45 protein-coding genes and 2 pseudogenes are annotated in these 55,698 nt (G+C 57.0%); 23 read left to right on the forward strand and 24 right to left on the reverse strand.

The features are described 5' to 3' along the window. The coding region (locus VGC62_RS19435; RefSeq protein WP_331188708.1) for a retention module-containing protein at positions 1–2,887 on the reverse strand (2,887 nt) is incomplete at its 3' end. A gap of 400 nt (positions 2,888–3,287) precedes the next feature. On the opposite strand from VGC62_RS19435, the gene VGC62_RS19440 reads away from it, so the two are divergent. From VGC62_RS19440 to VGC62_RS19465, 7 genes and pseudogenes are all read left to right on the forward strand, one after another. Next, positions 3,288–4,640: a TolC family outer membrane protein gene (locus tag VGC62_RS19440; RefSeq protein WP_331188709.1), complete on the forward strand. Its 1,353-nt coding sequence runs from the start codon at positions 3,288–3,290 to the stop codon at positions 4,638–4,640. A 53-nt stretch (positions 4,641–4,693) separates the two neighbouring features. Continuing rightward, the gene (locus tag VGC62_RS19445; RefSeq protein WP_331188710.1) at positions 4,694–6,847 is read left to right on the forward strand and encodes a type I secretion system permease/ATPase; all 2,154 of its coding nucleotides are present in this window, start codon (positions 4,694–4,696) and stop codon (positions 6,845–6,847) included. Then, a complete protein-coding gene (locus VGC62_RS19450; protein WP_331188711.1) occupies positions 6,837–8,213 on the forward strand; it encodes an HlyD family type I secretion periplasmic adaptor subunit in 1,377 nt (458 codons plus the stop codon). Before VGC62_RS19445 ends, VGC62_RS19450 begins: the two co-directional genes overlap by 11 nt. 382 nt (positions 8,214–8,595) lie before the next feature. Next, positions 8,596–9,351 (forward strand): annotated as a pseudogene (locus VGC62_RS27780) (cache domain-containing protein); the annotation flags it as partial. A 351-nt stretch (positions 9,352–9,702) separates the two neighbouring features. Beyond that, positions 9,703–10,209: pseudogene (locus VGC62_RS27785) on the forward strand (methyl-accepting chemotaxis protein); the annotation flags it as partial. A 723-nt stretch (positions 10,210–10,932) separates the two neighbouring features. Then, on the forward strand, positions 10,933–11,931 hold the full coding sequence (locus VGC62_RS19460) for a response regulator (protein WP_331188713.1): 999 nt from the start codon (positions 10,933–10,935) through the stop codon (positions 11,929–11,931). Between the two features lie 3 nt (positions 11,932–11,934). After that, positions 11,935–12,894: a GGDEF domain-containing protein gene (locus VGC62_RS19465; protein WP_331188714.1), complete on the forward strand. Its 960-nt coding sequence runs from the start codon at positions 11,935–11,937 to the stop codon at positions 12,892–12,894. A 514-nt stretch (positions 12,895–13,408) separates the two neighbouring features. On the opposite strand, the gene VGC62_RS19470 is transcribed toward VGC62_RS19465, so the two are convergent. The 7 genes from VGC62_RS19470 to acs all read right to left on the reverse strand — a co-directional run bounded on the left by VGC62_RS19470 (position 13,409) and on the right by acs (position 22,011). Beyond that, entirely contained in the window at positions 13,409–14,209 is an 801-nt protein-coding gene (locus VGC62_RS19470) for an ABC transporter ATP-binding protein (protein WP_331188715.1), read from the reverse strand. 24 nt (positions 14,210–14,233) lie between these two features. Continuing rightward, a complete protein-coding gene (locus VGC62_RS19475; protein ID WP_331188716.1) occupies positions 14,234–15,022 on the reverse strand; it encodes an ABC transporter permease in 789 nt (262 codons plus the stop codon). After that, on the reverse strand, positions 15,019–15,930 hold the full coding sequence (locus VGC62_RS19480) for an ABC transporter permease (protein ID WP_331188717.1): 912 nt from the start codon (positions 15,928–15,930) through the stop codon (positions 15,019–15,021). Before VGC62_RS19480 ends, VGC62_RS19475 begins: the two co-directional genes overlap by 4 nt. Positions 15,931–15,934: 4 nt before the next feature. Continuing rightward, positions 15,935–17,050, reverse strand: coding sequence for an ABC transporter substrate-binding protein (locus VGC62_RS19485; RefSeq protein WP_331188718.1), 1,116 nt, complete (start codon positions 17,048–17,050; stop codon positions 15,935–15,937). Positions 17,051–17,087: 37 nt separating this feature from the next. Beyond that, the gene (locus VGC62_RS19490; protein ID WP_331188719.1) at positions 17,088–17,999 is read right to left on the reverse strand and encodes a TauD/TfdA family dioxygenase; all 912 of its coding nucleotides are present in this window, start codon (positions 17,997–17,999) and stop codon (positions 17,088–17,090) included. Positions 18,000–18,282: 283 nt separating this feature from the next. Further along, positions 18,283–19,044 (reverse strand): hypothetical protein, encoded by a 762-nt coding sequence (locus VGC62_RS19495; RefSeq protein WP_331188720.1) that lies wholly within the window; start codon positions 19,042–19,044, stop codon positions 18,283–18,285. A gap of 1,029 nt (positions 19,045–20,073) precedes the next feature. Next, complete coding sequence (acs, locus tag VGC62_RS19500) at positions 20,074–22,011, reverse strand: acetate--CoA ligase (protein ID WP_331188721.1); 1,938 nt, start codon at positions 22,009–22,011, stop codon at positions 20,074–20,076. 219 nt (positions 22,012–22,230) lie between these two features. On the opposite strand from acs, the gene VGC62_RS19505 reads away from it, so the two are divergent. After that, positions 22,231–22,797: a hypothetical protein gene (locus VGC62_RS19505; protein WP_331188722.1), complete on the forward strand. Its 567-nt coding sequence runs from the start codon at positions 22,231–22,233 to the stop codon at positions 22,795–22,797. A gap of 186 nt (positions 22,798–22,983) precedes the next feature. Here the strand turns inward: VGC62_RS19505 and pgi are convergent, their stop codons facing one another. The 11 genes from pgi to dksA all read right to left on the reverse strand — a co-directional run bounded on the left by pgi (position 22,984) and on the right by dksA (position 35,974). Then, on the reverse strand, positions 22,984–24,648 hold the full coding sequence (pgi, locus tag VGC62_RS19510; protein ID WP_331188723.1) for a glucose-6-phosphate isomerase: 1,665 nt from the start codon (positions 24,646–24,648) through the stop codon (positions 22,984–22,986). A gap of 162 nt (positions 24,649–24,810) precedes the next feature. Next, positions 24,811–25,191, reverse strand: a complete 381-nt coding sequence (gene panD, locus VGC62_RS19515) for an aspartate 1-decarboxylase (RefSeq protein ID WP_331188724.1) — start codon at positions 25,189–25,191, stop codon at positions 24,811–24,813. A gap of 7 nt (positions 25,192–25,198) precedes the next feature. Then, on the reverse strand, positions 25,199–26,050 hold the full coding sequence (gene panC, locus VGC62_RS19520; protein ID WP_331188725.1) for a pantoate--beta-alanine ligase: 852 nt from the start codon (positions 26,048–26,050) through the stop codon (positions 25,199–25,201). Beyond that, positions 26,047–26,847, reverse strand: a complete 801-nt coding sequence (gene panB, locus VGC62_RS19525; protein ID WP_331188726.1) for a 3-methyl-2-oxobutanoate hydroxymethyltransferase — start codon at positions 26,845–26,847, stop codon at positions 26,047–26,049. The genes panC and panB overlap by 4 nt, the downstream gene beginning before the upstream one ends. 329 nt (positions 26,848–27,176) lie before the next feature. Continuing rightward, entirely contained in the window at positions 27,177–27,656 is a 480-nt protein-coding gene (folK, locus tag VGC62_RS19530) for a 2-amino-4-hydroxy-6-hydroxymethyldihydropteridine diphosphokinase (protein WP_331188727.1), read from the reverse strand. Between the two features lie 17 nt (positions 27,657–27,673). Next, on the reverse strand, positions 27,674–29,080 hold the full coding sequence (locus VGC62_RS19535; protein ID WP_331188728.1) for a polynucleotide adenylyltransferase PcnB: 1,407 nt from the start codon (positions 29,078–29,080) through the stop codon (positions 27,674–27,676). Between the two features lie 735 nt (positions 29,081–29,815). Further along, positions 29,816–31,252: a sigma-54 dependent transcriptional regulator gene (locus VGC62_RS19540; protein ID WP_331188729.1), complete on the reverse strand. Its 1,437-nt coding sequence runs from the start codon at positions 31,250–31,252 to the stop codon at positions 29,816–29,818. Positions 31,253–31,274: 22 nt separating this feature from the next. Then, positions 31,275–34,229: a sensor histidine kinase gene (locus VGC62_RS19545; protein WP_331188730.1), complete on the reverse strand. Its 2,955-nt coding sequence runs from the start codon at positions 34,227–34,229 to the stop codon at positions 31,275–31,277. Next, positions 34,213–34,389 carry a hypothetical protein gene (locus VGC62_RS19550; RefSeq protein ID WP_002552060.1) on the reverse strand — a complete coding sequence of 59 codons (177 nt, stop codon included), beginning with the start codon at positions 34,387–34,389 and terminating at the stop codon, positions 34,213–34,215. Before VGC62_RS19550 ends, VGC62_RS19545 begins: the two co-directional genes overlap by 17 nt. Before the next feature lie 138 nt (positions 34,390–34,527). Beyond that, a complete protein-coding gene (gene gluQRS / locus VGC62_RS19555) occupies positions 34,528–35,415 on the reverse strand; it encodes a tRNA glutamyl-Q(34) synthetase GluQRS (RefSeq protein WP_331188731.1) in 888 nt (295 codons plus the stop codon). Between the two features lie 115 nt (positions 35,416–35,530). After that, a complete protein-coding gene (dksA, locus tag VGC62_RS19560) occupies positions 35,531–35,974 on the reverse strand; it encodes an RNA polymerase-binding protein DksA (protein WP_331188732.1) in 444 nt (147 codons plus the stop codon). Between the two features lie 419 nt (positions 35,975–36,393). On the opposite strand from dksA, the gene VGC62_RS19565 reads away from it, so the two are divergent. Next, on the forward strand, positions 36,394–37,566 hold the full coding sequence (locus VGC62_RS19565) for a pyridoxal phosphate-dependent aminotransferase (RefSeq protein WP_331188733.1): 1,173 nt from the start codon (positions 36,394–36,396) through the stop codon (positions 37,564–37,566). Next, positions 37,566–38,309, forward strand: a complete 744-nt coding sequence (gene sfsA / locus VGC62_RS19570; RefSeq protein ID WP_331188734.1) for a DNA/RNA nuclease SfsA — start codon at positions 37,566–37,568, stop codon at positions 38,307–38,309. Before VGC62_RS19565 ends, sfsA begins: the two co-directional genes overlap by 1 nt. Here sfsA and VGC62_RS19575 read toward each other — a convergent pair. Beyond that, entirely contained in the window at positions 38,287–38,616 is a 330-nt protein-coding gene (locus VGC62_RS19575) for a Rieske (2Fe-2S) protein (protein ID WP_331188752.1), read from the reverse strand. The two genes, sfsA and VGC62_RS19575, sit on opposite strands and share 23 nt — an antisense overlap. A gap of 164 nt (positions 38,617–38,780) precedes the next feature. Between VGC62_RS19575 and VGC62_RS19580 the strand changes: the two genes are divergently transcribed. From VGC62_RS19580 to deoC, 4 genes are all read left to right on the forward strand, one after another. Continuing rightward, the gene (locus tag VGC62_RS19580) at positions 38,781–39,680 is read left to right on the forward strand and encodes a heme/hemin ABC transporter substrate-binding protein (protein WP_331188735.1); all 900 of its coding nucleotides are present in this window, start codon (positions 38,781–38,783) and stop codon (positions 39,678–39,680) included. Then, positions 39,677–40,714, forward strand: coding sequence for a FecCD family ABC transporter permease (locus VGC62_RS19585; protein ID WP_331188736.1), 1,038 nt, complete (start codon positions 39,677–39,679; stop codon positions 40,712–40,714). The genes VGC62_RS19580 and VGC62_RS19585 overlap by 4 nt, the downstream gene beginning before the upstream one ends. Next, on the forward strand, positions 40,714–41,475 hold the full coding sequence (locus tag VGC62_RS19590; RefSeq protein ID WP_331188737.1) for a heme ABC transporter ATP-binding protein: 762 nt from the start codon (positions 40,714–40,716) through the stop codon (positions 41,473–41,475). Before VGC62_RS19585 ends, VGC62_RS19590 begins: the two co-directional genes overlap by 1 nt. A gap of 188 nt (positions 41,476–41,663) precedes the next feature. After that, positions 41,664–42,425: a deoxyribose-phosphate aldolase gene (gene deoC, locus VGC62_RS19595; RefSeq protein WP_331188738.1), complete on the forward strand. Its 762-nt coding sequence runs from the start codon at positions 41,664–41,666 to the stop codon at positions 42,423–42,425. A 237-nt stretch (positions 42,426–42,662) separates the two neighbouring features. Here the strand turns inward: deoC and VGC62_RS19600 are convergent, their stop codons facing one another. The 3 genes from VGC62_RS19600 to VGC62_RS19610 form a co-directional block, all read right to left on the reverse strand. Beyond that, positions 42,663–42,929, reverse strand: coding sequence for a TfoX/Sxy family protein (locus VGC62_RS19600; protein WP_331188739.1), 267 nt, complete (start codon positions 42,927–42,929; stop codon positions 42,663–42,665). Between the two features lie 242 nt (positions 42,930–43,171). Further along, on the reverse strand, positions 43,172–43,516 hold the full coding sequence (locus VGC62_RS19605; RefSeq protein ID WP_331188740.1) for a pentapeptide repeat-containing protein: 345 nt from the start codon (positions 43,514–43,516) through the stop codon (positions 43,172–43,174). Positions 43,517–43,616: 100 nt separating this feature from the next. Continuing rightward, positions 43,617–45,152: a bifunctional aminoglycoside phosphotransferase/ATP-binding protein gene (locus VGC62_RS19610; RefSeq protein ID WP_331188741.1), complete on the reverse strand. Its 1,536-nt coding sequence runs from the start codon at positions 45,150–45,152 to the stop codon at positions 43,617–43,619. Positions 45,153–45,288: 136 nt separating this feature from the next. On the opposite strand from VGC62_RS19610, the gene mrcB reads away from it, so the two are divergent. From mrcB to VGC62_RS19625, 3 genes are read left to right on the forward strand one after another with little or no spacing between them, the layout of a single operon-like run. Beyond that, complete coding sequence (gene mrcB, locus VGC62_RS19615) at positions 45,289–47,607, forward strand: penicillin-binding protein 1B (protein WP_331188742.1); 2,319 nt, start codon at positions 45,289–45,291, stop codon at positions 47,605–47,607. Positions 47,608–47,623: 16 nt separating this feature from the next. Further along, complete coding sequence (locus VGC62_RS19620) at positions 47,624–48,388, forward strand: hypothetical protein (RefSeq protein ID WP_331188743.1); 765 nt, start codon at positions 47,624–47,626, stop codon at positions 48,386–48,388. Next, positions 48,388–48,717, forward strand: a complete 330-nt coding sequence (locus VGC62_RS19625) for a YqcC family protein (RefSeq protein WP_331188744.1) — start codon at positions 48,388–48,390, stop codon at positions 48,715–48,717. Before VGC62_RS19620 ends, VGC62_RS19625 begins: the two co-directional genes overlap by 1 nt. Positions 48,718–48,720: 3 nt before the next feature. Here VGC62_RS19625 and VGC62_RS19630 read toward each other — a convergent pair whose 3' ends face one another. Then, complete coding sequence (locus tag VGC62_RS19630; protein WP_331188745.1) at positions 48,721–49,146, reverse strand: DUF4124 domain-containing protein; 426 nt, start codon at positions 49,144–49,146, stop codon at positions 48,721–48,723. Positions 49,147–49,562: 416 nt separating this feature from the next. Here VGC62_RS19630 and VGC62_RS19635 point away from each other — a divergent pair, with 416 nt between their 5' ends. The 6 genes from VGC62_RS19635 (at position 49,563) to msrQ (ending at position 55,558) form a co-directional block, all read left to right on the forward strand. Then, positions 49,563–51,287, forward strand: a complete 1,725-nt coding sequence (locus VGC62_RS19635; RefSeq protein ID WP_331188746.1) for an acetolactate synthase 3 large subunit — start codon at positions 49,563–49,565, stop codon at positions 51,285–51,287. A gap of 2 nt (positions 51,288–51,289) precedes the next feature. Continuing rightward, positions 51,290–51,781, forward strand: a complete 492-nt coding sequence (gene ilvN, locus VGC62_RS19640) for an acetolactate synthase small subunit (RefSeq protein WP_331188747.1) — start codon at positions 51,290–51,292, stop codon at positions 51,779–51,781. A gap of 48 nt (positions 51,782–51,829) precedes the next feature. Further along, positions 51,830–52,846 carry a ketol-acid reductoisomerase gene (ilvC, locus tag VGC62_RS19645; RefSeq protein ID WP_331188748.1) on the forward strand — a complete coding sequence of 339 codons (1,017 nt, stop codon included), beginning with the start codon at positions 51,830–51,832 and terminating at the stop codon, positions 52,844–52,846. A 157-nt stretch (positions 52,847–53,003) separates the two neighbouring features. Next, entirely contained in the window at positions 53,004–53,852 is an 849-nt protein-coding gene (gene pssA, locus VGC62_RS19650; protein WP_331188749.1) for a CDP-diacylglycerol--serine O-phosphatidyltransferase, read from the forward strand. A 72-nt stretch (positions 53,853–53,924) separates the two neighbouring features. Then, positions 53,925–54,938: a protein-methionine-sulfoxide reductase catalytic subunit MsrP gene (gene msrP / locus VGC62_RS19655; protein ID WP_331188750.1), complete on the forward strand. Its 1,014-nt coding sequence runs from the start codon at positions 53,925–53,927 to the stop codon at positions 54,936–54,938. Then, positions 54,938–55,558, forward strand: a complete 621-nt coding sequence (gene msrQ / locus VGC62_RS19660; protein ID WP_331188751.1) for a protein-methionine-sulfoxide reductase heme-binding subunit MsrQ — start codon at positions 54,938–54,940, stop codon at positions 55,556–55,558. Before msrP ends, msrQ begins: the two co-directional genes overlap by 1 nt. The last annotated feature ends 140 nt before the right edge of the window (positions 55,559–55,698 follow it).

Consider the following 55,698-nt stretch of genomic DNA (forward strand, 5'->3'; position numbering starts at 1 on the left):
GCGGATCGGTCGTTGGGTTTTCACTGCTGTTGGCGTAGGTGATCGAGTTGATCAACGCCTGGTAATCAGCCTTGCTGGCGTCGCCGGTCAGGGTCAATACGATATTGCCGTCGACCACGGAGCTGGTGACGGTGATATTCGGGTTGCTGGTGCCAACCACCAAGGTGTCGCCATCCTGAGTACCGACCAGCGTCACTTTGCCGCTTTGCAGGTTGTCGTTATCGACATCGGCGAGGCTGACTTTGCCGTCCAGCGTTACGCCATCCTGACCTTCGGTGAAGGACACGGTGCCATCTATAGAGGCCGTTGGCGCGTCGTTAACCGGAGTCACAGTGACCGAAGTGCTGGCGAGGTTCGAATCCAGCGCGCCGTCATTGACCGACACGGTGATGCTGCGCGGATCGGTCGTTGGGTTTTCACTGCTGTTGGCGTAGGTGATCGAGTTGATCAAGGCCTGGTAATCAGCCTTGCTGGCATCGCCGGTCAGGGTCAATACGATATTGCCGTCGACCACGGAGCTGGTGACGGTGATGTTGGCGTTCGGGCTGCCGACCACCAAAGTGTCGCCATCTTGAGTACCGACCAGCGTCACTTTGCCGCTTTGCAGGTTGTCGTTATCGACGTCAGCGAGGCTGACTTTGCCGTCCAGCGTTACGCCATCCTGGCCTTCGGTGAAGGACACGGTGCCATCAATACCCGCTGTAGGAGCATCGTTGACAGGAACCACGCTGACAACCGCATTGACTGGAACCGAGTCGTTCTGGCCATCATTGACCGTAATCGTGATATCGCGGTCGATTGCGCTCGGATTTTGGCTGTCGTTTACGAAGGTGATTGATTTAATCACCGCTTCATAGTCGGCAGCGCTCGCCGCGCCGGTCAGGGTGATGACCAGTGCGCCGTTGACCGTGGCGGTGGTGACGCTGATGTTCGGATTGCTGCTGCCCACAACCAGGCTGTCGCCGGTTTGCGGATTGCCCAACGTCACGGTGGCGCCCTGCAATACGGGGCTGTCCACGTCGCTGATGCGCAGGTCGCCAACGATGGCAACACCGCTATTACCTTCGGTAAATGAGGTGGCAAAGTCGGCACCATTGGTGGCGCTGTCCAGATCCACCACAGGCAACGCGTCGTTGTCGACGATTGTGGTTGTCACGCTGCCTTGTGTTTCGCTGACTACGACGTTTTCGAAGTTGCCACCAGTGACCGATTCAATCTTGACGGTGACGTTTTCAACGCCCTCGGGAATGGTGTCGTTCAGGGTGCGGATGTCGAAGGTCACGCTGTTGGCGTTGGCCGGCACTTTGACGCTGACCACTTGGGTGAAGTCGCTGCCATCCACTGCGGTGCCGCTGTAGGTCAGGTTGATCGTGACTTCGGTTTGTGCGGTGTTGCTCAGTGTGATGGTGTAGGTCGCCGTATCGCCTTCGGTCACTGACTCGCTGCCGGTGATGCTGGCAACAGTGGTGTCTGTGGAGTCGGTAATGGTCACGACTGCCGGTGCAGTATTGGGCACCAGGTTTTCGAAGTTGCCGCCCGTTGCGCCAGTGATCGTGGTGCTGATGACAGTGTCGGTGTTGTAGACGTCGTTGGCAGGCGCCGGAACGCTGATGCTGCCGGTCGACTCGCCCGCGCGGATGTTGATCGTCGAACCGTCGGACAGGGTGACGGTCACCGGTGTTTGTGCCGGGTTGGTCAGTGTCGCGGTATAGGTGATCGACGTACCTTCGGTACTGGTAGCGCTGCCTGCGGTCAGAGTGACCGTGGTGGTGTCGACGGAGTCAGTGATGTTCACAACTGCCGGTGCAGTATTGGGCACCAGGTTTTCGAAGTTGCCGCCCGTTGCGCCAGTGATCGTGGTGCTGATGACAGTGTCGGTGTTGTAGACGTCGTTGGCAGGCGCCGGAACGCTGATACTGCCGGTCGACTCGCCCGCGCGGATGTTGATCGTCGAACCGTCGGACAGGGTGACGGTCACTGGCGTTTGTGCCGGGTTGGTCAGTGTCGCGGTATAGGTGATCGACGTACCTTCGGTACTGGTAGCGCTGCCTGCGGTCAGAGTGACCGTGGTGGTGTCAATGGTGTCGGTGATCTGAGTGACCGCAGGTGTAGGGTCAGTCGTCACCACGATGCCCGAACCGCCGGATGTGCCGGTCACGGTGGTGGTGATTTGGCTTGGGTCGATGTATGGCGTGTTGTTGCCTGGCACCTGAACGGAGACGCTGCCTGTGGTCTGGCCGCCAGAGATGACGATGGTCTGGCCGTTTGACAGCGTGATAGTCAGGTCGGTCAGCGGCGCCTGAGTGACGGTCGCGGTGTACACCAGCGTGCCGCCGTTCTCGGTCAAGGTCGGTGTCGCAGTAACGGTCAGGGTCGAAGCCCGCAACGGGGTGTTTTCGTCAGTGGTGCCGGCGTTTTGCAGCACGTTGACTGCGCCGTCATTGTCCAGGCCTGTGGTCGGGAAGCCAATGTTAGGGTCTACCACGCCAGCGGTTTCGCTCAGCAGTACGAAGCTGTGACCACCACCGGCATTGCCGCCTGGGCTTGCAGCAGTCTGGCCGGCAGCAGTGGCTTCGAGGTCTTGCGTCGGGTCGGCGCCCGCAGCGATGGCTTGTTGCAATTGTGCAACCGACGGTGCGGCCTGTGCCGTGGCCTCAGACAGGTTGACGGTTGAGGTTGGGGTTTGCGAACTCCACTGGCTGTCACGGCCCATGTCCAGATGACGACCATCCGGCAGCTCCAGCGTTACCGACCCCGCTGGGCCAGTCAGCACCTGTTCCCCGGCAAGCAGCCGGTCCCCCTCGATCAGTACACGGCGAATCCCTTCCGGGGAGACTGCGACTACTTGGCCAACAATGCTTTTGACGATGGCAACAACACTGCTCATTGGGGACTCTCCGCGTTTACCGTTCAGTGGGTATCCATGATGCCGACCGGCTTTTTTACACGCCGCTTCATACTGGAGTACGTAAGTTTTACACTTTTATTTGGCGCCAAATTATTAACATATTGATTTAGTTAAAATTAAACTTTTGACGTCAATTTAATTACGCTAGATCTTAAGTTTGGCAATTAACTTTTAGCCAAACTATTGACCTATTCCGCGACATCCTAAACAATCGCATCCGTAATGTCACATTGATATTTTATGGAATCGCGTCTTTCTGCTGTGTGATCCCACATCTCATTCAGAACTCTCCGACCACGGTCCCATTCAATAGCCCTATTTATGATGCGGCCGCTTTTGTGCTGCGTTTTGAACAAGAACGTTCTCGGGATCAAACACCATGCGTGCGCATTTTCTTACCGTTATTCCTTTCGCTTTCACCGCCAGTTTCGTTAACGCAGAAACCCTGCCACAGGCTATGCAGAAGGCGATGGACGTACATCCCGAGGTTCAGGCCGGCGTCAACGCACGTATCGCTCAGGACTACGCCGTTCGTGCCGCCAAGGGTGGATACCTGCCGCGCGTAGACCTGACAGCGGGTTACGGTCGCGCCGGTTCCGACACGCCGAGCACCCGTGCAACCACTGGCAACAATGATTGGCAAACATTGAACCGCGGCGAGTCGGCCATCCGTTTACAACAAATGCTTTTTGATGGTTTTCAAACTTCAAATGAAGTAGGGCGTCAACAAGCCACCGCCAATTCTCGGGCGTATTCTTTGCTTAATACATCCGAACGAACGGCGTTAACTGTTGCGCAAGTTTATTTGGACGTATTGACCCAGCGCGAAATGGTCCGCTTGGCTGAAGAAAACTTGAAAAGCCACGAACGCATCTATGACCAGATCAAATTACGCACCAGTCGTGGCGTAGGTCGCATGGCGGATATGGATCAAGCCGACGCACGTCTGGCACAAGCGCAAAATAACTTGTTGACTGAAAAAACCAATCTCTCGGATGCACAAACTAACTATTTGAGCGCAGTGGGGCAGTTGCCCGATCAGTTGGAAGCGCCGCAACCGTTCATTGCCATGATGCCGGCCACGCTGGAAGAGGCGCGTCGACAAATGCTGGAGAACAGTCCAGTGCTGCGCTCGGCTGAGTCCGACATCGCCGCGGCCGAGAAGCAGTACCAATCGGCAAAATCGACCTTCTACCCACGTTTCGACGCAGAACTGGGTCGCAATGCCGATAACAACATCGGCGGCGATGAAGGCCACAACAACGGCTGGGAAGCGATGGTCCGCATGCGCTTCAATCTGTACTCCGGTGGCAGCAACAAGGCTGACCTTGAGTCCAAGTCCTACCAGGCTTCGCAGGCGCTGGACATCCGCAACAACGCTCTGCGCCAACTGAACGAAGAGCTGGGTCTGGCCTGGAACGCATACAACAACGCCACTGCGCAAATCCCGATCGCGCAGCAGTACGTTGATCGCACCACCAGCGTTCGCACCTCGTATCAGCAGCAGTTCGGTCTGGGCGAGCGTACCTTGCTCGACCTTCTCGACAGTGAAAACGAGCTGTTTACGGCTCAGCAGCGTCTGGTGCAACTGCAGAACCTGAAGCAGTACACCCAGTACCGCATCAAGGCTGATATGGGCGTTCTGTTGAAAAGTCAGGGTGTCGTGGCGCCGATGGCATCCGTTGTGCAGAACGATATAAAACCGACAGTTCAACTGCCAGGCATGAACTGATTTTTGACGCAGTCAGCTTCTTAAACAGCTAGCAATATAAAGAGAGTGTCAGCGTGGATTTGCAATCAACTTCGGTTCAGCTCGGCCATGATCTGCGCAGCCAGCACGATGATCCGTTACTGGACGGCTTGCTGACACTCTGTTTTCTGCACCACAAACCTGCCAGTCGGGCGATGCTGACCACCGGTCTGCCATTGCCCGATCAGCGACTGAGCGCCGACTTACTGCCGCGTGCAGCCGCGCGCGCCGGTTTGCAGGGGCGACTGCTGCAACGCAAGCTTGATCAAATCCCCTCTATTGCTTTGCCTGCATTGTTGATGCTCAAAGAAGGCAGATGCGCGGTGTTGTTGAGTTTGGAGGGCGATACTGCGCGCCTGCTGCTGAGCGAAAGCGATGGTGGCGAAGTTGAAGTGACCCGTGAGGTGCTGGCTAAGGATTATGCTGGACGGGTGTTCTTCGCCCAGCCGCAGCATAAATTTGATGTCACCAAAGGCTCGCTCATTCCCCGAGCGAAGTCATGGTTCAAAGACACCCTCAAGCGCTCGCGCTGGCTATATGCCGACGCAATCGCGGCAAGCCTTGTGATCAACCTGATCGCCCTGGCTGCACCTCTATTTGTAATGAACGTTTACGACCGCGTCGTACCGAACCAGGCGACAGCCACCTTATGGGTGCTGGCGGCAGGTATTTGCGGCGCTTATCTGTTCGATTTGTTGCTCAAAGGCCTGCGCAGTTTGTGCCTGGATCTTGCGGGCAAGAAAACCGACCTGATCATTTCCGCGACGCTGTTTGAACGCATCGTCGGCATGGCCATGAAGTTTCGCCCCGCGCGGGTGGGTAGCTTCGCGCAGAACATCCATGAGTTTCAGGGGATGCGCGACTTTCTCACGTCGCTGACCCTGACCAGTCTGATCGACCTGCCGTTCACGTTGATTATTTTGTTGGTGATCGCGCTGCTGGGCGGGCATCTGGTGTGGATTCCGATCGTTGCGTTTCCGCTGGCCTTGGGTATCGGTCATTTTTTGCAAAAACCACTGACCGCCACGCTTGAACGCACCATGGCCCTTGGCGCCGAGCGTCAGTCGAGCTTGATCGAAACCCTCGCGGGCCTGGACGCGGTAAAGGTCAACAACGCCGAAAGCGAGCGCCAGTATCAGTGGGAACAGACCATTGGCACCCTCAGCCGCCTGGAGTTGCGAGTCAAGATTCTGTCCGGTCTGGCGATGAATATCACCTTGCTTATCCAGCAATTGGCTGGCGTGGCAATGATCTGCTTCGGGGTTTACCAAATAATCGACGGTAACTTGAGCATGGGCGGCCTGGTCGCCTGTTACATGCTTAGCGGTCGTGCCTTGGGCCCATTGGCTCAGCTTTCAGGGCTGTTGACGCGTTACCAGCAAGCCAAGGTGACCATGGTTTCGGTGGATCAGATGATGGAGTTGCCGCAAGAACGCAACTTCGACGAGCGCCCGCTCAGTCGTCAGGTCCTACAAGGCGCGATGGAATTTCGCAGCCTGGACTTCACCTATCCCAATCAACAGACCCTGGCGCTCAAGGGCATCAATTTGGTGGTTCGTCCGGGCGAGAAGATCGGCATCATCGGCCGCAGCGGCTCGGGCAAAAGTTCGCTGGCCAAACTGCTGGTCGGCCTTTACCAGCCTGATGCCGGCTCATTGCTGGTTGATGGCGTGGACATTCGCCAAATTGATGTGAGTGAGTTGCGCCACAACATCGGTTACGTCGCTCAGGACATCCAACTGTTGGCCGGCACGTTGCGCGACAACCTGGTGTCCGGCGCGCGCTATGTCGATGACGAAATGGTCCTGCAGGCCGCGGAACTTGCGGGCGTGCATGAATTCGCCCGGCTGCACCCGCAGGGGTACGAGCTGCAAGTGGGTGAGCGCGGTCAAAATCTTTCCGGTGGTCAGCGGCAAAACGTTGCCCTGGCCCGTGCCTTGTTACTCAACCCGCCGATCTTGCTGCTGGACGAACCGACCAGCGCCATGGACAACACCGGTGAAGAGCGTCTCAAGCAACGCCTGCAAGCCGTTATCGAGAGAAAGACCGTCATCCTTGTGACTCACCGAGCATCGCTGCTTAGCCTGGTGGATCGTTTGATCGTGATCGACCGTGGTCAGATTCTCGCCGACGGTCCTAAAGCTGCCGTCATGGAAGCGTTGAAAAAGGGGCAGATCAGTGTTGCTTAAATCAGGTCCAGGACATTCCGGCGGCGGGATCTTTCGCTATTTTCGCGGCACCTCGTCCCTTGAGGGGCAGCCATTGCCAGAGGTCGAGAAGGCGCTGGTGGATGACGCGCCACGCATCGTGCGGCTGACCATTTGGGCGGTGATTCTGTTTTTCACGTTCCTGGTGCTGTGGGCTAACTATGCGGTCATCGACGAGGTGACCAAGGGCGAAGGCAAGGCGATTCCGTCGACCAAGATTCAGAAGATCCAAAACCTTGAGGGCGGCATCGTTGCGCAGATCTACGTTCATGATGGCCAGATCGTCGAAGCGGGTGCGCCACTGATTCGCTTGGACGACACGCGTTTCGCCTCCAATGTCGGTGAAACCGAAGCCGATAGGGTGTCAATGGAGTTGCGCGTCGAGCGCCTGAGTGCCGAGGTGGATAACCGCCCGCTGAATTTCTCCGACGAAGCGCGCAAAAGCGCACCGAGTCAGGCGGGCAACGAAGAGTCGCTTTATCTGAGTCGCCGTCAGCAATTGGCCGATGAGTTGGGTGGTTTACAGCAGCAACTGATCCAGCGTCAGCAGGAGTTACGCGAGTTTGCCTCCAAGCAGGAGCAATATCGCAACAGCCTGAGCCTGTTGCGCCAGGAGATAGGCATGTCCGAGCCGCTGGTCCAGCAGGGCGCGGTCTCACCTGTTGAAGTGCTGCGCTTGAAGCGTTCGGAAGTCGAAACCCGTGGTCAGCTCGATGGCACCACGCTGGCTATTCCACGTGCCCAGGCCGCGATTAACGAAGTACAGCGCAAGATCGATGAAACCCGTGGCAAGTTCCGCAGCGACGCACTGACGCAGCTGAACGAAGCGCGCACGAACCTAAGCAAAGCGCAGTCGACCGCCAAGGGCTTGGAAGATCGGGTCAACCGCACCATGGTCACTTCGCCAGTGCGGGGCATCGTCAAGCAGGTGCTGGTCAACACCGTTGGTGGTGTGATTCAGCCGGGCAGTGACATCGCCGAGATCGTGCCGCTGGACGACACGTTGCTGGTGGAAGCGCGGATTCGTCCACAGGACATCGCGTTCCTGCACCCAGGGCAGGAAGCGATGATCAAGTTCTCGGCTTACGACTACACCATTTATGGTGGGCTCAAGGGCAAGCTTGAGCAGATCGGTGCAGACACCGTTCAGGACGAAGAAAAGAAAAACACCTTCTATGTGATCAAGTTACGCACCGACCGCAGCCACTTGGGCACCGATGAGCATCCGTTGCTGATCATTCCGGGCATGGTTGCCTCGGTGGACATTATCACTGGTAAGAAAAGCGTCCTCAGCTACTTGCTCAAACCGGTGCTCAAGGCTCGTGCCGAAGCCTTGCACGAGCGTTAATCGTGGTGACTCGCTGACGCGCCGTGCGGTCCTCTGCGCGGCAGGTTTCTGCCTGCGGTACCGGTTTTGCACGCGGACAAAGTATCGACCCCATCGGTATTTACTCCCGTTCAAATCACTGATTTCGATCACGCTTATAGATGATGGAGTCGTGGCATATTCAGGTCATGGTTTCTTTCCTCGATGTTCTAAAGAACTGGAGAAAATCAGCGATACGGTTAATTGAGATGTCGTTTGCGCGGCCATTAAATCCGGTGTTAGCGATCCATTCGCTGTCATTAAAATAAGATACGTCCTGTACACAAAGGAAATCGTCGTGACGCTAAATCTACGCAGCAAGGTCATCCTCCTTGCCATTATCCCGAGCCTGGTGTTGGCGGCGGTGATCAGCTGCATTACTTGGTTTGTCCTGCAAAACCTGGCCACTCAGGAAGTCGAACAGACCCGTTCGCTGTTGCTGGAAGAGCGCAAGCTGTCACTCAAGCATTATCAAGAAATTGGCGAAGCGGCGATCAAGCCTATTTACGATGCTTCCGCGCCCGGCGACATGCAAGCACGGGACAGGGCCGTCAGTGTGCTCAGGACCTTGCTTTACGACAAGGCCAATTACTTCTTCGGTTACAGCACGGCCTCGGTGCGCGTGTTCTGGGCGGATAAAGATGTGGATATCGGTAAAAGTTTTGCCGATTCCAAAGATGCCAGTGGTGTTTACGTGATCCGTGGTTTGGTCGATGCGGCTAAATCCGGCACCCACTATTTCCGCTATAACTGGCCGACGCTCGGCAGCGACAAACCGGTTGCCAAGCTCGGTTACACCAGCTACCTGGAGAAGTGGGACCTGGTGTTCGGCACGCAAGTGAACCTTGATGACATCGACGTACAGGTGGCCGCGATTGCCAGTGCTACGCAGAGCCGCATCGGTTCGTCTGCCGCGTTGATCGTTGCGGTGGTGGCGGTGTTGCTGATCGTCGTCGCGTTGATCGGCATCTTCCTGGGTAATGGGTTGGTCAAGCCGGTGCTGGTGATCAAAAAGAATCTGGACGATATTGCCGCAGGCGATGGAGACCTGACGCGCCGTCTGCCGGAAACCAGTACAGACGAACTGGGCGCGCTGGCGAAGTCGTTCAACCAATTCGTCGAGAAGATTCATGCGCTAGTGCGCCAGATTGCCGAGATGACCGGGCAGTTGAATTCGCTGGTGGGCGATATGTCGTCGCAAGCGCAACGCTCGGAACAGGCGATGGGGCGTCAGCGTCAAGAGACCGACCAAGTCGCGACAGCCATTCACGAGATGTCTTCGGCGGCGCATCAAGTGTCCATCAGCGCGCAAGGTGCGTCGCAGGCGGCGCGTAAAACCAGCGATGTGGGCGGGGATGCGAAAAATGTCGTGAACAAAAGCATCGACAGCATTCACACATTGATTGGCGAGATCGGCGAAAGCAGTTCGTCGTTGGATCATCTGCGCAAGGACGTACAGTCGATTGCCAGCGTGGTGGATGTGATTCGCTCGATTGCCGAGCAAACCAACCTGTTGGCGCTAAACGCGGCGATTGAAGCGGCCCGCGCCGGTGAGGCAGGGCGGGGGTTTGCTGTGGTGGCCGATGAAGTGCGGGCGCTGGCCAGCCGTACTCAACAGAGCACCCAGGAAATCCACGAAATGATCAGCTCGTTGCAACGTGGCGCGCAAGATGCCGTGGTGGCCATGGAGCGCTCCAGCGAAACCGGCAAGACCACCGGCGAACTCGCCAACGAGGCAGGTGCATCGCTGGATGCGATTGGGCAGTTGATCGAAACCATCAATGACATGAACGCGCAGATCGCCGCCGCTTCGGAAGAGCAAACCGCCGTCGCCGAAGAAATTAACCGCAGCATGAGCCAGATTGCCCAAGCCGTAGACGAAGTCGCCGACGACGCCCAAGGCGGCGCCAAAACGGCTCGCAGCTTGACGGAACTGGGTGATCGCTTGGGTGGGTTGGTGCGCCAGTTCAGGATTTAACGGTGTGTGGATGAGGGCGTAACAAAATACCTGATGGCAGGCAGCGCGAGAGCGAATGATTGGCGCAAATCCAAGCATTGCCGTCAGGTGCTCTTGCAGTCACTGCACTCGTTGCGTGCATTCTGCGATGAGCTACGGGACCAGAGTGCGGTATGGGTTCATTCTGTCGGCCGTGCGATAGCTTATCTGCATTTTTTATGGCTGTTCATGGCGCAGCGCCCTCATGTTTTGGTATGAGTATTGATCTGGGTCACGCCAATTAAAATAATAAATCAGAATTGGGGTGATCTCACGACTGACTCAATACACTGCAGTCGCAATTGGATTCGGCCCTTATTGTTTGGATATATGTGCGGCCCGTGCCAGAATTAAAGGGTATTGGTGCGTATTGATCGGGCAATACGCGTCCTGATAGCTGTATTGGGCTCTTGCGAACGAACAAATATTGACGCCATAAAACAATCATTTCGCTGTGTATTCTTAATTTAGAGACTGCAGGGTTGATTTATGTTTTATGGTCTCAGGGTGTGGGCGTGATTGAGCACAAATATTGCATATGGAGTGCAGCATCTTGGTCTCGGTATAAAGAAGCGACGTAATGCATTATTAATATAAGACTGAAAGAATTTGCTGCGATAATCGCGCGATATTTATCGCGATTTAATTGATTGCACCGATGTGCTGGGCCCAGCCTAAAATTCTTTTGCAGCGAGAAAGAACGCAATGCCCATGATTCCCCTGCTGATTTGCGACGACTCCAACATGGCGCGCAAACAGCTGATAAAGGCTTTGCCCGCCGATTGGGGGGTGTCAGTCACTACGGCAACCAATGGTCATGAAGGGCTTGAAGCCATTCGCCAGGGGTTGGGTCAAGTCGTGTTGCTCGACCTGACCATGCCTGACATGGATGGCTATCAGGCATTGGCGGCAATACGCGCCGAAAATCTGCAAGCCAAGGTCATCGTGGTATCGGGTGACGTGCAGGAAGAGGCCGTGCGCCGCGTTCTGGAGCTGGGAGCGCTGGCATTTCTAAAAAAGCCGGCGGATCCACTTGAGCTCAAGCAGACGTTAGATCGGCTGGGATTATTGGGCGAACCCAGCCAAGACATTGCGATTGCACCGAAAACCGCACACGCTGCGATCAGCTTCCAAGACGCCTTTCGTGAAACCGTCAACGTTGCCATGGGCCGAGCGGCGGCGTTGCTCGCTCGGGTTCTGGGCGTATTCGTGCAACTGCCAGTACCCAACGTCAACATGCTTGAAGTGGGCGAATTGCACATGGCCCTGGCTGATGCGCAGAGCAACGATCGGCTGACGGCTGTGTGTCAAGGCTACATCGGTGGCGGGATCGCGGGCGAAGCATTGCTGCTGTTTCATGATTCTGAGATCGCCGACATGGCGCAGTTGATGAAAATCGACTCCACCGATTATTCGGACATGGAGATGCTGCTGGACCTGTCTTCGATTTTGATCGGCGCCTGCTTGAGCGGGATTGCCGAGCAGATCGACGTTGCTTTCTCACAGAGCCACCCGCAAGTATTGGGTACGCAGAGCGGTATCGATGAGCTGATCCGCATCAATCAGCAACGCTGGAAAAAGACACTCGCAGTGGAAATCAGCTACAGCCTGGAGGGTCATAACATTCATTTCGATCTACTGATGTTGTTCACCGAGGATTCGGTAGAGCGGCTTTCACGAAAACTCGCCTACTTGATGAGCTGATTCATGAATGATCGTATCGATATCAGAGAACTGCATTGGCTGCTGACCATCACCCAGAGCATCGACGTGGGCGTAGTGGTGCTGGACCAGGAATATCGAGTGCAGGTCTGGAACACCTTCATGGAAAATCGTTCCGGTGTGCTGCCGTACGAGGCGGCCAATCGGTCTTTTTTCGAGCTGTTTCCTGACGTGAATGAACAATGGTTGAAGAGGAAGATCGATAACGTCATCACGCTCGGCACGTCGGCCTTTACCATCTGGGAACAACGGCCCTATCTGGTGCGTTTCAAGAGCTATCAGCCGATCACCGGGCAAGAAGATTTCATGTATCAGAACACCACGATGTTTGCGCTGCGTTCCACGACTGGCGACATCACGCATGTGTGCCTGGTGATCTACGACGTGACTGAGGTCGCGACCAACCGGCTGCAATTGCAAACTGCCAATCTGCAGTTGCAGAAGCTATCCAGTACTGATCGCTTGACCGGGCTTTATAACCGTGGCCATTGGGAAGAGGCATTGCGTCTGGAGCACGCGCGGCATGTCCGTTACGGCACTTCGGCCGCGTTGGTGATGTTCGACATCGACCACTTCAAGCGCGTCAACGATACCTACGGCCATCAGTGTGGCGACCGGGTAATCCAGCGCGTCGCTGATGTCGTGCGTGAACACATTCGTGACGCGGATATCGCCGGACGTTATGGCGGTGAAGAATTCGCTATCTTGTTGCCCGACACCGACAAATACGGCGGCGGAATGTTCGCCGAGCGCCTGCGCATCGCCGTCGAGGCGCAGGAAATCGTCCACGAAGGACAGACTATCCGCTGCACCATCAGTCTTGGCGTCGCCGACCTGGCCTTGCCGCTTGAAGACCACAAAACCCTGATCGAATGGGCCGACCAAGCGCTGTATGCGTCGAAGAAGAACGGCCGCAATCAGGTGTCGGTGTACGAGCCGCTTTAACACAAGTTTTACAGCCGTTGTCGGAGCTGCCAGATGGCGCGCCGCGACGACTGAGCCACATTGGGCAATTGTGGTCGAGGTCGCAGCTCAACCTGTAGGAGCCAACGTGTTGGCGAGGGGGACCAACGGGGTGCGCCTGAGACACCGCCTCGCGAACAAGTTCACTCCTACAACGGATCAAGCGCCACGTTGAATATTTGCCAATGGCGTGTCGTGACGGATGAGCAGCGGTGCGCCCGGGGACAGATTAATTTACGGTGAGGCGATGTAAATAAATCAGTCCCCCTTGATCCTTCAGTCTGTAGGAGCCAACTTGTTGGCGAGGCGAGCAACACGGTGCGCCAGAAACGCCGCCTCGCGAACAAGTTCGCTCCTACAACGGGTTAACTGCCACGTTGAAGACATGCGCCATTCGCAGCGGTGATGCATTTTATACGGCCACGCTTTTCAGCGAAAAACACCTGCTGAAAGCTTGAACGGGAACAGGGTATCGACAGATGACCGAGTCGTCTGGTCAAGACAACTCGGCAAAATCACTCAGCACGTCGTCTCTCAACGCAATAAACCGCGCGTCGCTACGGTTTCTCGGGCGGGGCAGGTCGATGTCGACAATGCGACGAATCCGCCCCGGATTGGGTTGCATGACTACCACTCGATCACCCAGATACACCGCCTCATCCACATCATGGGTGACATGCACCATGGTGATTTTTTCCTGCTGCCAAATGTTTTGCAGCTCACGTTGCAGGCGGGTACGAGTCAGGGCGTCAAGCGCACCGAATGGCTCATCGAGTAACAATACGCTGGGCCGGTTGACCAGGCCCCGGGCGATGGCCACACGTTGCGCCATGCCGCCGGAGATCTGATGCGGATAAGACTCGGTGAAGTCCTGCAGCCCCACCAGCTGGATATGTTCGGACACCGCTTCGCGTTTTTCAGCGGCGTTCAGTGGCGCGTTCTTCAAGCCGACCGCGACGTTCTGTTGCACGGTCAGCCAGGGAAATAAACGGTGGTCTTGAAACACTATGCCGCGCTCCAGCTCCGTGCCGTGAATCGGCAAGTCATTGAGCAAAATGCGACCGTCATAGTCCTCGTCCAAACCTAGAATCAGCCGCAGCAAGGTTGATTTCCCACAGCCACTGGCGCCAACGATGGTGATGAACTCTCCGGGCTCGATGTCCAACTGGACGTTATCCAGCACCTGTAATTGTGTGTCGTCGCCCGCTGCCGACTGAAAGTGTTTGCTGATGTTTTCCAGCCGCAGCCCATTCTTGTTGGGTGAATGGCGGGTGGCTTGGTTGAGTGCATTGAGCATGTTGCTGTCCCTTCCTGAAAATGATTAGCGCGGCGTAATGCCATACAGACGCTGAATGCGACGTTCGACCTTGCGCGCCAGTGCGTTCAGCGCCCAACCGACCAGGCCGATGATCACCATCCCGAACAACACCAAATCCATCATGAAATGCTCGCTGCCATCGATCAGCGTGTTGCCGATGCCCTCACCCGATACCAACAAATACTCGGCACCGATGGTCGCCAGCCACGAATACACCAACCCCAAATAAATACCGGTGAAAATCGACGGCAGTGCGGCCGGCAGCATCACGCCGATTACGGTCTGCCAGCGGCTGAAGCGGTAGACGCGTGCCACTTCCAACAAATTGCGCGGTACGTTGCGAATGCCATCGCATGTGTTGACCACCACCGGCACCAGCGCCGCCAGTGACAGAAAGACTACCTTGGCGACGTCGCCCAGCCCGAACCACACCGAAATCAGCGGAATCCACGCAAACAGAGAAATCTGTTTGAAGGTATTGAAGCTTGGCCCGACCAAGCGCTCGAACAATCGCGAGAAACCCAGTAGGCAACCGAGCACCAGGCCCAATCCTGTCCCGATGAAGAAGCCGCTGAGGTTGCGTGCCAGACTCGAAGCAATGGCCCGCCAAAACTGCCCGGAGGCCACTTGCGCCCAAGCGGTTTCGAGCACCTTTTGCGGGGAGACCAAAAGCCCCGACGTGCTCCAGCCCTGATTCGCCGCCAGCCACCAAATAGCGACACCGACGATGGGTAACACCCAGCCGCGATAGCGTTTGCGGCTTGCGTTATAAGGGGAGGCGAGAGCGGTCATTGCAGCCTCCCCAGCGTCACTGCGCGCCCTTTATTCAGGCGCCGTTCGACCACATCGAAGCCGCGATCGATCAGCAAGCCGACTGCGCCAACCACTACCACTGCAGCCATCACCAGATCCAACTGGAACAGCTGTCTTCCATAGGCAATCAGATAACCCAGGCCCTCGCTGGACGCCAGTAACTCCACCACCACCAGCGACAGCCAGGCTTTGGTAAAACCCAGGCGCAAGCCGGTGAAAATCGGCGGAATCGCCGATGGGATAACGATGTCGGTGACAATTTGTCGACGACTAAAACCATAGGCACTGCCGACTTCCAGCAGCCCTTTAGGGGCCTGACGGAATGCTTGCAGGGTACACAGCGTCACGGGAATCAATGCCGAATGAGCGATCAGCACGTATTTGAGCGGTTCACCAATACCGAACAGCAGCAGCGCAAACGGCAGCCAGCCAAGAACGGGGATTTGCACCAGCGCATTGAAGGTCGGCAGTAGGTAATCCTCGACGGTTTTCGACAGACCCATCGCCAGGCCCAGCGTTATGCCCAGCCCCGCACCGAGCACAAATCCGACCAGCACCCGCTGCAAGCTGGCCGAAGCGTTCATCCACAAATCGCCGCTGGTGATCAGGTCGGTCAGGGTCTGATAGACGAAAGCGGGGGGCGGCAGCACTTGTTCAGACAACCAGCCACGTTCGGTGCCCAGATACCAAACACCTAAAAGCGCCAGTGGCACAAGCCAAGGCAGCGCGCCGTTACTCAGTCGTTCGCGCCAAAGGCCATGGGTTTTTGTCTTGACCTGCACCCGTCGTGGTGAACGGGCAGGGAACGCGGGGAGACGTTCGACCGTGGCTTTTTGCGGGGGCGCGGTTTTGCCCCTGTCGAGCGCTGATGCGTTTGCCCTGACCATGGCATTAGCCTCCGTTCTTCAACGGCGTCGCCGATGCGGTGTTGTTGCTGGCCGGTTGTTTACCGTCAGGCCCATAAGCCGTCCAGTAATGTTCAAGGCCTTTGTTTTTCAGTGCGGTTTCCAGATAGCGAGTTTCGAACCAGCCGTCGACACTCACGGGGCGGCGGATCATTTTTTCTTCCTTCGCTTGATCGGCGACCGCCTGATAGCGCGAGCGCAGGAACTCGTCCACCAGCGGCGAGGCGCTGTCGCGCAAAGTGATGTGGGAGAAGTCGGCATTCAACGACGCCACGGGTTCGTTGGTCTTGGCCCACTCATTGAGCACGGCGTCGCGGTTGCTTTCCTCAGACTCCCATTTCGCTGCGTCGACCAGCGTATCGATCACTTTCTGTACGTTATCCGGGTGCTCTTTCTCGTAAGGTCCCCGCACCACCAAGGCCGTTTGACGGGTATAGCGCACGTTATTGCTCGGGTTGTCGAAGATGATGTCGACCAGGCCCTGATCGCGCAGTTTGAACAGCTCGCGGCCGCCGAATGCGGCATCGACACCTTTGGATACCAGTGCGGCCTGGCTGCTGCCGCTGTCCAGGTTGATCACTTTCAGATCGCGCTCGCTGAGTCCGTGATCGGCCAGCAGATTGATCGACACCAAATGCCCGTTAGTGCCACGGAACACCGCGACGGTCTTGCCCTTGAGGTCCTCGATGGTCTTGATGTCTGAGCCTTTGGGAACCGCCAGATAAACATTGGAACGCACACCGATGGCGGCTAGCAGCTTGGTGTCCAGCCCGTTGGCGCGTCCGACCACCTGCGGCAAGTCACCCTCGTAAGCGAAGTCCAGTTGCTGGTTCGATAGTGCCTCGTTGACCGCAGGACCCGCGCCTTTGAAGAAGAACCACTGCACCTCGGTACCGGTTCCGGCGAAGGCTTTTTCCAATAGCTGCTGGTTGCGCACGATGCCCAGCGGCGAGCCGCTAAAGGTAACGGGATCGCCACCGCCGGCACTGGCGACACCAATGCGCAACACATCGGCCTCGGCCAAGGGAATCATCAGCAACGCTGCCAGTGCGGTCGCCACGCTTTTTTTGCTGAATAACGGTGTTCGCTTGGCCTGTGCCATGACGGTTCCTTCCTGTGAAAAGTGAAATAAAGAGGGGTCAGGCAGCCAGGTGTTTCTTGTCGGCTTCGGTTTTTGGCGAGAGGGTTTCAGGCGTCGGTTTGATCGCCCGGCTGGAGCGACCGTCAACCCCGAACGGTATGTCTCCGGCGACCGTCGTGCGGCGTACGATGCGCTCGGCATCGCCGTAGTCGTTGATCGCAATATGCTGCGTGGCGCGGTTGTCCCAGATCACTACGTCACCGGCCTGCCAGCGCCAGCGCACCGTGTTGTCGACATGAGTGATCCGGTCGTGGAACAGGCGAATCAGCAGTTTCGAATCATTGCTGCTCAGGCCCTGAATGTGTTTGACGAAGTGCCCCAGCAGCAGGCTTCTTTCGCCTGTTTGCGGGTGTACACGCACCAGTGGGTGCTCGGTTTCATAGACTTGCGCGGTGAACTGTTCGCGGTATCTTTTCAGCCCTGCGTCGTTGGTATTGCGCGGTGCGGCATAGTCATAAAGATTGGTGTGCAAGGCACGCAGGTTATCGGCCAGCAGTTTCAGCGGCTCTGGCAGGTCTGCGTAAGCGGACGCGGTATTAGCCCAGACGGTATCGCCGCCATAAGGTGGGATCACTACGCCGCGCAGGATTGAGATCTTCGGATAGTTGGCAACGAAGGTGACATCGGTGTGCCACGAGTTGGCGCGCGTTTCTTTGGCGTCCAAATGCAGGATCGCGTTGCTGTGCTCGGCCGAGCGTACGGTTGGATGCGGCACTTGATCGCCGAAGCGACGGGAGAAGCTTTCGTGTTGTTCGTCGCTGAGGAACTGTTCACGAAAGAACAGGACTTTGTGTTTCAGCAGTGCTGCGTTAATGAAATCGAAATCTTCTGCAGAAATATCGCCGGACAACTGGATGTCGCTCAACTCTGCACCGATTCTACCGGCCACGGGTTTGATCTGAATCGCCATGTCTGAACTCCTGTTTAGGCTTTTGTGGCTCAGATCATAAAGATATAAATCATCAGGCGGATAATCACTTTTTCTTCTAAATATAGAAGTATATTTATGCGATTAATTTATTAAGGAAACTAAGTGATATAAGGTTATTTCTTGTTTTTAGGGAAAATGTTTCTCGGTCAGTACGTTGAAAATGAGAGTGAACTTGCTCGCGATATGGGTTTTTCCAGGCACCTAAGTCGGCTCGGAAGGCCCTTTGACTGCAAGTAAGCTCACTGCTTGGGATGGCGGCGGATCAAGACTGAGTCGCGTCCGTCTGTTGTTGCGGTGGCTTGAATCCACTCAGCGAACGCCGCACCCGGCCGGCCAGCGAGCTGTTGCCGTGCACGTTGTGATAGTGGAACACCGCTGTGGCGCGCAGCGCGTCATGGGCGACAGGCAGGTTGGCGTGTAGCGAGCGGTAACCCCAGAACATATAGAGATGGCCGGGCAGCATTCGAATTCGCGTGAATGCTTCGGATTGGCTGGCGAAGCGCCTGATCAGCCGACGCTGCACCCAACGGTTATCCACTAACAGCTTGTCCAGCAGGTTCAGCACGTAGTTGCGGCGTAGCGGACGCCGATTGGGCAGCATCAGCAAATCCCCGGTCTCGCCTTCCTGCGGCATGCACACTGGGATGATCGTGGTCAGAACGTATGAGTCGTAATGGAAGATCAACGACTCGCGGCGTCCTCCGTCGCCAGTGAGGCAACGCAAGGTCTGATGCAAGGCCAGCTCGGTGGACTGTTGCCCCATCGCACTTGAGACGATGCGCCGACACAGTTCAATGAAATCCCGTGAGTTGGCCCACTCATGAAGGGGCGTCCCGGCGCCTGCCTCGTTGCCGGACAACGCCACATAGTTGTTACCTGCCGTGGCCACGGATTTGGCCACCAGTGTTTGCAGTGCCTCAAGCTGGTCGCAGCTTGCCCAGTCAGGCAGAACCGCATAACCGTCGTTCTCAATGGCGTCAATCAGGCTTTTGATCTTCGCCTCGGAAAATGTTGTGTAGGGCATGGTGCTTCCTCGGTAAGAACCTGCAGTCAAGCGTCCGTGCAGTTATGTTTGGCAAGCCCGCGACACAACGTCTGGGTGTCGCTGCCGAAGCTGAGCAGCCTTCGTTGCGAAGAAAATGCCGGGCATGTCATCAATGGTCTTAGGGTTTTTTAACGAGGCACAGGCCACCCCGCTAATCCCTGGCTTCACGTCACCCCTCCCCAGTTGTCGGTGGAAAACGGGACTAAATCGACCACTCGTCGAGGCCAGCGACGGAGCTTCAGGCCAGTTTTTACCGTTAAAATCCCGGCGAAAAATCGTTGGTTACAAGCTGTTTCTGGGGCGGTGAGATCACAGACTAGCAGCCAGCACAAATTGTGCTTCTTGCTTAGTAAAAATATTTCAAACTATTTCTAGTATTTTAGGAGAGTGTTGTTTTTGTCCGATTTTGGTACAGATCGCTGCGTGATCGAGGCAAATACGAAGTTAATTTCTGTATCAAAAATGTGTCACTTTTTGTTTCTCAGCGACAAAAGTGAGTGTTGCTCAGGCCGTGTCGGCTCTTTAGAAGGCGGATATCAGCTTTTGGAATATTGATGGTTGGTGCGTTTGAGTGGCTGGGTCGGCCGCGGCTAATGTCACGAACGCTGTCGCGCTTGATCAGCCGCCATGGGAGTACGACGTTTACTTTGATCTCGTGCCACATTGCGACTTTGGCGACAGATAAGGCGGGTGCGCACGCACGGGGTAGCAGAGCTGAGTGGAAAGTAATGTGGGACTTTTCTTTATATATATAAGAAATATCCTAACAACCGCAGTCGACTAAAACGCATGACGCAGAGAGCGGCCAAAGTGTTTATGGCGCCTTGTTCGCCGTGATCAATCTCAGCCCGGATGCTGAGTCGTGTGGCCGCCGATGGCCTCAGTGCGCCTGGACTTTCTGGCCTGGCTGTTTGCAGGCACTGCGTCATCAGCTTGGCGGCTTGATGCAGCGCCTACAACGCAACGTTTCTTCGGACGAAATAGGAAGAGTTCGGCGCTGACAGTCACTCATCGGTTCAACCGCCTCTCGATCAATCCTTCGACCACACTCGAATCCGCTAGCGTCGAAATATCCCCAAGGCTGTCTAGCTCGTTGCAGGCGATCTTGCGCAATATGCGGCGCATGATCTTGCCCGAGCGGGTTTTTGGCAGTGCGGGCGCCCATTGAATGAGTTCCGGTTTGGCAAAACTGCCGATCTCCTTGCTGACGTGCGCGAGCAGTTCTTGTTTCAATGCCTCGCTCGGCTCGACGCCGTCCATCACCGTGACGAACGCATAAATGCCGATGCCCTTGATGTCATGCGGATAACCCACCACTGCCGCCTCGGCAATGCTGTCGTGCAGCACCAGCGCACTTTCCACCTCGGCGGTGCCGATCCGGTGACCAGACACATTGATTACGTCGTCCACGCGCCCGGTGATCCAGTAATGGCCGTCTTCATCGCGCCGTGCGCCGTCCCCCGTAAAGTAATAACCGGGATAGGGCTTGAAGTAGGTTTCGAGCATGCGCTTCTGGTCGCCATACACGGCGCGGATCTGGCCCGGCCAACTGGCCTTGATCGCCAACAGTCCGCGAGCAGGACCTTCGAGTTCTTTGCCTTTTTCGTCCAGCAACACCGGTTGCACGCCAAACATCGGTTGAGTTGCGCAGCCGGGTTTCAGCGGATGGGTGCTGATCAGAGGGGTCAGCATGATGCCGCCGGTTTCGGTCTGCCACCACGTATCGACGATGGGGCAACGCTCTTTGCCTACCTGGTGGAAATACCATTCCCACGCTTCAGGGTTAATCGGTTCACCAACGGTGCCGAGTAAACGCAGACTTTCCCTCGATGTGCTCTGCAGCGGTTTTGGTCCTTCGCGCATTAGCGCGCGTAACGCAGTCGGTGCGGTATAGAAAATGTTGACGTGGTGCTTGTCGATCACCTGCCAGAAGCGCGAACTGTTCGGATAATTTGGCACGCCTTCGAAAATCAGTGTGGTCGCGCCGTTCGCCAGCGGGCCGTAAACGATGTAACTGTGGCCTGTGACCCAACCCACATCGGCCGTACACCAGAAAATCTCGCCGTCGCGATAATCGAACACGTATTTGTGAGTCATGGCCGCTTGCAGCAAGTAACCGCCAGTGGTGTGTAATACGCCTTTGGGTTTACCAGTGCTGCCGGAGGTGTAGAGGATAAACAGTGGGTCCTCGGCATCCATCGGCTCCGGCGGGCAGTCACTGCTGATGCCATGCAGGGCTTCGTGATACCAGATGTCCCGATCCTCCACCCAATTGACCTCGCCCTCGGTGCGTTGCACCACCAAAACAGTGCTTACGTCCGGGCAGCTTTGTAGCGCCTTGTCGACGTTCTGTTTGAGCGGTACATACTTGCCGCCGCGCACACCCTCGTCGGCCGTAATAACGGTATGGCAGTCGGCGTCGAGAATCCGGTCACGCAAGGCATCCGGCGAGAACCCGCCAAATACCACCGAATGCACTGCACCGATACGCGTACAGGCCAGCATCGCGTACGCCGCCTCGGGCACCATTGGCATGTAGATGCAGACGCGATCGCCTTTCTTCACGCCCCGGCTCTTCAGTACGTTGGCGAGGCGCGAGACGTTGTGATGGAGTTTTTTGTAGGTGATCTCAGCAGACTCGGAAGGATGGTCTCCCTCCCAGATAATCGCCACTTGCTCGCCGCGATCCTTCAAATGGCGGTCGATGCAGTTGTAACTGACGTTGAGCTTACCGCCCTTGAACCACTGAGCTTCACCGGTCTTGATGTTGGACTGCTGAACCTGATCCCAGGGCGAGAACCAATCGAGAAACGTGTTGGCTTGTTCGGCCCAGAACACGTCAGGTTGCTCAACCGATTGCCGGTACAGGCGAGTGTAATCGTCAGCGTTCAGTTGAGCCGCCTTGCTCACGGCATCGGCTTGTGGGAAATCGCTGAGATTGAACATGGCGTCTCCTTATTCTTTTGAGCACAACATCCCATCAGAGTAGTAGGAAACTGCAGGGTTCAGATGCCAATCCTCCGGGGCAGATAACTTTGCGCAATGTATGACAAAAGATGACGACAGCTCCCACAGGATTTCGAGATTCGGCTGATAGCCGCGGCATGGAGTGGCTTGAATAATCGCCTTCCATTTTTGCCGTCCGAGGCCAATAGGAGACCGCTTTTGTCCACCGAAAATCATGGCACGCAAAACGGCGATAACAGCCTCAACGTCGGTGTCGGCGATTTCAGAGGCGCCAGCCTAAACATCAGTCACAACCAACGGCCGACATTTACGCCCGAACAGATGAACATTCAGCGGCATCCGTCATTGGGTGGGCGCGGCCTGAAAAGCGAGCGCGTCTCGGCATTTGGCGTTATCACCGGGCTCGCCAGTCTGGTCGGACTTTATTTCACCCTTTTTCCGCTTTCAGGCAAATCTGGCTCCTGGCCGCCTTTGTTTATGTTCTCTTTCATTATCGCGATGATCGCGGTCGTGACGGTGGCAGTTTTGCGCAGGCGCAAGTTTGAGCATTTTTTGGGGGCCGGGTACTACCTGGAAATGGGTGATCAAGGCGGGTTGTATGTCAGCCGTTTCATGGCGGTATGCCCCTGGTGTGGCTCAAACATGCAGTTGCGCCATGTCGGCCCGAAGGAAGGCCCGCGCGATGATCGTTTCATCTGTGAGCGAAACCCCAGCCAGCACACAATCGACCTTGATCCCACTGTGCTGCCTGAGATCGAAGAGTAAATTACCCTGCGCTGCGGGTAACGTCGCAAGTCCTTTGGAGTGAGCGAACCCCACCACAAATTGCGCCCGACAATAAAGTCGAGTGCTGCCCAAGACCGGCAGTGAAGCAATTGCCATAGACCCATCGCGCAAAACCCGCAGCCTCTTGCGAGACCGCGGGTTTCGAGGAGATTGCTTGAGGCTGGATCAGCCGCGGTGACGACCACGGAAGTAGTTGATCAGACCTTGAGTCGACGGATCTTCCGCTGGCTCTTCGTTGCCACCGGTGAGGCGTGAGTACACGCCTTTGCCCAGCTCCTTACCCAGCTCCACGCCCCACTGATCGAAGGCGTTGGTGCCCCAGATCACGCTTTGCACAAAGACCTTGTGTTCGTACATCGCTACCAGTGCGCCAAGGCGACGCGGGCTGATGCGCTCGACCACAAGGGTATTGCTCGGGCGGTTGCCTGGGATGACTTTATGGGGCGCAATACGCTGCACTTCTTCCTCGGGAATGCCCTTGTCACGCAGCTCGGCTTCAGCCTCCGCGCGGGTCTTGCCCAACATCAGCGCCTGGCTTTGTGACAGGCAGTTGGCGTACAACCACTGGTGATGGTCGGCAACCGGGTTAAAGCTGACAATTGGCACGATGAAGTCGGCCGGGATCAGTTGAGTGCCTTGGTGCAGCAGTTGATGGTACGCGTGCTGCCCGTTGCAGCCGACGCCCCCCCAGATGACCGGGCCGGTGTCAGTGTTGACCGGCGTACCGTCCTGGCGAACGCTCTTGCCGTTGGATTCCATGTCCAACTGCTGCAAGTGTTTGGTGATGTTGCGCAGGTAGTGGTCGTACGGCAGGATCGCGTGGCTTTGCGCTCCCCAGAAGTTGCCGTACCAGACGCCAAGCAACGCCAGCAGCACCGGCATGTTTTGCTCGAACGAGGCGCTCTGGAAATGCTGGTCCATGGTGTAGGCGCCGGACAACAGCTCCTTGAAGTTGGACATGCCGATTGCCAGGGCGATGGGCAAACCGATAGCCGACCACAGCGAGTAACGACCGCCGACCCAATCCCACATTGGGAAGATGTTTTCTTCGCGAATGCCAAATGCTACCGCCGCCGCGTTATTGCTCGATACGGCGATGAAATGACGATACAGCTCAGCTTCCGAGCCACCCTGCGCCAGATACCATGCGCGTGCAGCCTGGGCATTCTTGAGGGTTTCGAGGGTGTTGAAGGATTTGGACGAGACGATGAACAGCGTCGTCTCGGCGCGCAGCTTCATGGTTAGCTCATGGAACTCACTGCCGTCGATGTTCGCCAGGTAGTGACAGCGAACGCCTTTCTGCGCGTAGGACAACAGCGCTTCAGACACCAGCTCAGGGCCGAGAAACGAACCGCCGATACCGATGTTGACCACGTCGGTGATCGGCTTTTCGGTGTAACCGCGCCACAGGCCGTCGTGAATGCGCCCAACCAAATCAGTAATCTGATTGAGCACTTTGTGTACTTCCGGCATCACGTTGGTGCCGTTGACCAGCAGCTTGTCGCCGACTGGGCGGCGCAGCGCGGTATGCAGCGCCGGGCGACCTTCCGATGCGTTCACCAGTTCGCCGTCATACTGCGCTTTGATCGCGTCCTTCAAGCCCACTTCGTTGGCCAGATTGACCAGCAATGTGCGAGTTTCAGGGGTAATCAGGTTTTTCGAATAATCGAGGAACAAGCCGCAACTGCTGAGGGTAAATTCGCTAAAACGTTGCGGATCTGCATTGAACGCCTCGCGCATGCTGAAATTTTGCATGGCTTTGCGGTGTTGATTCAGTGCCTGCCAGGCGGGCAGGGTCGTGACGTCGTGAGGAGTGCGGTAGTACGCCATCGCTGCGGTTTTCCTTGTACTTGAACTGCCTTTTGGACACAAAAGCCAGGTTTGAACACAGACTCGAATCTTCGTAACGGATACTAAGCTTCGGACAGCGCCGCTGTCTGCGCCTTGTTTTAACTTGGCTCGGTACTTTTTCTAACAGGGTACCGTTGTATTTCAGGCGAACTGTACCGGTATGGCATTGCTGGTGTGGCTAAGTTCATTGCCCGGCGCCATATACAACATGCGCGGTTTGAAGTTGACCAGCTCGGCTTCGGAGTAGTGAGCATAGGCACAGATGATCACCCGATCACCGACTTTCGCCTTGTGCGCTGCTGCGCCGTTCACCGAAATCATGCGAGAGCCTTCTTCTCCGCGAATAGCATAGGTGGTGAATCGCTCGCCGTTGTCAACGTTATAGATTTGAATCTGCTCATACTCGCGGATGCCCGACAGGTCCAGCCATTCGCCGTCGATTGCGCAGGAGCCTTCGTAGTCCAGCACTGCATGCGTTACTTGGGCGCGGTGCAGCTTGGCTTTTAGCATGATGGCGTGCATTAGGGGCTTATTCCTTGATCAGGTGCAGATTGTCGATGAGACGGGTGGTGCCGAGCCAGGCAGCACCGAGAATCACCAGATCGTGATCTTCTGGGGTGGATGGTCGCAGGGTGACGGCGTGACGGATTTCCAGATAGTCCGGGCGAAAACCCGCTGCGTGTAGATCACGCTTACCCTTGACCAGTAACTGCTCAAGGTCTTTTTCACCGTTGCCGATGGCCTCGGCGATCACCTTGATGACCTGATACAGCGCCGGGGCAGCGGCGCGTTGGGCTTCGCTCAGATAACCATTGCGCGACGACAGCGCCAGACCCTCAGCATCGCGCACAGTCGGCTCGCCGATGATCTGGATCGGCATGTTCAGATCACGGACCAGCGCGCTGATCACCGCTAGCTGCTGGAAGTCTTTTTGGCCGAATATCGCGATGTCAGGCTGAACCATATTGAACAGCTTGCTGACCACCGTCGAAACGCCATCGAAATGCCCAGGGCGACTGCCGCCACAAAGCCCTTCGGACACCACCGGCACGCGCACGATAGTCTGATCAGCCATGCCGTGCGGGTACATCTCCTCGACGGTTGGCGTGAATAACAGGTGGCAACCGGCCTGCAGGAGTTTCTCCTGATCGGCGGCCAAGGTGCGCGGATAGCTGGCCAGGTCTTCATTGGGGCCGAATTGCAGCGGGTTGACGAAAATGCTTGCGACCACGAAGTCGGCACGCTGAGCGGCCTTTGTCACCAGTGCGACGTGACCGCTGTGCAGGTTGCCCATGGTAGGCACCAGGGCGATACGTTTACCTTCACTGCGAGCCAGTGCGATAGCAGCGCGCAGTTCGCGGACGGTTTTTACTGTGTTCATGCCGAGAATCCGTGTTCGGTGGCCGGGAAGCTGACGTCTTTGACTGCGGCGACGTAGGCCAGCAGCGCAGACTGAATGTCAGGTTGGCCCACCATGAAGTTCTTCACGAACTTGGGCACGCGGCCTGTGATCGACAGGCCGAGCATGTCGTGCAGCACAAGGACCTGACCATCGGTGCCGCTGCCCGCACCAATGCCGATGACTGGAATCTTCACGGCGTGGGTGATTTCGACGGCCAGTTCACTCGGCACGCACTCCAGCAGAATCATCGCCGCGCCAGCCTGCTCCAGGGTAATTGCGTCGGCACGCATTTGCCGCGCTTGAGTTTCGAGGCGGCCTTGCACCTTATAACCTCCGAGGACATTGACCGATTGCGGCGTCAGGCCCATGTGAACGCACACCGGAATCCCACGCTCTGCCAGCAGGCGAATGGACTCCGCCAGCCATGCCGCACCCTCGAGCTTGACCATGTGCGCACCGGCTTGCATCAACGCTGCGCTGTTGGCGAAGGTCTGCTCGGTGGTGGCGTAGGCCATGAAGGGAAGGTCGGCGAGGATCAACGCGCCTTGATTGCCGCGTTTGACGGCGGCAACGTGGTAAGCCATGTCAGCGGTAGTAACCGGAAGGGTGCTGTCGTGACCCTGCAGGACCATGCCCAGCGAGTCGCCGACCAGCAGCACTTCTACGCCAGCTTGGCTGGCGGCATGGGCAAAGGTCGCGTCGTAGCAGGTGAGCATGGTGATTTTTTCACCTTTGTGCTTTAAAGCCTGCAGCGACGTAACGGTGATATCTGGCATCAAAAAGTCCTCATTCAGGCGCTGTGAATACTGCGGCGAGCAACGCGTGATTCATTCTGAAAACGCAGGCACATCGTCGTTTTGCGATGTTTGCAAAGGCCTGTTTCGCGCCTTTTGGCCGGTACTCCGGCTTTGGGACGCTTATCTTCGTGAGGAGGGGGCGGGAAGTCAATTCCGGGTGTTGCCGGTTTTGTGTGGATGTTACCGATGGGGTGTCAGTGTGTGATACATGCCGATCATCGAACGAGTACCGTGTATCAGGCGCTGTTGACGTTGGATGAACGGGCCTCATCTCGGGCATGCGTGTGCCCCAGGCGGGAGCGTCACGATCAGCCAGGCAGGCGTTCCAGCCCTTCAAACGGGCATCCTTTGAGTAACTGATCAAGGGTTCGGCCGTCCGCGAGTACCAGCCCTGGAGCCAGTTCGGCTAGCGGATACAGCACAAACGCCCGCGCCTGCATGTGGTAATGCGGGACTTTCAACCGAGGCTCGTCGATGACGCAATCACCGAACAGCAGGATGTCGAGGTCCAGTGTGCGTGGCCCCCAGCGTTCATGGCGCTCACGACCCTGATCGATTTCGACGGCCTGCAACGCATCCAGCAGCGCCAGCGGTTGCAGTGAAGTGTCAATGGCTGCCACGGCATTGGTGTAGCGCGGCTGACCTGGAAGCAGCGAGTCGCTGACGTAAAAAGAAGACACATCCGACAGGCTGGTCTGAGGCAGTTGCGCGAGAGATTTGATCGCTTCGCGCAGTTGCTGGGCTGGATCGGCCAGATTGCTGCCCAAACCGATGTACACACGCTGCATGATTGATCGCCTCTGGATCATTCGCCCGAGGCGCTGGATGCGTCGGTGCCCGCACGTTTACGTTTGCCGGGACTGCTGCGACGACGCTTACGCGGGCCCTGACCGGTTTCGGATTTGCTGCCCAGGTCGCGAATCATGTCGCGACGGCCGCTGTCGTTGGCTTCTTGGTACTCGGTCCACCATTCGCCGAGGCCATCGGTCTCTTCGCCGGCCGATTCACGCAGCAGCAAGAAGTCATAACCGGCACGAAAGCGTGGGTTGTCCAGCAGCAGATCGGCGCGCTTGCCGGAGCGGCGTGGCAGTCGCTCCTGCATATCCCAAATCTCGCGGATCGGCAGGGTAAAGCGTTTTGGGATCGCAATGCGCTGGCATTGTTCGGTGATCAGTTCGTGCGCCCCCTCCTGCATGGCCGGAATCGGCGGCATGCCGCGTTCCTGCAGGCGCAGTACATGAGCGGGTAGGGCCGGCCACAACAACGCGGCGAACAGGAACGCAGGCGTTACCGGTTTGTTCTGTTTGACCCGTAGATCGGTATTGGCGAGCGCATCGCTGATCAACGTGTGGGTATAGGTCGGGTTGTATTCCAGCGCCTTGTTACTGGCCGGGAACAACGGTTCGAACAACTCCAGGTCCACCAGCATTTCAAAAGTCGGCTCGGCATACCCGGACAGAAACAGTTTGAGTACTTCTTCGAACAGACGCGCAGACGGTATATCGCGCAGCATCGGTGCCAGCGGACGAATCGGCGTGGCGCTGTGTTTCTCGATGCCGAAATCAAGCTTGGCGGCGAAGCGCACGGCACGCAACATGCGCACGGGGTCTTCTTTATATCGCTGCTGCGGATCGCCGATCAGACGGATCAGGCGATTGCGGATGTCGTGTACGCCGTTAGCGAAGTCCAATACGCGCTCGGTGACCGGATCGTAATACAGCGCGTTGATGGTGAAGTCGCGACGTTGTGCGTCCTCCTCCAAGGTGCCGTAAACGTTGTCACGCAGGATGCGGCCGCTCTCGTTGCGCGAAGACTGGTTGCTGTCTTCTTCCTCGTCAGCCTGAGGATGATTGGCGCGGAAGGTGGCGACTTCGATGATTTCACGACCAAAGTGGATGTGAACCAGTTTGAAACGGCGACCGATGATGCGGGCGTTACGGAATTCGGCGCGAACCTGTTCTGGCGTTGCACTGGTGGCAACGTCGAAATCCTTGGGTTCGATGTTCAGCATCAGGTCACGCACACAGCCGCCGACCAGATAGGCTTGATAGCCCGCGTTCTGCAAACGCTCGACGATGTTCACGGCGTAGCGACTGAATTGATTGCGTTGCAACGAATGCTGGCTGCTGCTGAGCACTTCAGGCGTGGTACGCGTGTGTTGCTGCGGCTTGCGCAGAGGGGAACGGAATGACTGGAACAGCTTTTTCAGCATGGGATGCACTGTTTGAAGGGATATTCGGCCAATTTCAAAGAATGACCGCATGATGGGCGGGGATTCTAGCATTTAGTCGAGGGATGGTGTAGGACGCTGCACAAAGCAGCCTGCCAGGCGGGGGAAACAAGAGGGTGCAACGTTTTGTTCCAGAAGCTACTGGGGGAGCCGAAGCTCCCCCAAAGTGCATGCTCTTATTTTTATTGTTTGTTGGGCTTTTTGTTTTTGTTGAGTGCCCAATTCACGGCTTTCGCCTGTGAAACCTCCCAATCGGGAGTCAAGAGCAAACGGATTGCTTTGATCGCTTTGCTGCAGTGATCTATCGATCCAACCAGTTCTGGCTCTACCTAAGGGTAGTTTTTGTTGTTCTCGGCCTGGTTGCGGGACAAGCCCACATGCAACGCTTCTCCAAAAGAATCAGTTAGCTGCGCCTCCGCCGTGTTGTTTTTATTGTGCGTGAGTCGATACGTCTTGTTTTTATTATGTTGCTTTGCGGGTGACTGATTTTTGTTGTTCTTGTACGGATAGATATAGCAGGACCTGTGCCAACTTTTGTAAAACGCCCTGCGGCCCTTTAGAATCGGGCGCTGGCTAAACGCTGCCAGGTTTTCAGGCGCAAAAAAAGCCGGGGATTCGTTACCGTAATCCCCGGCTTTTGTTACGTGCTTCTATCGAGGTAACAGTTTTTTATATCATTCTGTAGGCCATGTACCAGAGCTTCGCACATGGGCATCCTCAGGTTTCGCTGGCGACACCCGTCTTACGGCGCGGAATACCCAGGCGCTGACGACGTTCCCATAGGCATTTGCGGCTGACACCGAGTTTGCGCGCCAGCTCGGTCTCGGTCATATGGTCCTGATGCTCAAGGACGAAGTGCTGGAAGTAGTCTTCAAGCGACAAGTCTTCAGTAGGTTCATGGGCGGTGGAACTGGCAGATGCCTGCTGCGGCGCCAGGCCGATGAACTCCTCCACGTCGATGTCGCTCAGCTCAATGTCGATACCCAGCAGGTCAGCAGAGATTTCCGGGCTTTCGCACAGAATCACCGCGCGCTCAACTGCGTTTTCCAGCTCCCGAACGTTGCCCGGCCAAGAATAGTGACGAATCGCCTGCTCAGCGTCGGGCGCAAATTTCAGATCGGTACGACCGACTTTGGCGCTTTGTCTGGCAAGGAATGCGTGGGCAATTTCGTTGACGTCCGGCCCGCGTTCTCGCAAGGCTGGCAGCTTCAGCGCAATGACATGCAGGCGATAGTAAAGGTCTTCCCGGAACTGGCCGATTTTGGCCAGGCTTTTAAGGTCGCGATGGGTCGCGGCGATCAAGCGCACATCGACTTTTTGCGACTGAACCGAACCGACGCGGCGAATCTCGCCTTCCTGGAGCACCCGCAACAGGCGGGCCTGAGCCTCCAGCGGCAGTTCGCCGATCTCATCGAGGAACAATGTGCCGCCGTCTGCCGCTTCGACCAAGCCTGCACGACCGGCGCTTGCACCGGTGAAAGCACCTTTTTCGTGACCAAACAGCTCGGACTCGATCAGTGTTTCCGGGATCGCAGCACAGTTGACCGAGATCATCGGCGCCTTGGCGCGGCGTGACAGGTTATGCAGGGCGCGGGCGACCAGTTCTTTACCGGTGCCAGACTCGCCCTGAATCAATACGTTGGAGTCGGTCGGTGCCACTTTGCGGATCTTGCTGTACAAATCCTGCATCGGTGGACATGAACCGATAATGCCGATTTCGCCGTTACTGTTGTCAGCCCCCGATTTGTCGCCGCCAGGTGTCTTGGCGATAGCGGCACGCTCAGCCTGGATGCTGACGACTGTCTGTCGATCACGCAGGATTCGCGCCACTGCTTGCAGCATTTCGTCATGGTCGAAGGGTTTGGCGATGTAATCCACCGCGCCCATTTTCATCGAATCCACGGCCGAGCGCAGGCTGGCGTAGCTGGTCATGATCAGCACGGGTTTACCTTGGCCCAGTTTGATCAACTCGGTGCCGGGTGCGCCAGGCAGGCGCAAGTCGCTGACGATCAGGTCGAACGAGGGGATGCTGAACCGCTCCTGTGCTTCTTGCACCGAGCCTGCTTCGCTGACCTGGTATTGGTTGCGTTCCAGCAGGCGACGCAAGGCCGAGCGGATGATGGTTTCGTCTTCGACGATCAGAATGTGAGGCATTGATTCGATTCTCTCGACGGTCTCAGTTCACGGCGGACGTCGCTTCGACATGTCGCGGCAATGTCACCCGGATACGGGTTCCGCGTTGGTGCTCGGCGTCAGCCGGGCTGTCGATGGTGATTTGTCCATAATGCTCTTCAACGATGGAATAGACCAGTGCAAGGCCTAGCCCTGTCCCTTCGCCTGGATCCTTGGTGGTGAAGAACGGTTCAAACAAGCGGTCCATGATTGCTTTCGGAATTCCGGTGCCTTCGTCTTCAACGATCAAATCGACCGTATGCTCGGAGGCCTCGCTCTTAACGCGAATGGCGCTGCCCGCAGGGGAGGCGTCGCGGGCGTTGGAGAGCAGGTTGATCAGCACCTGAGCCAGCCGTTGCGGGTCGCCATCGACCCAGTGCTCGGGATTGCACAGGTTATAAAACTGGACCTCGAAGTTGCGCCGATTCAGCGCGAGCAGACCAATGGCATCCTGGGCGACCTCAGCCAGGCATACCGCTTCGTCAGTGTGCAGATGCCCGCCGGCATGGGCGAAGCTCATCAACGACTGGACGATGCGCGAGACGCGCTTGGTCTGCTCGATGATCTGGCTGCTGATTTCGGTCAGTTCACTGTCTTCTTCGCGTTCTTCGCGCAGATTTTGCGCCAGACAGGCAATCCCAGTGATCGGATTGCCTATCTCATGGGCTACACCCGCCGCCAGCCGCCCAATGCTCGCCAGTCGCTCTGAATGCACCAGCTTGTCTTCGAGCATCTGCGTGTCGGTCAAGTCCTCAACCAACAGCACCAGGCCGCTGTTACCGGGCGCGAGCGGTTCATCAATGGCGGCTTTGTGCAGATTCAGCCAGCGCGTCTGACCATCCAGCCCGAGGCGTTGTTTGTGCAAATGCTCGTCGGGTAGGTTGATGAAGCCCAGCAGCAGTTCTCTCCAGGGATCGGCGATGGTTCCCAGCCGAGATCCGACCACCCGCAGGGCGCCGATCCCGGTGAGTTCTTCCATGGCCTTGTTCCACATCAGGATCTCTTGATCCTTGGCCAGGGAGCACACACCCATCGGTAGCTCTTGCAGCGTCTGACGGTGATAACGGCGCAGGGCATCAAGTTCGGCGGCCAGGCCGGTCAGGCGCGAGTGGTAATCCTCAAGGCGGCTTTCGATGAAGTGAATGTCTTCGGTGACATAGTTTTCGCTACCGGATTTATAGGGCAGAAAGGTCTCGACCATGTCCTGGGCAACGCTTGGGCCCATCAGCCCGGACAGATTCGCCTCGATCCGGTCACGCAAGCGGCGCAAGGCATAGGGCCTACGCTCGTCGAATGGCAGGTACAAATCGCGCAGCGCTTGTTCGACTTCTTTCTGCGCCGCTTTTGCACCCAACGGTTTGGCCAGTTGAGTGGCGAACTCTTGCGGTGAAACGGCATGCAATTCCCGACGTTGCGGGCGACGCACGTTGTCCACCGCGCAGGCCTCTGCAGCGCTGGCTTCTTCGGGACTGGGATTGCTGAATAGAGAGATGAGGGTGAACACCAATACGTTGACGGCCAGAGAGGCAATTGCCGCCATGTGCCAACTGGTATCGTCCAGCACATAAATCATGTTCAACAGCGGGATGTAAAAGCCCTGCAAGTTGCCAATCAGCGGCAACAACATACTGACCATCCATACCGCCATCCCCGCCAGCAGCCCGGCCATGAAACCGCGCCGGTTGGCGGCGGGCCAGTACAGCACCGAGAGCACTCCGGGAAGGAACTGCAAAGTCGCGACGAAGGCGACGATGCCGAGGTCCGCCAGATCCTGCTGTACGCCGAGCAATAAGTAGAAACCGTACCCGGCCATGATGATCGCGACGATCAGCGCACGTCGCGTCCATTTCAGCCAGCGATAGATGTTGCCCTCGGCAGGCGGTTGATACAGCGGTAGCACCAGATGGTTAAGGGCCATGCCGGACAGCGCCAGCGTCGTCACGATAATCAGCCCGCTGGCTGCCGACAGACCGCCGATGTAGGCGAGCAGCGCCAACGCTTTGTTATTGGCGGCGATGCCGATGCCCAGGGTGAAATACTCTGGACTGGTGGTGGCTCCCAATTTGAGGCCGGCCCAGAGGATGAGCGGCACCGCCAGGCTCATCAGCAGCAGAAACAGCGGCAAGCCCCAACTGGCGCTGACCAGCGAGCGTGGGTTGAGGTTTTCGGTGAAGGTCATGTGGTACATGTGCGGCATGACAATGGCCGAGGCGAAGAATACCAACAGCAGCGTGCGCCATGGGCCCTCTTGCAGTGGTGTGTGCAGTGCGGCGAGGGCGCTCTGGTTTTGCAGCAGCCATTGTTCCAGCTGTTGCGGGCCGTCGAACACCCCGTACAACGCATACAAACCGACGCCGCCGACGGCAATCAGCTTGATCACCGATTCGAAGGCAATGGCAAATACCAGGCCTTCGTGTTTCTCCCGGGTGGCGATGTGGCGCGAACCAAAGAAAATGGTGAACAAGGTGATCAGTGCGCAGAATGCCAGCGCCACTCGGTTCTGCACCGGCTCGCGAGTCAGGATACCAATCGAGTCGGCGACGGCCTGGATCTGCAGGGCCAGCAACGGCAGCACACCAATCAGCATGAAAATAGTGGTCAGCGCACCCGCCCAGGTGCTGCGAAAGCGGAAGGCGAAGAGGTCGGCCAGCGATGAAAGCTGATAGGTGCGGGTGATTTTGAGGATCGGATAGAGCAACACCGGCGCCAGCAGGAAAGCGCCGGAAACCCCGAGGTAACTGGAGAGGAAGCCGTAGCCATATTCGTAAGCCAGACCGACCGTGCCATAAAACGCCCAGGCACTGGCATAAACCCCCAGCGACAGCGTGTAGGTCAATGGGTGACGGATAATCCAGCGCGGGATCAGGCCGTGCTCGCTGATCCAGGCGACGCCAAACAGCACCAGCAGGTAGGCGGCACTGATCAGGATCATCTGGGTCAGGCTAAAGCTCATCGGCATCTCGTTGGCTCTGCAGGATAAACGTCACCACGATCAGGATCAGCCACAGCATGTAAGGTCTGTACCAGGCGCCTGTCGCGTCGATCCACCAGTCCATGATGGCCGGGGAAAAGAGATAGATACCTACCACCAGAAGCAGGACCAATCGGTAGATGTACATTTGGCCTCCTAGGGTCTGTTGCCGTTTGATTGTGGCCGCGACGGTAGCCCAAAGGAGCGGCATGGTAACGGATGCCTATCAGGCTGCAAGTGTCGTTTTGACCACCTTTGCAACGCGGTGTGCAGTAACCGCTCTAGATCAGTCTATTCGAGCTTCTTCGAGGCTGCTGACGCGCGGGATAAAATCGGCGTTCCAGTGGGCACTGCCCCAGTTCAGCACTTCTTTGGGCGTTGCAAAGGCCAGTTCATCAGGCGCCGGTTGACCCAGGGCTCGCAGTGCCCGAAGCAACAAGGGTGTCGCCTGGTCGGCTGGCAAGGGTGGGGAGCGATAGGACTTACCCAGCTTGTGACCATCGGGTTGGGTAATCAGTGGCACATGCAGATAACGCGGTTGAGGCAGGCCGAGCAGCTCTTGCAGATAGAGTTGGCGCGGTGTGGAGTCAAGCAAGTCGGCACCGCGCACGATGTCGGTCACACCCTGCCAGCCATCATCGAGCACTACGGCCAGTTGATACGCGTATAGACCATCGCGGCGACGAATCACGAAGTCCCCCACATCGCGGCCCAGATGTTGCCGAAATTCACCCTGAACCCGGTCCGTGAAGCGATATTCCAGTTCAGGCACGCGAATACGGATCGCCGCGTTTTCCGGGGAATGGCCGACATCACGACAGAAGCCTGGGTATATGCCGCCAAAATCTTCCAATTGTTTACGCGAGCACGTGCAGGCGTAGGCCAATCCATGGCTGAACCAGCGATTGATCACGTCTTGGTAGGCGTCGTGGCGGTCGCTTTGTCTGATCAACTCGCCGTCCCACTCAAAGCCGTAGCTTTCCAGGGTATTAAGGATGGCGGCTTGGGCACCGGGGACTTCGCGCGGCGGATCTAGGTCCTCCATGCGCATCAGCCATTTCCCACCGACAGCGCGTGCATCCAGGTAAGACGCAAGGGCAGCGACCAGTGAGCCGAAATGCAGATAACCGCTGGGAGTCGGCGCAAAGCGCCCTATATAGGAAGGGGATTTCATGGAAGGTGATGGTACTGGAATTTGGGAGGGCGACAAGCCTCGCCAACAGATTGCATTCCAGCCGTTAGAACAACAAAAGGCGCCGAAGCGCCCTTTGTTTCAGGCGTAAATCAGATCACTTGCCGACCTGTTTTTCCTTGATCTCAGCCAGCGTCTTGCAGTCGATGCACAGATCAGCTGTTGGGCGGGCTTCCAGGCGGCGAACACCGATTTCGATGCCGCAGGATTCGCACCAGCCATATTCTTCGTCTTCGATCAATTGCAAGGTTTTGTCGATCTTCTTGATCAGCTTGCGCTCGCGATCACGGGCACGCAGTTCAAGGCTGAACTCTTCTTCCTGGCTGGCGCGATCCGCCGGGTCCGGGAAGTTGGCGGCCTCGTCTTGCATGTGAAGCATGGTCCGGTCGACCTCTTGCATCAGTTGCACCTTCCACTTGTGGAGGATGCCAGTGAAATGGGCGCGCATTTTCTCGCCCATGTACTCCTCACCCTTCGTTTCAACGTAGGGTTCGAAACCACTGATCAGTTGACTGCTTTTTTGCTTTTCTTGGGTGGGCATGAAGGGACCGCCTCTCACTCATCTATCCATTGCGCAGGGTTTGGTTCCAGACGATATGAAAACTATTACGGCTGAGTGCCTTCGACGTTACACACGCCTATGTTTTCACGCCGTCTGGTGACATCGCCGACACCTGCCGGCCCTGCGGCTGCAAGCGGGCGAACTTACCAGATCAAATCGGAGCGCGCTACTCCCGGTTGTCGAGCATGGCTCTACAATGGCACTCATGGCTGTGACCAAAGCACAAGCGAATTAGTTTGAAATTACGGTGTGTGCTGAGTCTAGCCCCGTATGGCTTGGGCGTTGGGTTAATTGAAGAGTGCCTCCTTCAGATGGCTATTGCCCTTTTTAAACCTGTTGCGCGGCGATCGGTTGGGTAGAATCGCGACATTGCTCCAGCCCCTCTTAAAGGAAGACCAATGCCTCAGCCTTACAGTGCGCGCAGTCGCGCGATCGAACCTTTTCACGTCATGGCGCTGCTGGCACGGGCCAATGAACTGCAGGCGGCGGGGCACGACGTCATTCATTTGGAAATAGGTGAGCCCGACTTCACGACTGCCGAGCCGATTATCAAGGCCGGTCAAGCTGCACTTGCTGCGGGTAAAACCCGCTATACCGCCGCGCGAGGGTTACCAGAACTGCGTGAAGCCATTTCTGGTTTTTATGCTCAGCGTTACGGTGTCAATGTCGACCCTGGGCGGATTCTGATCACACCGGGCGGCTCGGGTGCTTTGTTGCTGGCGACCAGCCTGTTGGTTGATCCCGGCAAGCACTGGTTGCTAGCCGATCCGGGCTACCCCTGTAATCGCCATTTCTTGCGGTTGGTTGAAGGCGCGGCACAATTGGTGCCGGTAGGGCCGGAGGTTCGCTATCAACTGACGCCCGATCTGGTGGCGCGGCATTGGGATCAGGACAGCGTCGGTGCGTTGGTGGCTTCTCCAGCCAACCCAACTGGCACGCTACTGCATCGCGACGAACTCGCCGCGCTATCGGCATCGCTCAAAGCCCGCAATGGTCATTTGGTGGTGGACGAGATTTATCATGGCCTGACCTATGGCACCGATGCTGCCAGCGTGTTGGAAGTCGACAATGACGCGTTCGTCCTGAATAGTTTTTCAAAGTATTTCGGCATGACCGGCTGGCGCCTGGGCTGGCTGGTCGCGCCGGAAGACGCGATTGGCGATCTTGAGAAGCTGGCGCAAAACCTCTACATCAGTGCGCCAAGCATGGCGCAAAGTGCGGCGCTGGCCTGTTTTGAGCCGCAAACGCTGGAGATTCTGGAAAGTCGTCGTACCGAATTTGGCCGTCGTCGGGACTTTTTGCTGCCGGCGTTGCGTGAGTTGGGCTTCACCATCGCAGTGGAGCCTGAGGGCGCGTTCTACCTGTATGCAGATATCAGCGCCTTTGGCGGCGATGCTTTCGCGTTCTGTCGACACTTTCTGGAGACCGAGCACGTTGCGTTCACCCCCGGTCTGGATTTCGGTCGTTATCAAGCTGGGCATCATGTGCGTTTTGCCTATACCCAGAGCCTGCCGCGGCTTCAGGAGGCAGTTGATCGTATTGGCCGCGGGCTGCGGAGCTGGCAAGGCTGATGCGTTTCTTTCCAGAACTCGAAGAAGGTCGTTTGCTGATTCGTTACAAGCGGTTTCTCGCCGATATCGAAACGGCCAGCGGCGAACGATTGACCATCCATTGCCCCAATACCGGGTCCATGTTCAATTGCATGATGCCGGGCGGGCGCGTGTGGTTCAGCCGCTCCAACGACCCCAAGCGCAAACTGCCGGGCACGTGGGAAATCAGCGAGACACCTCAGGGCCGTTTCGCCTGCATCAATACCGGTCGCGCCAACAAGCTGGTCGAAGAGGCCCTGCTGGCAGGTATTATCACTGAGCTGAACGGCTTCACCGCGCTCAAGCGTGAGGTGGCCTACGGGGTGGAAAACAGCCGTGTGGATTTTCGCCTGGATTACCCCAGCGGCCCTGCGTTTCTTGAAGTTAAAAGTGTGACGCTGGGTTTTGACGATTCAGCCGTCGCGGCATTTCCTGATGCCGTTACCCAACGCGGGGCGCGGCATCTGCGCGAGTTGGCGGCGTTGGCGCGAGACGGCGTGCGCGCTGTGCTGCTGTATTGTGTCAACCTGACGGGGATCGACGCGGTGCGTGCGGCAGAAGAAATAGACGCGGCCTACGCCGTTGCGCTGCGTGATGCTGTCGCTGCTGGCGTTGAAGTGCTGGCTTACGGTGTGCAGTTGACGCCGCAGGAAGTGAGCATCGACCGCCGCCTGGCGGTGCATCTGGCGCATGAGCATGAGTTTAGTCTGCGGGCGGTGGACTGATCCAGACCCCTTGGGCGTCCTCGCGGCAGGCGACGGCAGTCAAAGACTTTCCTTCGCAGGGCCCGGCGATGCATTCGCCATCCTCGATTAAAAACAACGCACCATGCGTTGCGCACTGGATCAGGCTGGCGCTGCTGTCGAGAAACTGATCGGGCAGCCATTCCAACGCTACTCCGCGATGCGGGCAGCGGTTTTTATAAATGAATACCTGCCCATCGCGCCGCACGGCAAGCATGGCTACACCTTCGCATTCAAAGCCGCGACTTTTTCCTTCGAGAATCTCGCTCCCTTCACACAGGTATTTCAGGTCGGTCTCCTTGGCGCTTGACGTACAAATGCAAATAATTATCAAATTGATCGGTCGTATCTGAGCGTGTAGTTTGCCAGCTCTTGACCGGAGCGACAGCCCAGACGCCGATCAGTCGGGATTCAATCGTCGCTCTTGCCTGCCCCTTCAAAGGACTCTTTCTTATGCGCTTCACCGCCAAGCTCGTTGCCGTTCTGGCCGCGTTCCTGTTGTCCCATACTGCAATGGCCGATTCGCTGGGCACTCAGCGTTGGGCCAGCGCTGGTGGCGCGCTGACCGAGTGGATTGTTGCGCTGGGCGGGGAGTCGCGTCTTGTCGGGATCGACACCACCAGCCAGCATCCTGTTTCGCTGAAATCGTTACCGCGCATCGGTTATCAGCGTCAGCTCTCGGCGGAAGGTATCCTCAGCCTGCGTCCGAATATTCTCGCCGGTACCGAAGAAATGGGACCGCCGCTGGTGCTTGAGCAGCTTCGCGCTGCTGGCATACACGTAGAAGTGCTGTCGGCGAAGGCTGAGCTGTCTGATCTCAAGAACAATCTGCAGCGGTTGGGCGCCTTGCTGGGCACGCAGGGTCAGGCCGATCAGTTGTTCACCGGCTATGAACAAGCACTGGAACAGCAACATGGATGGGTCGCTCAGGCCCAACTGCATCAGCCGGTGCCAGGTGTTTTGTTACTGGTCAGCCATGCCGGTGCCAAGCCCATGGTAGCGGGCATCGACACGGTGGGTGACTGGTTGATTAAGCAAGCGGGTGGCCGAAATCTGGCGACTCACAGTGGTTACAAGGTGTTCTCGATGGAATCGATGGCGGGACTGAATCCTGAAGTGCTGGTATTTACTGATCGCGCACAGGCCGGAGCTTCTTCCCAGGGCGCTCTGCTCAAAGAGAACCCGATACTGGCCGCGTCTCGAGCGGCGCGTGAAGGCCGACTGGTCGAAGTCGACCCGACGCTGTTGGTGGGTGGTTTGGGGCCTCGTTTACCTGAGGCGGTCAAAGCGCTCTCCAACGCTTTCTATCCTGCTGATCGCTCGCTTCACGCCAAAGCCTCTCCCGCCCAATGAGGACGCTCGTACAGCCACGAACGTTGTTCATCCTGTTATCGGTTTCCTGCGTCCTGGCATTTTGGTTGTCGCTGGCTCTCGGGCCGGTGAGCCTGCCACTGGGGGATCTGCTGCGTGCCAGTCTGCGCCTGATGGGGTTTCAGGTGGCCGGCGACAACTTGCAGCAGGCCGAGCTCATCCTGGGACAGATTCGCTTGCCGCGAACTTTGCTAGGCCTCGCGGTCGGCGCGGTGCTGGCGTTGGCGGGCGTGGCGATGCAGGGGTTGTTTCGCAACCCGCTCGCGGACCCGGGCCTAGTGGGCGTCTCTAGCGGTGCAGCCCTGGGTGCTGCGGTGGCGATTGTTGGTGGCGCCTCTTTTGGCGGGCTGCCCGAGGCGTTCGCACCTTATCTGCTGTCGGCATCAGCGTTTGCCGGTGGCCTGGGCGTGACGGCCATAGTCTATAGGCTAGGCCGCCGCGACGGGCAGACCAGTGTCGCGATCATGCTCCTTGCGGGGGTGGCGATGACTGCGCTGGCGGGGTCGATCATTGGTCTGTTCACCTATCTGGCCGACGATGCGACATTGCGCACGTTGGCGTTCTGGAACCTCGGCACCCTGAACGGCGCCAGTTACACCCGCTTGTGGCCACTGCTGTTGGTCTGCGTGGTGGTGATTGCCTGGCTGCCGCGGCGGGCCAAAGCGCTGAATGCTTTGTTGTTGGGTGAGTCCGAGGCTCGGCATTTGGGCATCGAAGTCGAGCGCCTCAAGCGTGAACTGATTTTGTGCATCGCTCTGGGCGTCGGTGCAGCAGTGGCGGCGGCGGGGTTGATAGGTTTCGTCGGTTTGATCGTACCGCACCTGGTGCGCCTGCTGGCGGGGCCGGACCATCGTGTGGTGTTGCCAGCTTCGGCATTGGCGGGAGCCACGTTGCTGCTGTGCGCCGACATCTTCGCGCGGTTGGTGTTGGCGCCTGCCGAGTTGCCCATTGGCATTGTTACTGCGTTTCTCGGAGCACCCTTCTTCCTCTTTCTGTTGGTCAGGGGGCGCACCTGATGCTGCGAGCCGAAAACTTGAGCGTTGAGCGAGGCGGCAAGGTGGTGTTGAAAGACATCAATCTGATGCTGAAACCCGGCGAAATGCTCGGCGTGCTAGGGCCCAACGGTGCTGGCAAGAGTACCTTGCTGGGGGCATTGAGCGGGGAATTGAAAACCCAGCAGGTTTGGTTGGACGACACGCTGCTTGCGCAATGGAACGCGGCGCAGCGTGCGAAACGGTTGGCGGTCCTGGCGCAGAGCTCGACGTTAAGCTTCGCGTTCAAAGTGCAGGAAGTGGTCGCAATGGGACGTTTGCCTCATGACAGCGGGCAGCAACGTGATACCGAGATTATTCGGGCAGCGCTTGAGGCTGCAGACGTGATCCATTTACTTGATCGCAGCTATCTGGCGCTTTCCGGTGGAGAGCGACAGAGAGTCCATCTGGCACGGGTTCTTGCGCAGTTATGGCCCGGGGAGGGCGGTCAATCTCTATTGCTGGATGAGCCGACGTCGATGCTCGATCCGCTGCATCAGCACACCACGCTGCACGCTGTGCGCGAATTTGCCAATCGTGGTGCCGCCGTCCTGGTCATCCTGCATGACCTGAATCTGGCCGCCCGCTATTGTGATCGGGTGCTGTTGCTTGAAAGTGGGCGACCTTACGCGTTGGGTACGCCTGAGGCCGTGCTGGTGCCGGAGGCACTGAAGGCAGTGTTTGGTCTGGAGGTGCTGGTACAGGCACACCCGGAGCGCGGTCACCCGTTGATTATTGCGCGCTGAAAGCAGGTTATCGGGGGCGTGCAGGGCGATTATTGCCTTGCGCCCGTCGGCTCGTGTCGTAGGACGTTGCCTAAGGGTATTTCCTGTAATGGTGTCGTCCCCTTCTTTTGTAACCGCCTGTCCGTTCATGCAGGCCTTCACTCGTTTATGGTTGACCCCTCGAAATTCAAAGTGTTGAGAGGGAAGCGATGACAGGGATGACCGTTGGCGATGAGGAACTGGCCCAACAAACGATTGGCTTGCTGGAACTGACGTCGCTCAATGTAGACGACACACCGGAGCGAATCATTGTGCTCTGCCAACGGGCGCTGACCCCCTTCGGACCCGTGGCGGCGGTTTGTGTGGCGCCCCGGTTTGCAGGGCTGGCGAGGCGAACACTGGACAGTTGGCAGGCACGGGACATCAAGGTTGTGGCTGCGATTAATTTTCCCGGCGGTACGGGAAGTGTCCAGTCGGTTGAGTCCGAAACCCAGGCGGCACTGATGGCGGGCGCAGATGAGATTGATCTGGTGTACCCGTTCCGCGCGCAACTGGCTGGCAACAAGTTTGCCGGTGCCGAGATGGTGGCCGCTTGCAAGGAAAAATGCGACGGCCGCGCCGATCTTACTGTGACGCTGGAAACAGGTGTGCTGCGTGATCCTCAGGTTATTCATGACGTCTGCAGGCGTGTCATTCAGGCGGGGCCAGCTTTCATCAAGACCAGTACCGGCAAGGTTGCTGTCAATGCCACCCCCCAAGCTTCGCGCATTATGGTCGAAGCAATTGCCGAGGTAGGTGGGCAGGTCGGTTTCAAGGCGGCGGGCGGTGTGCGCACGCTGGCTGAGGCGCGGATCTATCTGGATCTTGTGCGTGCGCGCTTCGGTCCGCTGTGGCTGGAGCCGGGTCGGTTACGCATTGGGGCGGCGAGCTTGTTGGACGACTTGTTGTTGCGACTGGGGTTGTGCGAGTGAGGTGCGAATGCTGATTTTCAATAGCCAGCTTTTGAGTCAGATGCGTTCCGACAGGCAAAAAAAGACCCGGCAAAAAGCCGGGTCAAAAACCGTGATTAGCCTGATGAGGAGATAATCTGAGAGTCCGAACCAAGGAGCCTTTCAGGTTATCGACCAGTCTCGCGACTGGATGTGATAATCATAGTGATTCTCATTTATATGTCAACAGGTAAAGCAGAACAATTTTCAGATGACTCTTCAAGTGGGCCCAAGGGAGGTGGCGAGTTGGCTTTTGAGCGCTTGTTTACGCTCAACCGAGAGGGTGTTCCAGTGTCGATCCTGGATTGCGCCTTCGATCGCATACAGCAGCGTTTTCGATGCGTTGAAGCCTTTGATCTTTACCGCTCGGTAGGCGTGTACAGCGCCTAGTCGGCGTAAATCGGCACTGTTGTGAATGCCTGCTGCGTGCAACCACTGGGCAGAGGTCTTTCCGAGGTTTTTCATTTGTTGCAGTTCATCGTCCATGTTGCCTCCATGCACCTTAACCGTTCAGCTCCATTGAAATACCAAGACCTGTTTCAAACTGCGCAAGCAAGTCTGGTTTGAGTGTAGTAGTTGCGACGAAATCTCCATGTAAGACGCAGCTGTTAGCCGATCTATGCGCCAGACGGTATGAGGTGAAGATGTAGGAAATATCGCGAGCAGCGGCTACCCGGCATGTCATCGCATGCAAGGCGGGGAGGTTTGAAGCGTATGTAAGTCTGGAATCAGCGTGGACGGTAACGCATCCGAGTACCAAAATTCACCGACATCAGGATTTCATCGGCACTGAGTTCAGGCGGAAAGTAGGTGCCTGATATCTGCGCATGAGCAATGCTGGCACCTTCAAGTGATGCGGTCCGAAAATCAACGCCCCGCAGGTCCGCTGAGCGAAAGTAGGCACCCGTGAAATCAATATCTTCGGCATTCAGTTCGCGCAGGTCCAAGCCTCGGAAGTCACCTCCGGCCATGTCGATGGCCCCGGACGTGGGGCGCTGCTGGTTGAAGGCTGCGATGTCGTCTTTATGCAGTAAGGCGTAAAGCTGGGAATCAAGCTGTCTTGGCTGGTTCATATGGCGCCTCCGTTATTGGAATTCTGGCGCCATTATGATGCCACTATTGTCGGCCGTGAAGGGTTATCTTCATGACTCGACTGTTGGTAGATAGAGTGATTTAAAGCCCTGGAAGACGCTGGCGAATATGCGCAACCAGCCCATCGAGATCAGAGGCGACGTTGGTTTCGATACGTAGGCTGCTTAAAATCTCTTTTGCTGTCAGCTGTTCACGGTTTGCCTGTTGGGATTCGATGACGGCCATCGTAGCGTCGGACGGATCGTCGTTTTTCGCCTGACGCAGTTTGAGCCATCCAGCAATGACGGCTTGCGGGGCCGTGCAGTCCAGGATCAGCAGTGGCGCGCCGGTCGTTTCGGCCACTTTTGCTGCGCCTTCTCGTTGTTCGCGTTTTAGATAGGTTGCATCGATCACCACCGGGAAGCCTGCGCGCAAGACCCCATCTGCCAACTGATGCAGGCGCTCGTAAGTTGCGACGCTGACATCGGCGGCGTAGAGGTCCTGTTTGTCGGCAAACAAGCGCTTGCGCTCTACATCAGAACGCAGACGGATTGCGCCCAACGCTTCTACCAGGCGCATGGCCACGTGGCTTTTACCCACTGCGGACACGCCATGAGTGATCGCCAGGAAGCGCGAAGGAATGGCGCTGTAGCTCTCGGCCAGGTTCGCGTAGTTGCGGTACTGGCGCATAGTGGTGCCGCGTTGCACGGCGTCGGCGTTCGCCGGCAGACTGAACAACGCCACTTTGGCGCGAACCAGAGCGCGATAGGCTTTATAGAAGTTCAGCAGTTCAAGACCCGCGTAGTCACCGGTTATTTCCAGGTATTGGCTGATCAGTCGACGTGAGTGGACTTTCAGGCCGCGGTCTTCCAGGTCCATGGCGAGAAACCCGATGTCGGCGTACACGTCGGTCATGCGGAACGGTTCGTTGAATTCGATGCAGTCGAAAATCACGACTTTGCCATCGATCAATGTGGCATTACCCAAGTGGATGTCGCCGTGACATTCACGGATGAAACCGTCGGTTTTGCGCTGACTCAACAGGGGCTTCAGGCGCTCGAAGCTGGTGTCGGCCCAGGCTTGCAGGGCTTCGAGTTGGATAATGTCGGCTTTTTCAGTCAGAAACGGGCGAATTTGTTCGAAGTTTTGGGTAATAGGGGCCATCACCGCTTCGGGCGTGCCCAGTGGATGGTCGACCGGTACGCGTGGCGCGTTGAGGTGGAATTCAGCGATTTGTCTGGCGAGATCGTCGATCTGTGCGGTGGTCAGTTCGCCGTTGGCTTGAAGCGTGCTGAGCAGGCCGTCCTGGGGGAACTGACGCATCTTCAACACGTACTCAATCGCCTCGCCAGTGCCGCCCAATTGCGGCGACTCGACACTGCCCGTAATGGGTAGCACCTCCAGATACAAATCTTTGGTCAGGCGCTGGTTAAGCCGCAGCTCTTCCTTGCAGAAGTGCTCGCGGGAGGAAAGGCTGGTGAAGTCCAGGAAGCCGAAATTGACCGGTTTTTTAATCTTGTAAACATAGGGGCCAGTGAGGAGCACCCATGAAATATGCGTCTCGATAACTTGAAAGCGTTCGATCGGATGAGGGAACAAAGCAGGGTTCTGCAGAGCGGTGATCAGTGGCTGGCTCACGGGCGATCCTTCAAAGGGCAATAGTCGATAAGAACGGCTAATAAAAAGAGGGCCATTATGGCCGCTCGGCGCATCGCTGCAAACCGCTATGAGAGCGGTCTGCCGAACGCTTGTAAAGTGCGTATAATCCGCCGCCATGACCCGTACCCGCACCCCCAAGAAGTCCAAAAAGCCCGCTAATAGCGGCCTTCGTACCTGGTTAGGTTGGGCGTTGAAGCTCGCTCTTGTCGGCCTGGTAATCCTTGCCTGTTTCGCCGTTTATCTCGATTCAATCGTCCAGGAAAAATTTTCCGGAAAGCGCTGGACCATTCCGGCCAAGGTTTACGCGCGACCGCTCGAGCTGTTCGTCGGACAAAAACTGTCTCGTGATGATTTTCTTGTCGAACTCGATGCCCTGGGTTATCGCCGTGAAAGCGTGGCCAACGGCCCCGGTGCTGCTGCGGTGAGCGGCAATACGGTGGACCTCAACACCCGTGGCTTCCAGTTTTATGAGGGCGCAGACCCTGCTCAGCAGATTCGTGTACGTTTCTCCGGCGACTACGTGGCTGACCTGACGTCGGCCAACGGCGCCAAACTTGCGGTAGCGCGTCTTGAGCCTCTGCTGATCGGCGGCCTGTACCCGAAAAACCTCGAAGACCGCATTCTGATCAAGCTTGATCAAGCACCCCCGTATTTGCTCGATACGTTGGTGACCGTCGAGGACCGGGATTTCTATCACCACTTTGGTGTGTCGCCGAAGTCGATTGCACGGGCCTTTTGGGTCAACGCCTCGGCGGGGCAGATGCGCCAGGGCGGCAGTACCCTGACGCAACAGTTGGTCAAAAACTTCTACTTGAGCAACGAGCGCAGTATCACCCGCAAGTTGACTGAGGCCATGATGGCCTTGCTGCTGGAGATCCATTACAGCAAGCAAGAGATTCTTGAGGCGTACCTCAATGAGGTGTTCGTCGGACAAGACGGCCAGCGAGCGGTTCATGGTTTTGGGTTGGCCAGTCAGTATTTCTTCAGCCAGCCATTGTCGGAGCTTAAGCTGCACCAAGTGGCGTTGCTGGTAGGTCTGGTCAAAGGGCCGTCCTATTACAACCCGCGTCGCAACCCGGAGCGTTCACTTGAGCGGCGCAATCTGGTGCTCGACCTGCTTGAGCAGCAAGGCGTCGCCACACCGCAAGCCGTCGCCGCAGCGAAGAAGATGCCGCTGGGTGTGACCAAGACAGGCTCATTGGCCGACAGCTCATTCCCGGGTTTCCTCGATCTGGTCAAGCGTCAGTTGCGCGAGGACTATCGTGACGAAGACTTGACCGAAGAAGGTCTACGGATATTCACCAGCTTCGACCCGATCCTGCAGATGAAGTCAGAGTCGGCCATGAAGGAAACCTTCAGCCGGCTTGCGGGGCGCAAGGGTTCTGATGAGGTGGAAGGGGCCATGGTCGTGACCAACCCTGAAACGGGCGAGGTCCAGGCATTGATCGGCAGTCGTCAGGCTGGGTTTGCCGGGTTCAATCGGGCGATCGATGCGGTTCGGCCAATCGGCTCTTTGGTCAAACCGGCGATATACCTGACCGCGCTTGAACAGCCGAGCAAGTACACGCTGACCAGCTGGGTGGCGGACGAACCTTTCTCGGTCAAGGGCGCGGACGGACAAATCTGGAAACCGCAGAACTTCGATCACAAGGCCCATGGCAATATTTTCCTGTATCAGGGGCTGGCGCATTCCTACAACTTGTCCAGCGCCAAGCTTGGCCTCGACCTAGGCGTGCCGACGGTGTTCAAAACCCTGAACAAGCTCGGCGTCACGCGCGAGTGGCCGGCTTATCCTTCTATGTTGCTGGGGGCCGGTGCGTTGAGTCCGATGGAAGTCGCGGTCATGTACCAGACCATCGCTAACGGCGGCTTCAACACGCCAATGCGTGGAATCCGCAGCGTGCTGACCGCTGAGGGCGAGCCGCTCAAGCGTTATCCGTTCCAGATTCAGCAGCGTTTCGACCCCGGCTCGATCTATCTGCTGCAAAATGCCATGCAGCGAGTGATGCGCGAGGGCACAGGCAAGTCGGTCTACAACACGCTGCCAAGTAATCTCAATCTGGCGGGTAAGTCGGGCACGACCAACGACTCTCGCGACAGTTGGTTTGCTGGCTTCAGTCAGGATCTGCTGGCAGTTGTCTGGCTGGGGCGCGACGATAACGGCAAGACACCGTTCACCGGAGCCACTGGCGCATTGCAAGTCTGGACCAGCTTCATGAAAAAGGCCGACCCGCTGCCGCTGGACATGGCCTTGCCGGATAATGTGGTTCAGGTTTGGGTCAATGCCAGTACGGGCCAGGGCAGCGATGCCGGATGCCCGAATGCGGTGCAGATGCCGTATATTCGCGGCAGTGAGCCTCAGCCCGGTCCTGCATGCGGTGGAAACTCCGCACCCGCCGAAGTGATGGACTGGGTCAAGGGCTGGTTGAACTAAGCGAAGAGGATGTGACGTGAATAAGTGGTGGATTCCGGCCTTAACGGCTCTGGCTTTGCTCAACGGTTGTGCCAGTCAGACGCGTAGCGCGATTCCGGTGGTTGATTCTGGCTCGCGTGTTTCCAACGGCGAGCGTGTGTCCGCGACCCGGAACAATACCTATCCAGCGGCGGTGCAGAGTCGGGCGCAGCCGCAATCGATTACCGAAGATTCGGGGGTGGTGGTGATGGTGCCTGGCGGTGGTGCTACGGCCAGTGCTGCGCCGATTCAGACTTTTACGCCACCTATCGATACCGCTCCGATCAGTCAGGCAGCGGCGGGTACGACGTATGACATGCCCTCTGCTGCCAATAACACCTACAACATGCCGGCTCCGGTAAATAACACATACAGCGCACCAGCCACGACCGCGCCGAGTGGTATCCCCTCCTCGGGTGCTCTGTCGGCTGACGAGCAACTTGATGGCCCAGTGCTGGCGCTTCTGACCACCGCTCAACAGCAGCAGAGCAGTGGCGACCTCAACGGTGCATCGTCTAGTCTTGAGCGCGCGCAGCGTGTGGCGCCTCGGGAGCCGCAGGTGCTTTATCGTTTGGCGCAGGTTCGGCTGGCTCAGGGTGATGCTGCTCAGGCTGAGCAACTGGCCCGTCGTGGTCTGACGTACGCCAACGGCCGTGCCAGTTTGCAGGCCAGTCTGTGGAATCTGATCGCTCAGTCCCGTGAGAAGCAAGGTGATGCGGCAGGCGCTGCGCTTGCTCGTCAGAAAGCCAAGGTCAACCTCTGATGGATGAACGATTTCCGCAAATCGCTGAGCAGTTGTTGCTGATCGAGCGGGAGTTGCGTGTACTTGGCCTTTGGAGCGAAGTTCCTCCCAGCGAGGAGGAGCTTTCCAGTCTTGAGCCGTTCTGTGTCGACACACTGGACTTCGATCAGTGGCTGCAATGGATTTTCCTGCCGAGGATGAAGATCATCCTCGAACAGGATCTCGCGCTGCCCAGTGCGTCGGGCATTCTGGAAATGGCGCAGATGGTCTACGCAAGTAGGGTGGAGCAGACGCGAACACTGCAGGCGCTACTGGCTCACTTTGACCGTCTGATCACCGCGTCGACCTGACGATCAGAGGCAGTTGTCCGAGATCGATTTCGTCAGGTCCGTGATGCGGGCCTGGCGTTCTTCTTCGGTGAAACGCTTGAATTCACCGTTCACTTCTTCGCGAACGCGGGGATTGTTCTGGAATAACGCCAGATTGGTCCGCGCAGTGGCGCAATATTCGGCGCGCTTGGCTTCCTGGGCAGCCACCTGTTTTTTCACTTTGGCGTCAACTGTTTGCTGTTCGCCTTTCGGGTCGGGCGACGGTTGCGATGCGGGTGGCGGCGCAGGTACTGGTTTTTGAGTGTCAATCTCCTGGACTTGCTGACCCGCCGGCGGTTGTGCGTCGAAATGAGTAACGCCTTGGGCGTCCACCCACTTAAAAATCTGGGCGGCCTGCGTGAGCGGGTTGACAGCTAATGCCAGCGTGGCCGCTAAAATCATCCAGCGCATACGGCTTCCTTAACTTCGATGTCGATAACAGTGCTCAGGCAAGCTATCACAAGCATGGGTTTGCGACTGTCATTTGGTGCTTTTTCATGCGGTTGCAGAGAAGAAAGCTCACGGATGACTTGACTTGAGAGAGTCGAATCACAACAATCCAAAGTTCGCTGTAGAAGGACTGCCAGAAGCAGGCCGTCTCGGTAGATCATGAGGCGCACATCCGCGCCGACCTGTAACACCCGCAACGCGTTACCTCGCGCTGGGTGGGAAAGCCCCGAAACACTTATGGGGGGATCCCAATACTTGCTCAGTCAGTGCTGACGTAGTCGGCGACCACCGTCGCTCATGCTCTGCTTTGCAGTAAACCTATTAAGACCCGTCTCCCCAAGTGTGGACGGTATTCTGGCGTTTTAGAGGTGAACAACGTGGAGCTTTTATCTGGCGCTGAAATGGTCGTCCGCTTTTTGCGTGACGAAGGCGTTGAGCACATCTATGGGTACCCTGGCGGTGCCCTACTGCACATATACGATGCGCTGTTCAAAGAACCGGCTGTGAGCCACATCCTCGTTCGTCACGAACAGGCTGCCACTCACATGGCCGACGGTTATGCGCGTGCCACGGGGCGAGCCGGTGTCGTGCTGGTGACATCTGGCCCGGGGGCGACCAACGCCATCACCGGTATTGCGACCGCTTACATGGACTCCATTCCGATGGTAGTGCTGTCGGGCCAGGTCGCGAGCACGATGGTGGGAACTGACGCGTTCCAGGAAACCGACATGATCGGTATCTCTCGCCCAATCGTGAAGCACAGCTTCATGATCAAGCACCCGTCGGAAATCCCGGAAGTTCTGAAAAAAGCCTTCTATCTAGCGCAGTCCGGTCGTCCTGGTCCTGTTGTGGTCGATATCCCCAAAGACATGACCAATCCGGCTGAAAAGTTCGAATACATATTCCCGAAGAAAGCCAAGCTGCGTTCATACAGCCCGGCCGTTCGTGGGCATTCCGGGCAGATCCGCAAGGCAGTCGAGATGCTGCTGGCGGCCAAGCGTCCGATCATTTACGCCGGTGGCGGCGTGGTCCTGGGCAACGGTTCCGCGCCGTTGACCGAGTTGGCTCAACTGCTGAACGCTCCGGTGACCAACACGCTGATGGGCTTGGGTTGTTATCCGGGCACTGATCGTCAGTTCGTCGGTATGCTCGGCATGCACGGCAGCTACACCGCCAACCTGGCGATGCACCATGCCGACGTGATCCTGGCCGTGGGCGCGCGTTTCGATGACCGAGTGATCAATGGCGCGGCGAAGTTTTGTCCGAACGCCAAAGTTATTCACATCGATATCGACCCAGCTTCGATTTCCAAGACCATCAAGGCCGACGTACCTATCGTAGGTCCGGTTGAAAGTGTGCTGACCGAAATGGTCTCCACGCTGAAGGAGATTGGCGAGACTCCAAACAAAGAGTCTGTGGCCAGTTGGTGGAAGCAGATCGATGAGTGGCGCGGCGATCGCGACCTGTTCCCATACAACCGCGGTGACGGCAGCGTGATCAAGCCGCAGACCGTTATTGAAACGCTGTGTGAAGTGACCAAGGGCGATGCTTATGTCACCTCTGATGTCGGTCAGCATCAGATGTTTGCAGCCCAGTACTACCGCTTCAACAAGCCCAACCGTTGGATCAACTCAGGTGGCCTGGGCACCATGGGTTTTGGTTTTCCGGCGGCAATGGGCGTCAAGCTGAGTTTTCCGGAAGCTAACGTCGCCTGTGTCACGGGCGAAGGCAGTATCCAGATGAACATCCAGGAACTGTCGACCTGCTTGCAATACGGTTTGCCGGTCAAGATCATCCTGCTCAACAACGGGGTGCTCGGGATGGTTCGTCAGTGGCAGGACATGAGCTACAGCGGTCGCCACTCACATTCCTACATGGAGTCGCTGCCTGATTTCGTGAAGCTGGTCGAGGCTTATGGTCACGTCGGTATGCGCATCACCGATCTGAAGGATTTGAAGCCGAAGATGGAAGAGGCTTTTGCCATGACCGATCGACTGGTGTTCCTCGATATTAAGGTCGATGTCTCGGAGCACGTTTACCCGATGCAGATCAAAGACGGCTCTATGCGCGATATGTGGCTGAGCAAGACGGAGCGGACTTAATCATGCGGCATATTATTTCGCTATTGCTGGAAAACGAACCGGGCGCCTTGTCTCGCGTCGTCGGTCTGTTCTCGCAACGCAACTACAACATCGAAAGCCTGACGGTAGCGCCCACCGAAGACCCGACTTTGTCGCGTCTGACGTTGACCACGGTAGGTCATGATGAGGTGATCGAGCAGATCACCAAAAACCTCAACAAGCTGGTGGAAGTCGTCAAGCTGGTCGACTTGTCGGAAAGCGCGCACATCGAGCGTGAGCTGATGCTGATCAAGGTGAAAGCCACAGGCGCACAACGCGCCGAGATCAAGCGCACCACGGATATTTTTCGCGGCCAGATCGTTGACGTATCCAGTAGTGTCTACACCGTGCAACTGACCGGTACGAGCGATAAACTCGACAGCTTTATTCAGGCCATCGGCACTGCCGCGATCCTGGAAACAGTACGCAGCGGCGTTACGGGCATTGCCCGCGGCGACAAAGTGCTGAGCATCTAACTCAAATTAAGCGAATGGCTCGAACGGCCAAGATAACAGGGGAATTTCATGAAAGTTTATTACGACAAAGACTGCGACCTTTCGATCATCCAGGGCAAAAAAGTTGCCATCATCGGTTACGGTTCCCAAGGCCATGCCCAAGCATGCAACCTGAAAGACTCCGGCGTTGATGTCACCGTTGGCCTGCGTAAAGGTTCTGCCACTGTCGCCAAGGCCCAAGCCCACGGCCTGAAAGTGACTGACGTTGCTTCCGCCGTTGCCGCTGCCGACCTGGTCATGATCCTGACCCCGGACGAGTTCCAGTCCGCTCTGTACAAGAACGAAGTCGAGCCGAACCTGAAGCAGGGCGCAACCTTGGCTTTCTCCCACGGCTTCGCGATCCACTACAACCAGGTCGTTCCACGCGCTGATCTCGACGTGATCATGATCGCGCCTAAAGCGCCGGGTCACACCGTGCGTACCGAGTTCGTAAAAGGCGGCGGTATTCCTGACCTGATCGCTATCTACCAGGATGCTTCCGGCAACGCCAAAAACGTTGCGCTGTCGTACGCTTCGGGTGTTGGTGGTGGCCGTACAGGTATCATCGAAACCACGTTCAAAGACGAAACCGAAACCGACCTGTTCGGCGAACAAGCCGTACTGTGCGGCGGTACTGTCGAGCTGGTCAAGGCCGGCTTCGAAACCCTGGTTGAAGCCGGTTACGCGCCAGAAATGGCGTACTTCGAGTGTCTCCACGAACTGAAACTGATCGTAGACCTCATGTACGAAGGCGGTATCGCCAACATGAACTACTCGATCTCCAACAACGCTGAATACGGCGAGTACGTGACCGGCCCTGAAGTCATCAACGCTGAATCGCGTCAGGCTATGCGCAATGCTCTGAAGCGCATCCAGGACGGCGAATACGCGAAAATGTTCATCAGCGAAGGCGCAACTGGCTACCCATCGATGACCGCCAAGCGTCGTAACAACGCAGCTCACGGCATCGAAATCATCGGTGAACAACTGCGCTCGATGATGCCTTGGATCGCGGCGAACAAAATCGTCGACAAAGCCAAGAACTGAGTTCGGCTCTGGTTGAGAGCGTTGTGGCTCTACAAAAAAGCGCGGCCTTCGGGTCGCGCTTTTTCGTTATAGGGGTTCATCTGGTATAAAGCTGCATCGTTTGTCGGCATCGCGCCGCAAGCACCAGTCGAAAATTCACAGCTGCAAGGTATTGTTTATGAGCGAACGTCCCGAAGAGCCGAACAAGGCCTCTGACGCCGAAAGCCTGCTACCGATCGATGAACATATAGAAGAAGGCCACGATGCCGAGGGGCGTAAGGTCCGGCACCGCGGCATCTATCTGCTGCCGAATCTGTTTACCACGGCCAACCTGTTTGCTGGTTTCTACGCCATCATCAGTTCGATGAGTGCGCAGAGTGCAATGAGTGCGGGTGATCCTGCGAGTGCCAGCAAGTATTTTGCGTTTGCGGCTATCGCTATCTTCGTGGCTATGGTGCTCGATGGCCTGGATGGCCGTGTTGCACGTATGACCAACACGCAAAGCGCATTTGGTGCCGAGTACGATTCGTTGTCCGACATGGTGGCATTCGGTGTCGCCCCGGCGTTGCTGGCCTTTGGCTGGGCGCTGGGTGATATGGGCAAAGTGGGCTGGATGGTCGCCTTCATTTATGTGGCTGGCGCGGCATTGCGTCTTGCGCGTTTCAACACTCAGGTTGGCAAGGCCGACAAGCGTTACTTCATTGGCCTGGCCAGTCCGGCGGCCGCGGGTGTCGTTGCAGGCACTGTATGGGCATTCAGCGACTACGGGATCCAGGGCTCGAAGATGTCGTTCCTTGTTGCTTTGTTGGTGGCGGCCGCGGGGATGCTGATGGTCAGCAATATCAAGTACAACAGTTTCAAGGAGCTTGATCTGAAAGGGCGAGTTCCTTTCGTTGCGATTTTGGCCGTGGTGTTGGTGTTTGCTGTGGTATTCAGTGATCCCCCGCGCATTCTGCTGCTGATTTTCCTCGCGTATGCAGCATCGGGTCCGATTCAGTACTTGCTGCGCTTGCGCCGGCAGAAATAGAACCGCCGATTCGATTTCCCGCATACTCCGCAGCTCATAGGGGCATCAGTTTCCCGTAGCTGTGGAGTCATCATGCTGATCAAGTTATCTTCGGCGTCCGACTGCAAAGAGTCGGACGTTACGCCTGAATCGATCTACCTTTCCCGTCGGGCTCTGTTAGGTGCAACCGTCGCTGGGCTTGCCATGAGTGCAGTGCCCCGTTGGGCAAGCGCCGCGAACATTTCTCTATATTCCGATGTTGAACCTGGCGCTGCGCCTCAGTGGTTCAAGGACAAACTGCCTGCGACCAAATGGCAGGCAGTCAACGTCAAGGACGAGGCAATCACACCCTTCAAAGATGCTACGCACTACAACAACTTCTATGAGTTCGGCACCGATAAGGGCGACCCGGCGCAAAATGCGGGCTCGCTTAAAACCGAACCCTGGAGCGTGGTCATCGATGGTGAGGTTGGCAAGCCGGGGCGGTATGCACTGGAGGACTTCATGAAGCCTTATCAGTTGGAGGAGCGAATCTATCGCCTGCGGTGTGTAGAGGCGTGGTCGATGGTGATCCCTTGGATTGGCCTGCCAATCTCCGAGCTGCTCAAACGGGTCGAGCCGACTGCCAACGCTAAATACATCCGTTTCGAAACCCTTCAGGACCCTAAGTCGATGCCCGGACAGCGCTCTGGTTTTGCGCTGATCGACTGGCCCTATGTAGAGGGGCTGCGTCTGGATGAGGCGATGAATCCCTTGGCAATTCTTGCCGTGGGAATGTATGGCCGCGAGCTACCTAATCAGAACGGCGCGCCGCTGCGTCTGGTGGTGCCCTGGAAGTACGGCTTCAAAAGCGTGAAGTCGATCGTGCGTATCAGTTTGGTCAGCGAGCAACCCAAGACTACTTGGCAAAGTATCGCGGCGAACGAGTATGGCTTCTATGCGAACGTGAATCCCACGGTCGACCATCCTCGGTGGACGCAGGCGCGTGAGCGTCGTTTGCCAAGCGGGCTCTTCACTCCAAATATTCGTCAGACAGAGATGTTTAACGGGTATGGGGAGCAGGTTGCTTCTCTTTATGCAGGGCTGGATCTGCGGAAAAATTACTGATGCGTTTTCTGTTTTGGCGTCTGGGTGTTTTTGTGGCGTGCTGCGTAGCGCCGGTATTGTGGGTTTATCAGGCGTGGATCTTTGCGTTGGGGCCTGATCCTGGGAAGGTCCTGGTGGATCGGTTGGGTCTTGGGACGCTGATCCTGTTGCTGATCACCTTGGCCATGACACCCTTGCAGCGCATGACAGGTTGGTCGGGCTGGATTTCGGTTCGGCGTCAGTTGGGCTTATGGTGTTTTGCCTATGTGGTGATGCACTTGACTGGATATGTGTTTTTTATCCTTGGGCTGGATGTGGGGCAATTGGGTGTGGAGCTGGTGAAGCGGCCCTATATCATTGTCGGCAGTCTGGCGTTCTTGTGTCTGTTGGCGCTGGCGGTTACCTCCAATCGCTACAGTCAGCGGCGGTTGGGTAAACGCTGGAAGACGCTGCATCGGCTTATCTATGTGATTTTGGGGCTGGGTTTGCTGCATTACCTGTGGATTGTCCGGGCGGATCTTAAGGAGTGGTCGTTATATGCCTGTATTGGCGGACTGCTGCTTATTCTGCGAATCCCTGTAATTGCTAGTCGAATCCCCCGGTTTAACGCCAGAAAGACAGTGGTCATCAAGAAACTTTGAATTAAGGGTTGACGGGGTGTTGGATGTGTCTATAATTCGCCCCACTTCCGGCGCAGACGAAACGGAAAACTCCTTGGTAATCAAAGAGTTGGACGAAGTAAGCAGGGCCGAAGTGCTTCGATTTGCAGGTTAAATCGACA

Origin of the sequence: Pseudomonas sp. (assembly GCF_036404235.1) — a bacterium.
Lineage (GTDB): Bacteria > Pseudomonadota > Gammaproteobacteria > Pseudomonadales > Pseudomonadaceae > Aquipseudomonas.

Excerpts from the sequence above, each read along its gene's own strand:
- msrQ (WP_331188751.1), top strand. The coding sequence starts at position 54,938 with ATGCGTTTTCTGTTTTGGCGTCTGGGTGTTTTTGTGGCGTGCTGCGTA.
- VGC62_RS19440 (WP_331188709.1), top strand. The coding sequence starts at position 3,288 with ATGCGTGCGCATTTTCTTACCGTTATTCCTTTCGCTTTCACCGCCAGT.
- ilvN (WP_331188747.1), top strand. The coding sequence starts at position 51,290 with ATGCGGCATATTATTTCGCTATTGCTGGAAAACGAACCGGGCGCCTTG.
- VGC62_RS19475 (WP_331188716.1), bottom strand. The coding sequence starts at position 15,022 with ATGACCGCTCTCGCCTCCCCTTATAACGCAAGCCGCAAACGCTATCGC.
- VGC62_RS19545 (WP_331188730.1), bottom strand. The coding sequence starts at position 34,229 with ATGCCGATGAGCTTTAGCCTGACCCAGATGATCCTGATCAGTGCCGCC.
- sfsA (WP_331188734.1), top strand. The coding sequence starts at position 37,566 with ATGCGTTTCTTTCCAGAACTCGAAGAAGGTCGTTTGCTGATTCGTTAC.
- VGC62_RS19580 (WP_331188735.1), top strand. The coding sequence starts at position 38,781 with ATGCGCTTCACCGCCAAGCTCGTTGCCGTTCTGGCCGCGTTCCTGTTG.
- pgi (WP_331188723.1), bottom strand. The coding sequence starts at position 24,648 with ATGGCGTACTACCGCACTCCTCACGACGTCACGACCCTGCCCGCCTGG.
- VGC62_RS19495 (WP_331188720.1), bottom strand. The coding sequence starts at position 19,044 with ATGCCCTACACAACATTTTCCGAGGCGAAGATCAAAAGCCTGATTGAC.
- panC (WP_331188725.1), bottom strand. The coding sequence starts at position 26,050 with ATGAACACAGTAAAAACCGTCCGCGAACTGCGCGCTGCTATCGCACTG.
- VGC62_RS19550 (WP_002552060.1), bottom strand. The coding sequence starts at position 34,389 with ATGTACATCTACCGATTGGTCCTGCTTCTGGTGGTAGGTATCTATCTC.
- dksA (WP_331188732.1), bottom strand. The coding sequence starts at position 35,974 with ATGCCCACCCAAGAAAAGCAAAAAAGCAGTCAACTGATCAGTGGTTTC.
- VGC62_RS19460 (WP_331188713.1), top strand. The coding sequence starts at position 10,933 with ATGCCCATGATTCCCCTGCTGATTTGCGACGACTCCAACATGGCGCGC.
- VGC62_RS19630 (WP_331188745.1), bottom strand. The coding sequence starts at position 49,146 with ATGCGCTGGATGATTTTAGCGGCCACGCTGGCATTAGCTGTCAACCCG.
- acs (WP_331188721.1), bottom strand. The coding sequence starts at position 22,011 with ATGTTCAATCTCAGCGATTTCCCACAAGCCGATGCCGTGAGCAAGGCG.
- VGC62_RS19590 (WP_331188737.1), top strand. The coding sequence starts at position 40,714 with ATGCTGCGAGCCGAAAACTTGAGCGTTGAGCGAGGCGGCAAGGTGGTG.
- VGC62_RS19605 (WP_331188740.1), bottom strand. The coding sequence starts at position 43,516 with ATGAACCAGCCAAGACAGCTTGATTCCCAGCTTTACGCCTTACTGCAT.
- VGC62_RS19480 (WP_331188717.1), bottom strand. The coding sequence starts at position 15,930 with ATGGTCAGGGCAAACGCATCAGCGCTCGACAGGGGCAAAACCGCGCCC.
- mrcB (WP_331188742.1), top strand. The coding sequence starts at position 45,289 with ATGACCCGTACCCGCACCCCCAAGAAGTCCAAAAAGCCCGCTAATAGC.
- VGC62_RS19565 (WP_331188733.1), top strand. The coding sequence starts at position 36,394 with ATGCCTCAGCCTTACAGTGCGCGCAGTCGCGCGATCGAACCTTTTCAC.
- gluQRS (WP_331188731.1), bottom strand. The coding sequence starts at position 35,415 with ATGAAATCCCCTTCCTATATAGGGCGCTTTGCGCCGACTCCCAGCGGT.
- VGC62_RS19465 (WP_331188714.1), top strand. The coding sequence starts at position 11,935 with ATGAATGATCGTATCGATATCAGAGAACTGCATTGGCTGCTGACCATC.
- VGC62_RS19490 (WP_331188719.1), bottom strand. The coding sequence starts at position 17,999 with ATGGCGATTCAGATCAAACCCGTGGCCGGTAGAATCGGTGCAGAGTTG.
- VGC62_RS19600 (WP_331188739.1), bottom strand. The coding sequence starts at position 42,929 with ATGGACGATGAACTGCAACAAATGAAAAACCTCGGAAAGACCTCTGCC.
- ilvC (WP_331188748.1), top strand. The coding sequence starts at position 51,830 with ATGAAAGTTTATTACGACAAAGACTGCGACCTTTCGATCATCCAGGGC.
- msrP (WP_331188750.1), top strand. The coding sequence starts at position 53,925 with ATGCTGATCAAGTTATCTTCGGCGTCCGACTGCAAAGAGTCGGACGTT.
- VGC62_RS19470 (WP_331188715.1), bottom strand. The coding sequence starts at position 14,209 with ATGCTCAATGCACTCAACCAAGCCACCCGCCATTCACCCAACAAGAAT.
- VGC62_RS19585 (WP_331188736.1), top strand. The coding sequence starts at position 39,677 with ATGAGGACGCTCGTACAGCCACGAACGTTGTTCATCCTGTTATCGGTT.
- VGC62_RS19485 (WP_331188718.1), bottom strand. The coding sequence starts at position 17,050 with ATGGCACAGGCCAAGCGAACACCGTTATTCAGCAAAAAAAGCGTGGCG.
- VGC62_RS19540 (WP_331188729.1), bottom strand. The coding sequence starts at position 31,252 with ATGCCTCACATTCTGATCGTCGAAGACGAAACCATCATCCGCTCGGCC.
- panB (WP_331188726.1), bottom strand. The coding sequence starts at position 26,847 with ATGCCAGATATCACCGTTACGTCGCTGCAGGCTTTAAAGCACAAAGGT.
- VGC62_RS19625 (WP_331188744.1), top strand. The coding sequence starts at position 48,388 with ATGGATGAACGATTTCCGCAAATCGCTGAGCAGTTGTTGCTGATCGAG.
- panD (WP_331188724.1), bottom strand. The coding sequence starts at position 25,191 with ATGCACGCCATCATGCTAAAAGCCAAGCTGCACCGCGCCCAAGTAACG.
- folK (WP_331188727.1), bottom strand. The coding sequence starts at position 27,656 with ATGCAGCGTGTGTACATCGGTTTGGGCAGCAATCTGGCCGATCCAGCC.
- VGC62_RS19535 (WP_331188728.1), bottom strand. The coding sequence starts at position 29,080 with ATGCTGAAAAAGCTGTTCCAGTCATTCCGTTCCCCTCTGCGCAAGCCG.
- pssA (WP_331188749.1), top strand. The coding sequence starts at position 53,004 with ATGAGCGAACGTCCCGAAGAGCCGAACAAGGCCTCTGACGCCGAAAGC.
- deoC (WP_331188738.1), top strand. The coding sequence starts at position 41,664 with ATGACAGGGATGACCGTTGGCGATGAGGAACTGGCCCAACAAACGATT.